Annotated in this window: 49 protein-coding genes and 1 pseudogene; 25 read left to right on the plus strand and 25 right to left on the minus strand. The window is 71.2% G+C overall.

The window, feature by feature from the left end:
- Positions 1–98: 98 nt before the first annotated feature.
- Together ACFC79_RS15685 and ACFC79_RS15690 are read right to left on the minus strand one after the other, a co-directional pair.
- Positions 99–236 (minus strand): annotated as a pseudogene (locus tag ACFC79_RS15685) (TetR/AcrR family transcriptional regulator); the annotation flags it as partial.
- A 146-nt stretch (positions 237–382) separates the two neighbouring features.
- Complete coding sequence (locus tag ACFC79_RS15690; protein WP_376240200.1) at positions 383–1882, minus strand: alpha/beta hydrolase; 1500 nt, start codon at positions 1880–1882, stop codon at positions 383–385.
- A gap of 80 nt (positions 1883–1962) precedes the next feature.
- Here ACFC79_RS15690 and ACFC79_RS15695 point away from each other — a divergent pair, with 80 nt between their 5' ends.
- Positions 1963–2463, plus strand: a complete 501-nt coding sequence (locus tag ACFC79_RS15695; protein WP_376240202.1) for a class I SAM-dependent methyltransferase — start codon at positions 1963–1965, stop codon at positions 2461–2463.
- 106 nt (positions 2464–2569) lie between these two features.
- Here ACFC79_RS15695 and ACFC79_RS15700 read toward each other — a convergent pair whose 3' ends face one another.
- The 7 genes from ACFC79_RS15700 to ACFC79_RS15730 all read right to left on the minus strand — a co-directional run bounded on the left by ACFC79_RS15700 (position 2570) and on the right by ACFC79_RS15730 (position 9878).
- Entirely contained in the window at positions 2570–2980 is a 411-nt protein-coding gene (locus ACFC79_RS15700) for a VOC family protein (RefSeq protein WP_376240205.1), read from the minus strand.
- Positions 2981–2985: 5 nt separating this feature from the next.
- A complete protein-coding gene (locus ACFC79_RS15705) occupies positions 2986–3195 on the minus strand; it encodes a hypothetical protein (RefSeq protein ID WP_376240208.1) in 210 nt (69 codons plus the stop codon).
- Positions 3196–3205: 10 nt separating this feature from the next.
- Positions 3206–3862 (minus strand): antibiotic biosynthesis monooxygenase, encoded by a 657-nt coding sequence (locus ACFC79_RS15710; RefSeq protein ID WP_376240210.1) that lies wholly within the window; start codon positions 3860–3862, stop codon positions 3206–3208.
- Between the two features lie 310 nt (positions 3863–4172).
- Positions 4173–6395, minus strand: a complete 2223-nt coding sequence (locus ACFC79_RS15715; RefSeq protein WP_376240644.1) for a HelD family protein — start codon at positions 6393–6395, stop codon at positions 4173–4175.
- Between the two features lie 776 nt (positions 6396–7171).
- A complete protein-coding gene (locus tag ACFC79_RS15720) occupies positions 7172–7666 on the minus strand; it encodes a hypothetical protein (protein WP_376240212.1) in 495 nt (164 codons plus the stop codon).
- Positions 7663–9189: an ATP-binding protein gene (locus ACFC79_RS15725; RefSeq protein ID WP_376240215.1), complete on the minus strand. Its 1527-nt coding sequence runs from the start codon at positions 9187–9189 to the stop codon at positions 7663–7665. The genes ACFC79_RS15720 and ACFC79_RS15725 overlap by 4 nt, the downstream gene beginning before the upstream one ends.
- The gene (locus tag ACFC79_RS15730) at positions 9186–9878 is read right to left on the minus strand and encodes a response regulator (RefSeq protein ID WP_376240217.1); all 693 of its coding nucleotides are present in this window, start codon (positions 9876–9878) and stop codon (positions 9186–9188) included. The genes ACFC79_RS15725 and ACFC79_RS15730 overlap by 4 nt, the downstream gene beginning before the upstream one ends.
- A gap of 135 nt (positions 9879–10013) precedes the next feature.
- Between ACFC79_RS15730 and ACFC79_RS15735 the strand changes: the two genes are divergently transcribed.
- From ACFC79_RS15735 to ACFC79_RS15750, 4 genes are read left to right on the plus strand one after another with little or no spacing between them, the layout of a single operon-like run.
- Positions 10014–10682, plus strand: a complete 669-nt coding sequence (locus ACFC79_RS15735) for a hypothetical protein (protein WP_376240220.1) — start codon at positions 10014–10016, stop codon at positions 10680–10682.
- On the plus strand, positions 10679–11752 hold the full coding sequence (locus ACFC79_RS15740; RefSeq protein ID WP_376240223.1) for a peptidoglycan-binding protein: 1074 nt from the start codon (positions 10679–10681) through the stop codon (positions 11750–11752). Before ACFC79_RS15735 ends, ACFC79_RS15740 begins: the two co-directional genes overlap by 4 nt.
- Complete coding sequence (locus ACFC79_RS15745) at positions 11749–12513, plus strand: ABC transporter ATP-binding protein (protein ID WP_376240226.1); 765 nt, start codon at positions 11749–11751, stop codon at positions 12511–12513. Before ACFC79_RS15740 ends, ACFC79_RS15745 begins: the two co-directional genes overlap by 4 nt.
- Entirely contained in the window at positions 12510–13703 is a 1194-nt protein-coding gene (locus tag ACFC79_RS15750; RefSeq protein ID WP_376240228.1) for an ABC transporter permease, read from the plus strand. The genes ACFC79_RS15745 and ACFC79_RS15750 overlap by 4 nt, the downstream gene beginning before the upstream one ends.
- A gap of 44 nt (positions 13704–13747) precedes the next feature.
- Here the strand turns inward: ACFC79_RS15750 and ACFC79_RS15755 are convergent, their stop codons facing one another.
- Positions 13748–14521: a thioesterase II family protein gene (locus ACFC79_RS15755; protein WP_376240230.1), complete on the minus strand. Its 774-nt coding sequence runs from the start codon at positions 14519–14521 to the stop codon at positions 13748–13750.
- A 154-nt stretch (positions 14522–14675) separates the two neighbouring features.
- On the opposite strand from ACFC79_RS15755, the gene ACFC79_RS15760 reads away from it, so the two are divergent.
- Positions 14676–15539: a class I SAM-dependent methyltransferase gene (locus ACFC79_RS15760; protein WP_376240233.1), complete on the plus strand. Its 864-nt coding sequence runs from the start codon at positions 14676–14678 to the stop codon at positions 15537–15539.
- 193 nt (positions 15540–15732) lie between these two features.
- Here ACFC79_RS15760 and ACFC79_RS15765 read toward each other — a convergent pair whose 3' ends face one another.
- From ACFC79_RS15765 to ACFC79_RS15780, 4 genes are all read right to left on the minus strand, one after another.
- The gene (locus ACFC79_RS15765) at positions 15733–17535 is read right to left on the minus strand and encodes a CocE/NonD family hydrolase (RefSeq protein WP_376240235.1); all 1803 of its coding nucleotides are present in this window, start codon (positions 17533–17535) and stop codon (positions 15733–15735) included.
- 354 nt (positions 17536–17889) lie between these two features.
- Positions 17890–19065: a cytochrome P450 gene (locus ACFC79_RS15770; RefSeq protein ID WP_376240238.1), complete on the minus strand. Its 1176-nt coding sequence runs from the start codon at positions 19063–19065 to the stop codon at positions 17890–17892.
- Between the two features lie 461 nt (positions 19066–19526).
- Positions 19527–20060: an FxLYD domain-containing protein gene (locus ACFC79_RS15775; RefSeq protein ID WP_376240240.1), complete on the minus strand. Its 534-nt coding sequence runs from the start codon at positions 20058–20060 to the stop codon at positions 19527–19529.
- Positions 20061–20377: 317 nt separating this feature from the next.
- Complete coding sequence (locus ACFC79_RS15780; protein ID WP_376240646.1) at positions 20378–21040, minus strand: hypothetical protein; 663 nt, start codon at positions 21038–21040, stop codon at positions 20378–20380.
- Positions 21041–21138: 98 nt separating this feature from the next.
- On the opposite strand from ACFC79_RS15780, the gene ACFC79_RS15785 reads away from it, so the two are divergent.
- From ACFC79_RS15785 to ACFC79_RS15810, 6 genes are all read left to right on the plus strand, one after another.
- On the plus strand, positions 21139–21636 hold the full coding sequence (locus tag ACFC79_RS15785) for a GNAT family N-acetyltransferase (protein ID WP_376240241.1): 498 nt from the start codon (positions 21139–21141) through the stop codon (positions 21634–21636).
- A gap of 478 nt (positions 21637–22114) precedes the next feature.
- The gene (locus ACFC79_RS15790; RefSeq protein ID WP_376240244.1) at positions 22115–23143 is read left to right on the plus strand and encodes a 3-oxoacyl-ACP synthase III family protein; all 1029 of its coding nucleotides are present in this window, start codon (positions 22115–22117) and stop codon (positions 23141–23143) included.
- Positions 23140–23880, plus strand: a complete 741-nt coding sequence (locus ACFC79_RS15795; RefSeq protein ID WP_376240247.1) for a glycosyltransferase family A protein — start codon at positions 23140–23142, stop codon at positions 23878–23880. The genes ACFC79_RS15790 and ACFC79_RS15795 overlap by 4 nt, the downstream gene beginning before the upstream one ends.
- On the plus strand, positions 23880–25364 hold the full coding sequence (locus tag ACFC79_RS15800; protein WP_376240250.1) for a class I adenylate-forming enzyme family protein: 1485 nt from the start codon (positions 23880–23882) through the stop codon (positions 25362–25364). Before ACFC79_RS15795 ends, ACFC79_RS15800 begins: the two co-directional genes overlap by 1 nt.
- A gap of 226 nt (positions 25365–25590) precedes the next feature.
- A complete protein-coding gene (locus ACFC79_RS15805) occupies positions 25591–26721 on the plus strand; it encodes a cytochrome P450 (protein WP_376240251.1) in 1131 nt (376 codons plus the stop codon).
- A complete protein-coding gene (locus tag ACFC79_RS15810; protein ID WP_376240254.1) occupies positions 26718–27680 on the plus strand; it encodes an NAD-dependent epimerase/dehydratase family protein in 963 nt (320 codons plus the stop codon). Before ACFC79_RS15805 ends, ACFC79_RS15810 begins: the two co-directional genes overlap by 4 nt.
- 44 nt (positions 27681–27724) lie before the next feature.
- Here ACFC79_RS15810 and ACFC79_RS15815 read toward each other — a convergent pair whose 3' ends face one another.
- Positions 27725–28318, minus strand: a complete 594-nt coding sequence (locus tag ACFC79_RS15815; RefSeq protein WP_376240257.1) for a GNAT family N-acetyltransferase — start codon at positions 28316–28318, stop codon at positions 27725–27727.
- A 441-nt stretch (positions 28319–28759) separates the two neighbouring features.
- Here ACFC79_RS15815 and ACFC79_RS15820 point away from each other — a divergent pair, with 441 nt between their 5' ends.
- Entirely contained in the window at positions 28760–29479 is a 720-nt protein-coding gene (locus tag ACFC79_RS15820) for an MBL fold metallo-hydrolase (RefSeq protein ID WP_376240259.1), read from the plus strand.
- A 236-nt stretch (positions 29480–29715) separates the two neighbouring features.
- On the opposite strand, the gene ACFC79_RS15825 is transcribed toward ACFC79_RS15820, so the two are convergent.
- Positions 29716–30174 (minus strand): hypothetical protein, encoded by a 459-nt coding sequence (locus tag ACFC79_RS15825; protein ID WP_376240261.1) that lies wholly within the window; start codon positions 30172–30174, stop codon positions 29716–29718.
- A gap of 586 nt (positions 30175–30760) precedes the next feature.
- Here ACFC79_RS15825 and ACFC79_RS15830 point away from each other — a divergent pair.
- The 3 genes from ACFC79_RS15830 to ACFC79_RS15840 all read left to right on the plus strand — a co-directional run bounded on the left by ACFC79_RS15830 (position 30761) and on the right by ACFC79_RS15840 (position 32954).
- Positions 30761–31432, plus strand: a complete 672-nt coding sequence (locus ACFC79_RS15830) for a HEAT repeat domain-containing protein (RefSeq protein WP_376240264.1) — start codon at positions 30761–30763, stop codon at positions 31430–31432.
- Positions 31433–31435: 3 nt separating this feature from the next.
- Positions 31436–32440 (plus strand): HEAT repeat domain-containing protein, encoded by a 1005-nt coding sequence (locus ACFC79_RS15835; protein ID WP_376240267.1) that lies wholly within the window; start codon positions 31436–31438, stop codon positions 32438–32440.
- A 67-nt stretch (positions 32441–32507) separates the two neighbouring features.
- Positions 32508–32954, plus strand: coding sequence for a hypothetical protein (locus tag ACFC79_RS15840; protein ID WP_376240269.1), 447 nt, complete (start codon positions 32508–32510; stop codon positions 32952–32954).
- Positions 32955–33038: 84 nt separating this feature from the next.
- On the opposite strand, the gene ACFC79_RS15845 is transcribed toward ACFC79_RS15840, so the two are convergent.
- Together ACFC79_RS15845 and ACFC79_RS15850 are read right to left on the minus strand one after the other, a co-directional pair.
- A complete protein-coding gene (locus ACFC79_RS15845; protein ID WP_376240271.1) occupies positions 33039–33890 on the minus strand; it encodes a maleylpyruvate isomerase family mycothiol-dependent enzyme in 852 nt (283 codons plus the stop codon).
- Positions 33891–34279: 389 nt separating this feature from the next.
- Positions 34280–34888, minus strand: coding sequence for a helix-turn-helix domain-containing protein (locus ACFC79_RS15850; RefSeq protein WP_376240648.1), 609 nt, complete (start codon positions 34886–34888; stop codon positions 34280–34282).
- Positions 34889–35031: 143 nt separating this feature from the next.
- Here ACFC79_RS15850 and ACFC79_RS15855 point away from each other — a divergent pair, with 143 nt between their 5' ends.
- Positions 35032–36021 carry an alpha/beta fold hydrolase gene (locus tag ACFC79_RS15855; RefSeq protein ID WP_376240274.1) on the plus strand — a complete coding sequence of 330 codons (990 nt, stop codon included), beginning with the start codon at positions 35032–35034 and terminating at the stop codon, positions 36019–36021.
- 282 nt (positions 36022–36303) lie between these two features.
- Here ACFC79_RS15855 and ACFC79_RS15860 read toward each other — a convergent pair whose 3' ends face one another.
- From ACFC79_RS15860 to ACFC79_RS15875, 4 genes are all read right to left on the minus strand, one after another.
- Positions 36304–36690 (minus strand): DUF6009 family protein, encoded by a 387-nt coding sequence (locus ACFC79_RS15860; RefSeq protein ID WP_376240276.1) that lies wholly within the window; start codon positions 36688–36690, stop codon positions 36304–36306.
- A gap of 202 nt (positions 36691–36892) precedes the next feature.
- The gene (locus ACFC79_RS15865) at positions 36893–38464 is read right to left on the minus strand and encodes a phage/plasmid primase, P4 family (protein ID WP_376240279.1); all 1572 of its coding nucleotides are present in this window, start codon (positions 38462–38464) and stop codon (positions 36893–36895) included.
- Positions 38461–39564 carry a bifunctional DNA primase/polymerase gene (locus tag ACFC79_RS15870; protein ID WP_376240282.1) on the minus strand — a complete coding sequence of 368 codons (1104 nt, stop codon included), beginning with the start codon at positions 39562–39564 and terminating at the stop codon, positions 38461–38463. The genes ACFC79_RS15865 and ACFC79_RS15870 overlap by 4 nt, the downstream gene beginning before the upstream one ends.
- 824 nt (positions 39565–40388) lie before the next feature.
- Entirely contained in the window at positions 40389–41621 is a 1233-nt protein-coding gene (locus ACFC79_RS15875) for an MFS transporter (RefSeq protein WP_376240284.1), read from the minus strand.
- A gap of 169 nt (positions 41622–41790) precedes the next feature.
- Between ACFC79_RS15875 and ACFC79_RS15880 the strand changes: the two genes are divergently transcribed.
- Together ACFC79_RS15880 and ACFC79_RS15885 are read left to right on the plus strand one after the other, a co-directional pair.
- On the plus strand, positions 41791–42492 hold the full coding sequence (locus tag ACFC79_RS15880) for a FadR/GntR family transcriptional regulator (protein WP_376240287.1): 702 nt from the start codon (positions 41791–41793) through the stop codon (positions 42490–42492).
- Between the two features lie 212 nt (positions 42493–42704).
- Positions 42705–43931: an MFS transporter gene (locus ACFC79_RS15885; protein WP_376240288.1), complete on the plus strand. Its 1227-nt coding sequence runs from the start codon at positions 42705–42707 to the stop codon at positions 43929–43931.
- Positions 43932–43947: 16 nt separating this feature from the next.
- Here ACFC79_RS15885 and ACFC79_RS15890 read toward each other — a convergent pair whose 3' ends face one another.
- From ACFC79_RS15890 to ACFC79_RS15900, 3 genes are read right to left on the minus strand one after another with little or no spacing between them, the layout of a single operon-like run.
- Complete coding sequence (locus tag ACFC79_RS15890) at positions 43948–44355, minus strand: DUF6009 family protein (protein WP_376240290.1); 408 nt, start codon at positions 44353–44355, stop codon at positions 43948–43950.
- Positions 44352–45896 (minus strand): phage/plasmid primase, P4 family, encoded by a 1545-nt coding sequence (locus ACFC79_RS15895; protein WP_376240293.1) that lies wholly within the window; start codon positions 45894–45896, stop codon positions 44352–44354. Before ACFC79_RS15895 ends, ACFC79_RS15890 begins: the two co-directional genes overlap by 4 nt.
- Positions 45893–46960: a bifunctional DNA primase/polymerase gene (locus tag ACFC79_RS15900; protein ID WP_376240296.1), complete on the minus strand. Its 1068-nt coding sequence runs from the start codon at positions 46958–46960 to the stop codon at positions 45893–45895. The genes ACFC79_RS15895 and ACFC79_RS15900 overlap by 4 nt, the downstream gene beginning before the upstream one ends.
- A 1150-nt stretch (positions 46961–48110) precedes the next feature.
- Between ACFC79_RS15900 and ACFC79_RS15905 the strand changes: the two genes are divergently transcribed.
- The 6 genes from ACFC79_RS15905 (at position 48111) to ACFC79_RS15930 (ending at position 56783) form a co-directional block, all read left to right on the plus strand.
- Entirely contained in the window at positions 48111–49286 is a 1176-nt protein-coding gene (locus tag ACFC79_RS15905; protein ID WP_376240299.1) for a macrolide family glycosyltransferase, read from the plus strand.
- A gap of 152 nt (positions 49287–49438) precedes the next feature.
- Positions 49439–50233 (plus strand): GNAT family N-acetyltransferase, encoded by a 795-nt coding sequence (locus tag ACFC79_RS15910; protein ID WP_376240302.1) that lies wholly within the window; start codon positions 49439–49441, stop codon positions 50231–50233.
- A gap of 3274 nt (positions 50234–53507) precedes the next feature.
- Complete coding sequence (locus ACFC79_RS15915) at positions 53508–54434, plus strand: ParA family protein (RefSeq protein WP_376240305.1); 927 nt, start codon at positions 53508–53510, stop codon at positions 54432–54434.
- A complete protein-coding gene (locus tag ACFC79_RS15920; protein ID WP_376240308.1) occupies positions 54431–55057 on the plus strand; it encodes a hypothetical protein in 627 nt (208 codons plus the stop codon). Before ACFC79_RS15915 ends, ACFC79_RS15920 begins: the two co-directional genes overlap by 4 nt.
- Positions 55058–55417: 360 nt before the next feature.
- Positions 55418–56086 carry a nitroreductase gene (locus tag ACFC79_RS15925; RefSeq protein ID WP_376240310.1) on the plus strand — a complete coding sequence of 223 codons (669 nt, stop codon included), beginning with the start codon at positions 55418–55420 and terminating at the stop codon, positions 56084–56086.
- Positions 56087–56234: 148 nt separating this feature from the next.
- Positions 56235–56783, plus strand: a complete 549-nt coding sequence (locus ACFC79_RS15930) for a GNAT family N-acetyltransferase (RefSeq protein ID WP_376240312.1) — start codon at positions 56235–56237, stop codon at positions 56781–56783.
- Positions 56784–56787 lie beyond the last annotated feature (4 nt).

The following is a 56787-nucleotide window of genomic DNA, read 5'->3' on the forward strand; positions in this document are numbered from 1 at the left end:
CAGCCACCTCATAGACGGCTGCCTCGCCGAGACCGGCCCGACTGTCAGGCCCACCTGACCAACCATGCGACATCACGAGTCCAGCCTCAGTAGCCCCGGTAGCGGCGTGGCACCCCATGGGACACCCCTGCCCGGCGCGCGATCTCGCGCAGTCCCAGCGACGCGGAGCCCTCGTTGATGACGAGGTCCACTCCGACATCGATCAACCGCTCCCGCAGCGACTTCTCGTTGTCCATGTCCACGGGCACTGTCCACCAGGCAGGAGTAGACAGTGTCTACTCCTGCCTGGCGGCTCGCCGCCGCGGCGCCCTTGCCGGTGACCGCGGCCATCCGCGGGCAGGGACGGTCTCGCCGCCGCGACCCCGCCGACGGCCGCGTCGGCTCAGCCCTTCGGACCGGTCAGGTAGGCGTCGACGACCCGCATCGCCTCTTCGGTCCCGCCCCTGCGGTAGAGCCAGTGGCCCACGACGTCCATCGTGAACAGGGTCGCCTTCGGGAAGGAATCCGCCATGCGTCGCGCGCCCGGCAGAGGAGTCGCCAGATCATGGGTGGCGTTGACCACGAGAACGGGCGGGAGATCGCCCTTCGCACGGGCGGGCCGGGGCTTGGGCGGCATGGTCCAGCCCTGGCAGCCGAGAACGATGTCCAGCGCCTGGGAGTTGTAACGGACGTGCGGGGCGGCCTTCGCGACCCTCTCGCGGATGGCCCGGTACTCCGCGTGGTCGCGGATCCGGAAGTCGTAGTCCCGGCACAGCACGAGCCGCGAGGCCATCTCCGTACCGGAGGGGATCCAGCGGACCTCCCCCTTTCCCGTGTGCAGGGCGGCAAGTTGCCGTGCCGTCTCCTCGACGCTTCCCTTGCCGAGTGCGAAAGTGAGGAAGCCGGCAAGCTGGTCGGCGTCGACCTCGGTCCGTGTCGGGCCGTTCGGGCCGGGCTCGCGGAGCGTGCCCGCGTCGGCGCGGGCGAACAGCTCCTCGGTGACGGCCGTCACGTCCTTGCCGTTGAGAGCACAGCCCGTGTCCTTCTCGCACCAGGCAGCGAACCGTTTCAGGGTGTTCTCGATGGCGACACTGCCGTCGGTGAGGTACCGCTCGGCGTTCGGCCGGTCCGGGTCCATGGCGCTGTCGAGGGCCAGTGCGCGAAGTCTGCCGGGGAACAGGCGCGCGTAACGCTCGCCGAGGAAGGTGCCGTAGGAATGGCCGATGAAACTGATCCGGCTCTCGCCGAGGGCGGCGCGGATCGCGTCCATGTCACGGGCCACGCTCTCCCCGTCCATGTGGGCGGCGAGCGGCCCCGTCCGCTTCAGACAACTGTCCGCCAGTTGGCCGTTAAGGGTTCGCAGCTGCCCGAACTCGGCCGCATCGCGCGGGCGGGCCGGGATCGACTCGTTGATCGTCTCGTCGCAATCGGCGCTCCTGCTGCGGCCGATGCCGCGCGGGTCGAAACCGATCACGTCGAAGCGCCGGAGCATGTCCGGGGAGTAGCCGCTGACGGGGTCGTCCGCGTAGAGCGCGTCGTCGGCCCCGGAGGCTCCGGGGCCGCCCGGGTTCGACATCAGGACGCCGATCCGCCGCGTGGGGTCGGTGGCCGGGTACCGCGCGACGAAGATGCCGGTCTTCGGGCCCTGCGGCTTCGACCAGTCCAGCGGCACCTCCACCGTCGCGCACTGCGCCTTCGGACTGGGATCGGGGTAGGGCGGCTCGGCCGCGGGACAGGCACCCCAACTGATCGGCGGGACAGCGGCGGTGGCGCCGGACGGCTCCCCGGCGACCGCCGCGCCGGGGGCGGCGAGGACGGCCGCGGAGGCGGAGAGGGCAAGGATCGCGGAGGCGACCCGCCGCCCCGCGTTCGGTTTCGGGTTCACACGCGTGCTCGTGTTCATGCGCGCCACTGTCACGGTCCCGCATGACGGCGCCTCCATGAGCACAAGGTGAGAACGTAACAAGGGGTTCCCGTCAGCGGATGAAGCGGGAACGGTTGACCGCCGCCGGCGTGCCGGCCTCCGGCCGTGTGGTCTACGTCCCGCTCGACCTCGACCGGGACCCCCTGGCCGAGGGGCTCCGCGCCCACGGCTTCGACGACGGCGAACCGGCGGTGGTCATGTGGCCGGGCGTCAGCATGTACCTCGGCGCCGATACCGTCGCCCGGATCCTGGCGGCGGTGGGCAGGTTCGCCGCCGGCACGGAGCTCGTCATGGACTACCTCCTCCCCGAGGGGCTGCGCGACGCCGCCGCACAGCGGTACGTCGACGCCGTCGCGCTCTTCGCCTCAGGGCAGGGCGAGCCGTGGAAGACGTTCCTCGCGCCGGACGACCTCGCCGCCCTGCTGTCCGACTGCGGCTTCGATGTCGTGGAGAGCGTCCGTCAGCACGAGATGCTCGATGCCGCCCTGTGGGACCGCCGGGACGCACTCGTACCGATCGATCTGTCACGGATCGCCCACGCGCGGGCGCACGGACGGTGACGGCCGCTCCCGGTGCCGCCCCGTACGGACCCGGGTCTGCTACGACATGAAGGCCCGCGCCGCCCCGGACGGGGGCGGGGTGGTCCCGGCGCCGGGCGCGGCGCAGCTACCGGAGTTCCTGGATGCGGACCATGTTGCCCGCGGGGTCGCGGAAGGCGCAGTCGCGGATGCCGTACGGCTGCTCGGTCGGTTCCTGGACGACCTCGGCGTCGCGGGCCCGCACCTTCTCGAAGGTGTCGTCGAGGTCCCGGGTGGCGAGCAGGATCCAGCCGTAGGTTCCCTTGGCCATCATCTCCGTGATGGTGCGCCGCTCGGCCTCGGTGACGCCGGGGTCGGCGGCCGGCGGCGCGAGCAGGATGGACGTGCCGGGTTGGCCCACGGGGCCGACCGTGATCCAGCGCATCCTGCCCTGACCGACGTCGCCGCGGACCTCGAAGCCGAGGGCGTCGCGGTAGAAGGCCAGTGACGCGTCCGGGTCCTCGTGCGGGAGAACGCTCGTGTGGATGGTGATGTCCATGATGATCAGGCTACGGGCCGTCCCGCGATCCGTGGGGGATCAGCGCGCGGAGCGGAACGCGGTTGCTCCAGGGCCGGGTACGACACGATCCGCATCGGATGCACCTTCGGGCCGGCCACCCGCGAGCGGTCGGCGGCCGGCCACGTGATCCAGCCGTCCCGGACCGCGTCCTCGGCGTCGGCCCCGGTACCGAGGACGTGCCCGGCTTCGGCCACGCCCGCACCGTCAGGACGCCGGGCCCCCTCCGGCGCTTGCGCCGTCCGCACCGGCGCCCGGTCCCGCGACGGCTCCGAGCAGCCGGTGGGGCCGCGCACCGGCAACGTCGTACGCGTCCGTGACCGGTGCGTAGAGCAGGCCACGCGCACCGTCCTCGCCGACGAACACGTGCGCGGTGCCCATGCCGGGAGGCGGAGCCGCCCGTAGTCGGTCGGCGGTGGCCTCGGCCCATCGCGCGGCAGAGGCAGACGACGCCGGCCCACTCCCGGCGTGCGAGACGACGATCACGTCGGTCGTGTCGTCACCGGCCCCGTCCGGCACGACCGTGTGCGCCAACCGGTAGCGGACCAGCCCGGGACGCCGGATCCCTGGGATCTCGCGGTCGATGTTGCCGACCATGTCGGCCCGGTGCTCGCGGACGAAGGCGAGGTGGGCCTCATCACCGGTCCACTGCGCGACACTGAGCAGCACACGCCCGTCCGCGCTCGCGAAGCAACTGAGCCGCAGGAAGGCCTCGGGGCGGAATCTGGCCGACAGCTCGGTCCACTCCCCGAGCAACGCACGACACGCCCGGTCCTGCCGGTCCGGCGTGTCCACGACCCACTCGCTGATCAACGTGGTCCCGGCGTCGGGCCGGGCCAGGTCCGGCAACTGAAGCGATGTCACACCGACCTCCTGTCATCTCGGCGAGCCCAGCATGGAACGTCAAGCGGGGTTGAGGTCAAGCAGGGGTTCGAAGTCGGGATTCAGACCCGGGGCCGCCGTGATGACCGTTTCGACGGCACCTACGAGGCCGTCGGGCCGCCGCCGCTCGGCATGCAGCCCTCCCGGTGCCCGCGCAACGCACTCCGGCTCGGCAAACCCGCAGCAGCTCACAGCGCCCGGGGCCAGTGGGGCGGCAGGGACACGGCGTGAGCGCCTGCCCCGGTGCCGTCGGTGGCACCACGGCCCCTCCCGGCCTCCCCCCTGCCCCGCGTCAGCGGGTCACCTCCTGAAGTCCCCCGAGTCCCTTCGGCAGATCGCCGGTGTGCAGCACCCCGAGACGCTGGGTGGCCCGGGTCAGCGCGACGTACAGATCACTCGCCCCGTACGCGGCCGGTTCCACGACCAGCACGGTGTCGAACTCCAGCCCTTTCGCCTGTCGCGCGTCCAGCAGCACCACGTCCCGGGTGAGGTCGGGCGCGGGCCCGTGGGCCGCGTCCGGCAGTCGGGCGAGCAGCGAGGCGTGCAGCGCCGCCGGGGCGACGACCGCGACCCGTCCTCCGCCCCCGGCCGCGGCGACCTCGCGCGCCACGGCGGCGGCGAGCCCGCCCTCGCCGACCCGGAGCGCCCAGGGGCGCACCCCCGTCGAGCGCACCGAGCCGGGCGGCACGAACGCCGGATCGTTCGCGCGCAGGTACCCGGCCGCGACCTCCATGATCTCGGTGGGCGTACGGTAGTTGACCCCGAGCCGCACATGCTGCCAACGGTCGTCCACGTACGGCTCCAGGATGCGTTCCCAGGAACCGAGCCCTGCCGGTTCCGCGGTCTGCGCCGGGTCCCCGACGAGGGTCATGGAGCGTGTGGGAACGCGCCGCATCAACAGCCGCCAGGCCATCGCCGAGAGTTCCTGCGCCTCGTCGACGACGATGTGGCCGAACGCCCAGGTCCGGTCGGCCGCCGCACGCTCGGCCGCGCTGCGGTGATCGGCCTCCTCGTGGCGTTCGGCCATCCGCTCGGCGTCGATGACGTCGTGCGCCGCGAGGATCTCGGACTCCTCGTCCTCGAACTCGTACGTCTCCGAGCCCGCGGACAGCTCCAGCACGCCCTGCGCGTAGGCGATCCGCTCCTGGCGTTCGGCCTCGGCCGCGGCTCGGGCGGCGCTGTCGTCCTCGCCCAGCAGTTCGGCGGCCTCGTCGAGGAGCGGTACGTCGGCCGGGGTCCACGCCCCGCCCCGCCGCCTGATCGGCGCGGCGGACTCGTCGTCGAGATGGACCGGCTCGGCGAGGAAGTCCGCGACGAACTCCTGCGGGGTGAGCTGCGGCCACAGCTCGTCCACTGCGGCGTGGACCTCCCGGCTCGTCGCGATCTCCTTGCCCATCTGGGCGAGGTCGTCGGGCCCCAGCAGATTGGGCCCGCCGAACGGGTCGGCGCCGATTCGTTCGGCCAGTTGCGCGGTGAGCGCGTCGATGACGTGGAACGCGAAGACGGGCCTGGCCAGGTTGTGGGGCAGCCCGCTCTCGCGCGCCCGGTGGCGCGCGTCCTCGGCCATGGCCCGGTCCAGGTGGAGCGTCCCGTACCCGTCGTGGTCGATCTCGGTCGCCCGCTCGGGCACGGTCTGCCGGTCCCGCAGCGCCGCCGCCAGCACATCGGCCATCGCGGCGCGCCCCTTGACCTCGGCGGCGGCCGGACTGTCGCTGCCGGTGGCCCGCACCCCGGGGAAGAGTTCACCGATGGTGGCCAGCAGCACCCCGGTCTCGCCGAGCGAGGGCAGCACGTCGCCGATGTAGCTCAGGAAGGCCGGGTTCGGGCCGACGATCAACACGGCGCGACGGGCCAGGAGTTCCCGGCGCTCGTACAGCAGGTACGCCGCCCGGTGCAGCGCGACGACGGTCTTCCCGGTGCCGGGGCCGCCCTCGACGACCAGGACTCCTTGGTGGGGCGCCCGGATGATGCGGTCCTGTTCGGCCTGGATGGTGCGGACGATGTCGTGCATCCGCCCTGTGCGGGACGCGTCCAGCGCGGCCAGCAGCACCTCGTCGGCGTCCGCGCCCTCGTATCCGGTGCGGGTCGGGTCCGTGAGGTCCATCAGCTCGTCGTGGAGCGCGGTGACGGTACGCCCCTCCGTGGTGATGTGCCGTCTGCGCCGCAGGCCCATCGGCGTATGACCGGTGGCCAGATAGAAGGGGCGCGCCACATCGGCTCGCCAGTCGATGACCAGGGGCGTACGGGACGCGTCGTCCTGCCGAATTCCGATCCGCCCGATGTGATGGGTCCTGCCGTCCCCGAAGTCGAGGCGCCCGAAACAGAGACCGTTCTCCCCCGCGTCAATCGCGCCGAGCAGCCCGGACTGCTCCGCCACCAGCACGTCCCGCTCGGTCCTTGCCTGAAACCCGGTCCCGGCCTGTGCGAGTGCGGCGCGCATCGACTCCTCGGCCTGTTCCCTGAGCCGGTCGAGCCGGGTGTAGAGGCCGGTGATGAATTGCTGTTCCCGCCGCATTTCCTCGGTTGACAATTCCGCTCCTGACGCGATATGATTCTCGTAGAGAGTTTCTTTTCATGCTTTTTTGCGCAAAGGCATGAAGAATTAAATATACGCAGGATCGAGCCCCGGATGTCAATTCGCCCGGGGCTCGTTCTTGTTCCTGGGCGTTCTTGAGGAATTGTGGTTCCGGCCCGCCGCATGCGAGGCCCGCAGGCGTCCGGCACCGACGTCCGGCCACCGGCATCCGGCATCCGGCGTCCGGCATCCGAGGTGGGCCGGTGTCGAGCTGTCGGCCGGGATGCCGTGGCGCGGGGGTGCACGACCCCGACCGCCGACCCCGCCGTGCTCGTTCCCGACCCGGGACGGGCGCCGGTACGGTACGGGACCGCGCCAGGACATCGGCCGGGCGCACCGGCCGATCCCCCCACCCCTTCGAGGAGTTGCTGTGCATCCTTTTGACGCCCCGGCCCGTCGAGGAGTTCTCCGTGGCGGACGGGACGAGTACCCCCCTGGACGTGCCGTCGTCCGGCCCCACGGTCATCACCCCCGGGCCGGACGGGGCGCTGTGGTTCACCCGGTTCCAGGACCACCGGATCGGCCGCATCACCGCGAAACGTCGTGCGGTCCGGTCCGTGGTCGGCACGGTCCTCGCCGACCGGCCCCGGGCACGGGCACCCCACGGCGGGGCCGGCTCGGGTCATCCGCCACCGATGGCCGGAGCGAGCCCTGCGTCCCGACGGCCTGAGGTCATCCGGGTACGCGCTCGCTCCGTTCCTCGGGTGGACGGCCCGTCACCCGGTGAGGAACTCCGCGCACCGGTAGGGCCCCAGCACCGCGCCCTCGGACGGCCGCAGGGTGACCTCGACGTCGTCGGCCCGAACCTTCGGGTCGAGCACGGACTGGGCGCGCGCCAGGGTGCACACCAGTTGCCCTGTCCCCTGGTCGGACTCCGTCTCCGAGTAGGGTCCGTCGACGCGTACCGTCACCCGGGTGCCCGTTCCGCTTGCCGAGTAGCCGCCGAGGCGGACGAGAGAAGTGAGTCCGCCGCGCTGTTCGAGGGGCGGAGGATCCTGGCCGAGCAGCTTCAGCACCCCGTTGAGGTCATCGACCTTCTTGTCGAGCACCGGCACCCCGCGCAGCCCGTCGGCGGACGCGTAGTACAGCCGGATCCCGCGCGTCAGTCCGGAGGCGGGCTCGCCCGCGCCGATCACCCCGGTCGACGGTACGCCGCAGCCCGTGAGCACGATTCCCAGTGCGACGACCGCGCCCACCGATCGGCCCCTCATCCCGTCTCCTCTCCCGCGCGTCGCAGGGGCAGCCGCAGGGTGAACACCGCGCCGCGCCAAGACTCTTCGGCCGTGCCCGTCATGTCGGCGACGTCCGCCACGTCGATCGTGCCGCCGTGCAGCCGTGCGTTCTCCCGTGCGATCGCCATGCCGAGGCCGCTGCCCTGTCCGCTGTCGTCGGCCGTGCCGCGCGTGCGGGCCGCGTCCGCCTTGTAGAACCGGTCGAAGACCCGTTCCCGGGCGTCCGGCGTCAGTCCGGGGCCGTGATCGGCGACCTCCAGCGTCACCCACTCCCCGTCCGCCGCGAGCGTCACGGTGACCGGCGGTGCCCCGTGCCGCAGCGCGTTGCCCACCAGGTTCGCGACGATCACATCGATGCGGCGCCGGTCGACCACCGCCCGCAGCCCCTCCTGGAGGCGGGGCTCCACCCGGTCCGTCCAGCCGCGCAGCGCCAGCGACGCCCGTACGGTGTCGGCGAGGTCGGTCCCGGTCGCGTTCAGCCGGGCCGCCCCGGCGTCGAACCGGGAGATCTCCATCAGGTCCTCGACCAGCCGGGACAGCCGTGCCGTCTCCGCGCCGACGGTGCGGGCGGCGTGTGCGGCGTCCGGCGGAAGCTGGTCGGCGTCCTCCTCCAGGACGGTCGCCACCATCGTCATCGCCGCGAGCGGGGTGCGCAGTTCGTGCGACACGTCCGCCACGAAGCGGCGTGCCTTCGCCTCCTGCTCGCGCAGTTCCGCGTCGGACGCCTGGAGTGCGTCGGCGGTCTCGTTGAACGTCCTTGCCAGATCGGCGAGTTCGTCGCGCCCGGTGACGGCGACCCGGCTGCCGAGGTCGCCGGCCGCGAGCTCGCGGGTGGCGCTTCCCAGCTTCCGTACCGGGCGCAGGACCGTCCCCGCGGCGAGCAGTGCCAGGACGGCGGCGAGCAGCACCACCGGCACGATGCCCGCCCGCACGGAGTCCACCAGGGCGGCGGTGTCGTCGCGCTCGGCCCGCAGATCGGTGATCGCGTAGACCTCCAGGCCGGAGGTGCGACGGTCCCCGTCGGCGTACGTCACGGGCATGCCGACGACCAGGTACGGCTCGTCCTGCCATCGCACCCGCTGGAACCGGGCGCCGCCCCCGGTCATGACGGCGGCACGCAGTTCGACGGTGATCCGGTCCTCCGTGTCGGCGAACGAGTCGGAGACCGCGGCGAGGTCCTGGTAGCGGGCGACCACGATGCGGGCGCCGAGGCCGTCCGAGACCTTCGCCGCGAACCGGGACAGCGACCGCTGGTCCGGCGGCAGGTCGAAATCGGCGGCGACCGCGGTGACCCGCTCCCTCAGATCGTTCACGGCGGCGTCCTGGGTGCGCCGGAGGACGGCGGTGCGGGCGTCCCGGTAGGCGAGAGCGGTCGAGGTCACCGCGCTGATGAGGGCGACGAGGACGAAGGTGATGACGAGCCGGGTGCGCAGCCCGCCGACGAACCACCGCGGGCGCCTCCGCGGAGTGGCGCGGCGCTCGTCCTCGCCCTCCCGGTTCACAGCGGCCCGAAGCGGTAGCCGAAGCCCCGCACCGTCTGTATGTACCGGGGCTTGGACGGTACGTCCTCGATCTTGGCCCGCAGCCTGCCGACCGCCGCGTCCACCAGTCGGGAATCGCCGAGGAAGCTGTGGTCCCAGACGGATTCGAGGAGTTGGTCACGGCTCAGGACCCGGCCCGGGGAGGCCGACAGCTCCAGCAGCAGCCGCAGCTCCGTGGGCGGCAGCGGGACGAGGGTGCCGTTCCTGGTGACGGTGAGTCCGGCGCGGTCGATCACCAGACCGGCGAGATCGGCGTCCGGCTCCTGGCGCGCGGACGGTTCCGCACGTCGCAGCGCGGCCCGGATGCGGGCCTTCAGGACGGGTGCGGTGACGGGTTTGACGACGTAGTCGTCGGCGCCCGCCTCCAGGCCGGTCACGATGTCCGAGTCGTCGCCGCGCGCGGTCAGCATGATGACCGGCAGGGTCGCCGAGCGGGCGCGGATGCGGCGGCACACCTCGAAGCCGTCCATGCCGGGCAGCATCAGGTCCAGTACGGCCAGTTCGATCCGTGCGCCGTGCGTCCCGGCGAGCAGGGCGAGGGCCTGCTCGCCGGTGGCGGCGGTGTCCACGCCGTAGCCGTGCCGGCGCAGCACGAGCTCCATTCCGTCCCGTACGGACACGTCGTCCTCGATCAGCAGCACATGCGGCATGGGGCCGATTATGTGCACGCCGAGGCCGGTCGCGCCTAGTCCGAGCGGGGACGGAACCGCAGGTCGGGGGCATTGTTACGTTCTCATCATGTGGCCATGGACGGGCCATCACGTGTGGCGGCGAGCGTGAGGCGCATGAACTTCCCCAGGACAACCGCTCCGCGTGCCGTCGCCGCCCGAATGCGCGTGGCCGCCCTCGTGACCGTGCCCGTACTCGCCCTCTCCGTCGCCTGCGGCGGCGGGGACGACGGCGCCGACGGGGCGAAGAGGCCCGACGCGATCGCCGACGTACCGGACGCACCGGCTGCGTCGGACGCGGGCACCGCGAAGGGCGGGAACGGGCCGAGCGACGGCCCCGCGGGCAAGAACGCGTTCTACGACGCCCAGATGAAGTACGTCCAGTGCATGCGCGTCAAGGGCGGCTACAAGGACTTCCCCGATCCCACACTCAGCGGGTACCCCGACTGGGACAAGGTCAACGCGATCGGTGCCCAGCCCGGCCGCAACGAAGGCATCAAGGGTGGCAGGAACGGTGCCTGCACGGCCGAGTTGCAGGCCGCCATGACGGCCGAACCCAAGCGCGACCAGCAGAAGGACTACGAGTCGATGCTCGCGCACGCCACGTGCATGCGGGACAACGGCGTCTCCCGGTTCATCAACCCGACGATGAGCGGGGGCAACGCCCAGCCGGGCGGCGACCCGAACCCGGCGTCCCCGTCCATCGATTCGAACTCGCCGACGTACAAGAAGGCCCGCGAGGCGTGCAGGTCGAAGCTGCTCGACGGTCTGGACGGCATGCAGTGAAGCACGGCACCACTCTCCTCGCGCTCGGCGCGTTGACCGCTGCCGCCGCCGTCGCCGGGGGCGGCCTGCTCCTCGGCAACGGCGGCGGCGCGGGCGCCCCGGGCAAGTCCGGCAATCTGCCGCCCGCCACCGCGACCGTCGTGCGCACCGACCTGGTGCAGTCCAAGACGGTCGACGGCAAGCTCGACTTCGCGCAGCGCCGCGTGGTCAAGTCCGCCGTCGAGGGAACCGTCACGGTGGCCGCCTCCGCGGGGAAGACCCTGACCGGCGGACAGGCCCTGTACGAGCTGAACGACAAACCCGTCACGCTGCTCTACGGACCGGTCCCGATGTTCCGCGAGATGAAGGTGGGCGACCGGGGCAGCGACGTACTCCAACTGGAACGCAACCTGCGCGACCTGGGGTTCGGATCGAATCTGTACGTCGACACACGGTACGACGAGGCCACCGAGGCCGCTGTCAAGCGGTGGCAGAAGACCCTGAACCGCGACACCACGGGCAGGGTCGGCCGGGGCGACGTCGTCTTCCAGCCCGGCCCGGTCAAGGTGGTCTCCGCCGACGCGGCGCTCGCCGACCAGGTGGGCCCGGACACGCCGGTCCTGACGATCGCGTCCACCGAACCCGTCGTGCGGGCGCAACTGGACCAGACCGACGGCGCTCTCACCTCGCGCGGAACGAAGGTCGAGGTCACGCTGCCGAGCGGGAGGACCGTGGCCGGCAAGGTCGCCGGGACGGTGCGCCCCGAGGCGTCCGGCTCCGAGGACGCCGGGCAGGAGGGCATCACCGTCGAGGTCGTCCTGGACGGCGGGGCGAAGGCCGCGTCCGGCGAGGACGCCGCGGTGTCGGCGAGCGTGAAGTTCGTCAGCGAGGCACGCAAGGGGGTACTCGCCGTGCCCGTCGAGGCGGTCGTGGCGCTGCGCGGCGAGAACGGCGGCTACGGCCTCCAGGTCGTCCGCGGCTCCGGCTCGACGATGGTGCGGGTGGAGACGGGCATGACCGCCGACGGACTGATCGAGGTCAGCGGTCCGGACGTGCGCGAGGGCCTGAAGGTCGGAGCGGCGAAGTCATGACAGGTGACGTCATGGCACCGGCGGCCCCGGTGATCGAGGTGCGGAACGCCACCAAGTCGTACCCCGGCGGTGTGCACGCCCTGCGCGGAGTGGACCTCGTCGTCGAGGGAGGCGAGCTGCTGGCCGTGGTGGGACCGTCCGGCTCCGGCAAGTCCACGATGCTCAACATCATGGGCACCCTGGACAAGCCCACCACGGGCACCGTCCGGGTCGCCGGGTACGACGTGTCCGAGCTCTCCGACTCCCGGCTCTCCGCGCTGCGCGCCCGTCACATCGGCTTCGTGTTCCAGCACTTCCACCTGGCGGCGGGGCGCGACGCGGTGGACAACGTCGCCGACGGGCTGCTGTACGCGGGCGTGCCGTTGAAGCAGCGCCGCGCGCGTGCGCGGGAGGCGCTGGCCAAGGTTCGGCTCGACCACCGCTGCTCGCACACGCCGAACGAGCTGTCCGGCGGCGAGAAGCAGCGCGTGGCCATCGCCCGCGCCCTGGTGGGGGATCCCCGGCTGCTGCTGGCGGACGAGCCGACCGGGGCGCTGGACACCGCGTCCGGTGAGATCGTCATGGAGTTGCTGCACGAGCTGAACGCGTCCGGCACCACGATCTGCGTGATCACCCATGACAACGGGATCGCGGACGCGCTGCCCCGCCGGGTCCGGTTCAGGGACGGCGGGATCGTCTCGGACTCGCGTTCCGCGGCATCCGCCCCGCGCGGGGAGACGGCATCCGCCCCGGACGGGGAAACGGAAGGGGGCGGCGCATGAAGAGCGACCTCCGGCCGTCCCGGCTCTCCCCCGCCGACGTCCTGCGCGTCGGCGCGGTCGGTCTGCGCGCGCGCCGTGCACGCGTGGTGCTCTCGGCACTCGGCATCGCGATCGGTATCGCGACCATGGTCGCGGTCGTCGGTCTGTCCGAGTCGAGCCGCGCGGACCTGATGGCCCGGCTCGACCGTCTCGGCACCAACCTCCTCACGGCCGAAGCGAGCAAGGACATCACCGGTCAGCGGGTCAGCCTCCCGAAGAACGCCGTCGCAATGGTCGAACGCATCGGCCCGGTTCTGCATGCCACGGCCACCGCCGATGTCGATGCCCGGATCCGCCGCAGCGACGTGGTCCCCGAGGAGCGCACCGCCGGTGTCACCGCGCAGGCGGTCCGTCTCGACCTGCTGTCCGCGCTCGGCGGCGAGGTCGGCCGGGGCGGCTGGCTGGACCCGGCAGCAGAACGGCTCCCGACGACGGTCCTCGGTGCGGTGGCGGCGGAACGCCTCGGCGTCACCCGCACCGGCGAAACGATCATGATGAACGACACCCGCGTGGCCGTCGTCGGCATCCTCGAACCGATCGAACTCGTCCCCGCCCTGGACCGGGTGGCGATGGTCGGATTCCCCGCCGCCGAACGCTACTTCGGCTTCGACGGCCATCCCACCACCGTCTTCGAGCGGTCCACGGACGCCTCGGTGGAGGACGTGCGGGCGGTCCTGGCCCGCACCATCAGCCCCGGCGACGAGTCGGGCGTCAAGGTCTCCCGCCCCTCGGACGCGCTGGCGGCCAAGGCCGCCACCGACGAGGGCCTGACGACCCTGATGCTCGGCCTGGGCGCGGTGGCCCTGCTGGTGGGCGGTGTCGGCGTGGCGAACACCATGGTCATCTCCGTGCTGGAGCGCCGCCAGGAGATCGGGCTGCGTCGCTCGCTGGGCGCGACCCGCAACGCGATCCGGCTCCAGTTCCTGACGGAGTCGCTGCTGCTGTCGGCGCTGGGCGGGGCGACGGGCGCACTGCTGGGCGCGGCGGCTACCCACGGCTTCGCGCGGGTGCAGGGGTGGACGGCGGTGGTCCCGCCGTGGTCCCTGGCCGGTGGCCTGGCCGCCACGTTGCTGATCGGCGTGGTCGCGGGCCTCTATCCGGCGATCCGCGCCTCCCGGCTCCATCCGACGGTGGCACTGAACGCGACATGAGGCGACGGCGCGCGGGGCCGGGGCGGTCGGTCGCCCCGGCCGGTTCAACCGGCGCGTGTCGGCAGCAGTCCCCGGACCAGTTCGGTCACTTCTCCCGCATGGTCGTTGAGGTAGAAGTGACCGCCGCCGAACACATGTGTACGGAATTCGCCCGAGGTGTGGTCCCGCCACCCCTGGACATCCTTGACGGGTGCCTCGGCGTCCCGGTCGCCCGTGAGGGCGACGACGGGACAGGTCAGGAGCCGTCCCGGGGTGTCCTCGTACGTGTCGAGGGCCCGGTAGTCCCCGCGCAGCACCGGGAGGATCAGCTCCAGCATCTCGGGGTCGTCGAGGAGCGCCGCCTGCGTGCCGCCCAGCTCGCGCATCCGCCCGATCAACTCGGCATCGTCGCGCGGCCGTTCGCGCTTTCGTCCGTGGGCGGCGGACGGAGCGCGACGGCCCGACACGACGAGCAGATGCGGCTCGCCACCGGGCAGCCGTGCGAGACGCACCGCCACCTCGTACGCCAGCGAGGCCCCCATGCTGTGCCCGAGCAGCGCCCGGGGCCGGTCGCCCGGCGGCCCCAGTGCTTCGGCGACCAGGTCGGCGAGCAGGTGCATATCCTCGACGGGCGCCTCGCCCAGACGGTCCAGTCGCCCCGGATACTGCACGGCCAGCACATCGACATCGGGCGCGAGCTCCAAGGCGATTCCGCGCCAGTAGGCGGCGGAGCCGCCCGCGTGCGGGAAGCAGACGAGTTCACAGCCCGCTTCGACTCCCGTATGCGCGCGGTTCAGCGCCTGAAAGCGCCGAAACCAGACGTCCCGTTCTCGACTCACCCCGGCCGGCCCCCCGACTCCACGTTCAACTGCTCGTCCTGCGCCGCCGATTCACGGCCCGTGTACGCCCGCACGAGTATAGGGCGGGTGCTGCGCCGACCACCTCGGGCGAAGATGGACATGACATCCGTACGGAAGCGCGACGAGGGAATCCGTGAACAAGAACGACGAGAACGCTCTGTCGGCCGTGGCGCCCTCGATCGCGGCCGTCATGGCCGCGTCCGACGCGGACCCACGCGTCCAGCTGGCCCAGACCCGGTATCGGGCCGAACTCGTCTCCGGCTGGGACGTCCGGGCCGGGGCCTCGGTCCTGGAAATCGGCTGCGGCCAGGGCGACATGACGGCCGTCCTCGCGGAAGCCGTCGGGCCACGGGGCCGGATCGTCGCCGTCGACATCGCGGATCCGCTGTACGGGGCCCCCGTCACGCTGGGGCGTTCGGCGCAGCGCCTCAAGGCGACACCCTTGGGTTCCCGCATCGATTTCCGCTTCGGCCTGGACGTTCTCGACGAGTCGGTCGCCTTCTCCGCCAACGAGTTCGATCACGTCGTCCTGGCCCACTGCTCCTGGTACTTCGCCTCCCCGGAGCAGCTGCGCGGAACGCTCGCCCGGATCCGTCGCTGGGCGCGGAGCCTGTGCTTCGCCGAGTGGGACCTCGAACCGCGTTCGGCCGACCAGCTGCCCCATCTTCTTGCCGTTCTGGTCCAGGGCCAGACCGAGGCCGGCGGCTCACGGGGCGAAGGAAATGTGCGCACGCCTTTCTCCCGTGAGGCCCTGCTCCGGGCTCTGCCGACGACGGGCTGGGACGTTGGTCCGATACGCGTGGTGGACACATCGGCCCTGCAGGACGCCGACTGGGAGATCGACGCCTGCGGGAGGCTTCTGGTCGACGCCGACCGGATGGCCGAGCTGCCGCGGGCGGTGCGCGACCTGGTCCTGAGCCAGGCGGACGTGCTCCGGTCCCTGGCTCGGGATCACGGCAACACACCGCTGCCCGCCTATGCGCTGACCGCGCGCTGAGACCACGCCGGACGGTACGGGCCCCGGGCGAGCGGGCGGGTCGGGATCGTCATCGCGTCGCTCTCCGCTCCGGCTCCGGTCTTCGTCGGCGGCCTTGGGGACGTGCCGGTCCGGTGAGCGTCCGCTTGGGTCCCGTGCGCGAACGGACGAGTCCGCGGATGCCGCGTCCGTCCGTTCGCGCACGGGACTTCGCTCAGCCCAGTGGCAGCTCCAGAACGGCTTCCTCCCCGGTCAGGGAGGTGATGGTGGTGGTGCTGTCCTTCTTGCCGGTGAACGCGTACAGCTTGTCGCGGCTGTTGACGACCAGGGCCAGGCGGTGGCCGTCGGGCAGGTCGTGGGCGGCGGGCTGGAGCGTCCAGCTGACGGTCCGGTCCGTGCCGGCGCGCAGGCCCGTGGCGGTGAAGGGCTCGTGGGTGATGATCCGGGCGCTGCCGTCCGCGGCCACGTCGAAGAGGTAGGCGACGAGGGTCGTGGCGTCCGCCTCGTCGGACCGGACCGCGAGCCGGATGGTGGCGGCGCCGCGGATCCGGCGGCCGCCCGTCAGTTCCTCGGTGGACCAGAGGAGCAGCCGGTTCCGCTCGAAGTCGGCAGGCTTGTAGCGCTTGGGATTGCCGAACCACTCCTTCTGACCGGTATCCATGATGTCGTCCATGGCGGTGGCGGCGGTCTCGTGCCCGGCGGTGAAGTCGCGGCTCCAGCCGGTGGACGGCTTCTCGGACAGGGTGCCGTCGCCGTTGCCGCCGTTGCCGTTCAGGTACCAGGACTCGCTGCCGGTGGTGGCCTCGGCCCAGGAGCGGAGCGGTTCGCGCCGGGCGGGGACGGTGATCCGCCGGCCGATGACGGCCGGGACGGTCTCGTAGGTGAACATGACCTGGCTGTTGACCACCGGCCAGTCCGGTACCTCGTTGTCCGCCCCGAGCAGGTGGTGGTCCAGCCAGGCGTACGCCTCCCGCATCGGGGTCAGCAGGCCGGGGAAGGGCGTGCCGGTCGCCAGGCCGGTGATGCCGGCGCCTTCCGGGGCGCCGTGGTCGCCGATCCACAGGTTCAGGTGCTTGGGGGCGGTGATCTTCTCGAAGGCGGCGATCGCCTCGCCGACCGGGAACAGGCTCTCGTGCCAGGTGTTCGAGTAGAAGGTCGGGATGCCCCGCGCGTTGGTGATGTCCACGTAGTTTTCCGGGGAGCGTTCGGTGCCCCAGTCCACCACGCCCTCCATGTTCCGGCCGTCCCGGAAGTCCTGGAGGATCTGCCGGGTCTTCTCGTCGAACTTCTTGTCCTCCGTGTCGCCGGTGAAGTCGACAAGTGTCTGCACGGCTTCCGAGTGCCGGGTGCCGTTGTCGTAGAGGCTGGTGGCCAGGTTGCCCCAGGTGCTGAGCGCGGCCACGGCGGCGACCCGGTTCTTCTTGTCGTGCGCGGCGACCAGCTGGCTGATCCCGGAACCGTAGGACAGGCCCATGAACCCGACCTTGTTCGGCTCGAACAGCCCCTCGGCGTGGTCGATCACCTTCGAGCCGTCCGCCCAGTCGTCCGGCCCGGCGATGTCGATGAATCCCTCGGAGGTGTACGGCAGGTCCGGCTTGCCGATTCCCCGCGGTGTGTAGGCCAGCACGTGGTAGCCGCGCGCCGCCAGCGAGAGGTAGCCGGCCATGAACGGCATCCAGCCGTACGGGTTCCACCCGGCGGGCACGATCACCACCGGGCACGGCTCCGAGGTCTTCCGCTTGATCGCGAACGCGGAGAGGCCGATCTCCTGCGTCACGGGAATGCGCGGGAAGGTGATCCCGGCCTCCCGCAGGATCCGGTTCACCAGTTCCTGCAGCTCCTCGGGGAGCGTGCCGGCCGGCGCGGTGCCCTGCACCGCCGCGAGCAGGGCCCTGGCGACGGCGAGAACCGATGGGTTGATGTCCAGACCGCCACTGCGCCAGATGCCGTTGGCGGCGATGTCGGCGAGTGTCGCGTCGGTGATCGACGCGATCGGCTCTCCATCTGCTGTGGTCATACGAATCGCTCTTTTCCTGGAAGGTCGGGACGCCCGAGTGGGCGCCACCGGGCGGATGCTGATCAGGGGCAACGGCGCCAAAACCGATCGGCGGCCAGGTGAACCCGAATGAACGAAAGGGCCTTTCGTCCGCCTCGGGGACGGCACGGCCCGGATGACGGACCCGACGGCCTCGGTGGCCGCCGCCTCCGACGCTGCCGGCACCCTTCGCCCGCCACCGTGACGCGGATTCCGCGCGCACACGATGAGCGGGCCGCCGTGACAACGCGCTCCCGATCACTCCGCTGCCTTGCGGCCGGCTGTCCGGGCCGGGGTTCCGGGGGCCGGGTACCGCTGTTCCGGCGGGCGGGCGGGTCACCAGGTGGCAGGCAGGCCGAGGGGGCTGCGGGTGATGGTGCCCTGCCGCCAGGTGATGGTGTCGACGGGTGCGGCGAGGCGCAGGTCGGGGAGCCGGACGGCGAGTCTGTGCAGGCCCAGGCGGAGTTCGGCGCGGGCGAGCCAGGTGCCGAGGCAGTAGTGCCGTCCGCCGCCGAAGGCCAGGGTCGGGCTCTCCAACGGTGCGAACAGGTCCTCGAAGGGGGCGTCCGAGAACGCCTCCGGGTCCCGGCCCGCCGCGCCGCGGTCGACGGTGACGATCTCGCCGGTGCGGACGGTGACACCGCCGACCTCGATGTCCTCCGCCGCCCGGAAGGGGTTGGCGTGCGCCGAGGGATCGCCCAGCGGGATCAGGTACAGCAGCCGCTCGGCCAGCAGACCGGCCGCGGTCTCGTCGGACGTGCCGAGGCGGACCCAGACCTCCGGACGGTCGTGGAGCAGATAGAGCAGCGTATTGCCGAGCATGGTCATGGCGGTGTCGTAGCCCCCCACCACCAGGGTGCTGACCAGGTTGACGAGCTGCGGCTCGGGGATGCTGCCCTCCGCGTCGGCGGCCAGGACGAGGGAGCTGATGAGGTCCGTGCCCGGGGCACGCCGCCGTTCGGCCAGCAGCCCCACCGTGAACTCGGTGAACTCCCGTGTGGTCTCGGCGGCTTCCACCGGATCCCGCTCGACGGTGGCGAAGCCGTGCTCGGTCCAGTGCAGCAGGCGCGCCGTGTCGATGTCGTGCACTCCCAGCAGCCTCCTCATGACGGCGATGGGGAGCGGGCGGGTGTAGTGGTCGACCAGGTCCACCGGCGGACCGTGGTCGACGAGCGCGTCGACGAGTTCATCGACCACATCGGCAACCCAGGGCGTCATCCGCGCGACCGCGCGAGGACCGAAAGCGCGCTGCACGGTGCGTCGCAACCGGAGGTGCTGGGAGTCGTCCAACTTGCCGACGGCGTCGGGGGTGTCCAACAGACTGGAGGCGGCGATGCCCGTCGGGCGGATCAGGGTGCGCTTGAACCGGTTGTCGTTGATGACCTGGTGGACATCGGCGTACCGGCTGAAGAGCCAGACGGGCATGCCTCCCGCCAAGGTGGTGCGCCGGGGCGGGGCAGGGCTGGCGTACGTCAGGCGGTGCAGGGGAACGCGGTGGTCGGTGGTGGGCATGGTCCTCCTGCCCGCGCGGCGGCGGGGCGTGCTGTCGGCTCGGCTGAATTCCTGGTCGCCGCCCGCACGACGGCCCCGGCGTCGGGGACGCGCGAACCACAGATGCCCGGCCGCCCCACCGCTGGGCGGGGCGGGACGGGGCAGCGGTGCGCTCGCGCGGCCCGCACCGCCGGAGCCGTACGCAGGGGCCGGTGATCCTCCGCCGGGCCTCTGCCGGAGCCCGCTCAGGATCCCCGGTCATCGTGGCAGCCCCTGCACGGCAAGTAGTGTCATATCTCACGAAATTCACCCATACGTCGCGTATCTGGACGGGGCCGACGGCCGGGAGGGTTCCGTCCGGCACCGCCCCGCCACTCCCCGGCGGATCGGCGCGCTTCACCGGACACGGGGCACGCACATGCCGATGCCCTGCCACCCGGTGCGGGTGACAGGGCATCGGCGTCGGCGCGCGGCAGGCGGTCTCAGCCGCCCGACGGGTAGCGCATCACGTCCGTCACCTTGCATGTGACGTTCTTCGCGACCTCGCCCAGGCCCTGCGCCTTCTGCGTCGACTTCTGTCCGGGCGCCAGGTCGCTCGCCACGGCCAGCCCCTCGGCCAGCCGCGTGCCGGACCCGTCCACGAACTCGACGTTGACGACGTAGCTCGCCTTCGTGGTGCCGTGGTTCACGATCTCGGCGTTCACCGACGGCCACTTCGTCAGCGAGTTCACCTCGCAGCCCGACAGCTTCACATCCGCCTTGGCATCCCCGTCGTCCTCGGCTGCCTGCTCCGCCGGGGCGGGGGCGCTCTGTTCCGGCGCGCCCTTCTTCTCCTCCCCCGTGCTCTTCCCCGGTACCTCGACCTGGGACGGCTCCACCGAGACGCTGCTGTGCTCCACCGGGTCGAGGCTCATGGCGGACACCATCAGGGCGACGAACCCGCCCAGCACCAGCAGACCGCCGAGCACGGACAGGGTGACTATCAGCCCGATGTTGCGCGGCTTCCGCGGTGGCATCGGTGCTCCCCAACCCGGCGTCGGCTGGGGCCAGTGCTGGTAGGGCTGCGGAGGTTGCTGCGGGTCCTGCCCGGGTGGCGGCGGAAAGCTCTGTGACATACGTGATCCCCCAAGAATGAGTGCGCGGGTGCGGAGACACCGTACGGCTCGGCCGAAATGCGCGGTGCAGGAGGGCGTGCATCGAAAGTCCTGCCCGCCCCGCGACGCCTGGTTTCTCCCCGGGCAGCCTCGGCGGGTTCGTCCCCGTGCACCCGGTCCGGGGACGAGCCGCGCCGGTCGTCGCCGCCGGAACGCCGCGGAGCCGGGTGGGGATGGTCTCAGCCTTCGACGACCGCGGTGCCGCCCGGTCCGCGTCCTGCGGAGGAGCGTCCGACGGCGTTCTGCGCGTCGGCGGCGGCCAGCACCGCATCGGCAAGTTCGGCGACGGACCGGTCCCCGCTCACATCGATGCGCTCCAGGCCCCATCGGCCGACGGCGTGCAGCACGAGCGTCTGGAAGCGCTCCGTCCGGGCCAGGAACGCGTCCATCAGCTGTCGTTCGCCGGTCGTCGCCGACGCGTAACCGCCCGCCGCGTGCACCCGGGCACGGACGACGGCGGGGTCCGCGGTGAGCCATACGGCGGCCGTGTGCGGAACCTCCAGCTCCGCCACCCGCGCGGGCCAGAGGGCCGATCCTTCCAGGACCAGCCCGGTGCCGTGCCCGGTCGCACGTTCCGTGATCAACTCCTCGATGCGCGGCCACAACCGCTCGTAGTGACCGAGAACGGACGTGATCAGTTCGTCGGGACCGAGCGTCCCGTAGTGCTCGGCGACATGCGCGGGCACCTCCTTCTCCGGCGTCCGCCAGGGCCTGCCCGGATGCCGCGCCAGCCCGTCCGTCGACAGGCACTCGAACCCGAGCCGGTCGGCCACCGTCCGGGCGACGGTCGACTTCCCGACGTTCGACGTGCCGCCGATCAGCACCACCCGTACGCCCCTCATGCCGACGACGATAGCGATCACCGTGCGACGGTGCACTCGGACGGCCGAGGCATCCGGAACGGTGGCCGGGGCGGCCCGGTGGTGGATAGGCTGCCGGGATGATCAGTGTGCGCCGTGCTCGGCCTGCCGACGGGGACGCCCTCGGCGAAATCCACGCCACGGCCTGGGAGGCGGCCTACGCGCCCTTCTTCGACCCGGAGTTCGCCGCACGCGGGGTCCTGAGCAGGCGGACGCGATGGCACGCGAGGATCACCGGGGAAAAGGGGACGATCCTGCTCGCCGAGGACGACGGGCGCCCGCTGGCGCTGTCCTTCTCCGTCCCGTCCTCGGACCGTCCGGGTCATGCCGAGATCCACAGCTTCTACGGCCACCCCGACGGCTGGGGCAGCGGCATCGCCGGTGCGTTGATGACGGGGACGCTGGATCACCTGCGCGACGAGGGATTCTCACGGGTGCACCTGTGGACGCTGCGCGACACTCCGCGATCCCGCCGCTTCTACACCAAGTGCGGCTTCGCCGAGACCGGTGCCACGCGCACCTTCGACTTCGGCGACGGGAACCCTCTGGCCCAGGTCGAGTACGAGCGCGGGTGCTGATGCCCGACGGCCCACGACACCTCCGCCGCCCGTCGCGGGTCCGGCGGGCGGCGACGGGCCCGCGACGGGGCACCCGGCCTCCGGCGCGTCGTCGACGGGGGTGCCGAGGGTGTCGAGGGTGTCGACCAGGGCGTCGGCGGCGTGGGGCCGGTCGTGGTCGGAGCAGCACGTGCGCTCCGGCCGGCGAACGTGTCGCCGGGGGCCTGACACCGGGTGTCCGTCGGGCAGCGTTCTCTCGCACGGCTGTGACAACGCCCTTCGCGGCCGGGGGTGTTCGGCTCGGACGAACATATACCGGGGCGCCCGGTGTGCGCCGCGTCGCGCTCCGGCTCCGCGCCGCGTCGCGCTCCGGCTCCGCGTCGCGCCGAACCGGGTGCGACGATGCGGCAAAACCGTCGGCCGGGACGGTTTGCGTCCCCATGGTTCCTGAGTAGGAGCGCTCAGGCGATCGCACTGGTGTGCCCGTAGCGTCCGGCCCATGTACAGAGACCAGTCCTCCTCCGCCGGAGCCCGGCGGGTGGGCATCACGGCGGTCGGCTCGTACCTGCCCGAGCGTGTCCTCGCCTCCGAGGAATTGCAGAGAGGCGTGGCGGAGTCGAGCGGACTGCCGCTGCCACCGCGCATGCTGGAGCGGGCCACCGGCATCCTGACCCGCCGCGTCGCCGCCGACGGCGAGTACGCCTCCACCCTCGCCGCGGCCGCCGCCCGGACCGCGCTCGACCGTGCCGGGCTCACGCCCGCCGACATCGACCTGCTGCTGTTCGCCTCCGCCAGCCGCGACATGGTGGAGCCCGCCACCGCGCACATCGTCCAGGCCGAACTCGGCTCCCGCGCCCACGCCCTCGACGTGACGAACGCCTGCAACAGCTTCGTCAACGGCATCGACACCGCACACGCCATGATCCTCGCGGGACGGGCCCGCCGCGCCCTCGTCGTCACCGGCGAGACGCCGAGCCGTGCCGTACGCCACCGGCCCGCCGACCTCGGCCAGTTCCGCGACGGCTTCGCCGGCTACACCTTCGGCGACGCCGGGGCCGCCGTCGTCCTCGAACCGGTCCCGGCCGGCGGCATCCTCGACGTGGACACCGAGACCCGTTCCGAGCACTGGCCGGTCGGCGGCATCTTCGGCGGCGGCTCGCGCCATCCGCGCGAGGAGGAGCACACCTACTTCCACGGCGACGGCAACGAACTGCGCGACGTCTTCGAGAAGGTCGGCACCAGCGTCCTGGACCGCGTCCGCCACCGCACCGGTCTCGGCTGGGACGACTACCGCCACGTCCTCGTCCACCAGGTGACCCTGCCCTATCTGGAACGCTTCCGGGAGATCACCGGCGTGCCCGAGGACCGGCTGGTCGTCACCGTCCCGGAGACGGGGAACATCGCCTCCGCCACTCTCGGCGTCCAGCTCGACCGCGTCCACGACGGTCTGCGGCCCGGCGACCGCGTCCTGTTCGTCGGCCTCGGCGGCGGCGTCAGCATCACCACCATGGTCTGGGAGAAGGCATGACCGGCCTCTGGGTCGTGGTACCCGCCCATCAGGAGGCCGCCCGCGTCGGCGCCACCCTCGACGCGCTAGCACGGCAGCACGACCGCGACTTCACCCTGGTCGTCGTCGACAACGCCTCCACCGACGGCACCGGAGACATCGCCCGCGCCTTCGCCCGCCGCGCCCCCTTCCCCGTGCACGTCCTCGACGAGCGGGAGAAGGGCGTGGGCTGCGCGGTCGACACCGGCTTCCGGTACGCCGTCCGGCACGGCGCCGTCCTGATCGCCCGTACCGACGCCGACTGCCTCCCGCACCGCGGCTGGACCGCCGCGGCCCGCGACGCGTTCGGCCGGGGCGCCGGGCTGGTCTGCGGGCGGATCGACGCCCGCCGGGACGAGCACGGGCCGTTCGGCCGTGCCGCGTTCCGTGCCGCGGTCGCCGTCGCCGCCCTCTTCGGCCGGGTCCGTCCCGCCCACCACCGGCGCCACGGCTACCTCGCGCCGTACCGGATGCACGCCGGGAACAACATGGCGATCACCGCCCGTCTCTACGAGGCCGTCGGCGGCATGCCCCGCCGCCCCTCCCCCACCGACCGGCTGTTCCTCAACCGCGTCCGGCGCCACACCACGGCCATCGTGCACGCCCGCGGCATGGTCGTGGAGAACTCCACCCGCCGCCTGCACGCCTACGGCCTCGTCGGCACCGCCCGCTGGTACCTGGACCGGGGCCCCGGCCGTCACGGGGAGGACCCGCGCTGATGCTCGACGCCCTCGCCCACACGCTGCGCCGCGCCGGCCACCGGCCCGCCGTCCTCGGGACCACTCGAACCGGAACCATACGCACCAGGGCCACCTGCGGTGATCTCGCCGACCTCGCCGACGCGTACACCGCCGCCCTGCACGCACGCGGCATCGGCAGCGGCGGCACGGTCGGTGTCGCCGTACGTCCCGGACCGCGCGCGCTCGCCGTCATGCTCGCCGTGCACCGGCTCGGCGCCCGCGCCGCCGTGCTCGACCCCGGCGCGGGGCCCGATGTGCTGCGGGCCCGGCTCGCCCTCGCCCGCCCGGACCTCGTCCTCGCCGACGCCACCGCGCAGGCCGTCGCCGGATGGGCCCGGCCGCTCGCCCGGCGCGCCCGGCTCGCCCTGCCCGACCTCGCCGAGCTCGGCCCGGTGGCCACGATCGGTACCCGGCTGCCCGGCAGCGCGCCCGCCCTGGACCTGACCGCCCGGCCCGGCCGCCCGCCCCGGCCCCGGGACGAGGACGGCGACGCGGTCATCGTCTTCACCTCCGGCACCACCTCCCGCCCGCGCGCCGTCGTCCACACCCGCTCCTCGCTCGCCGCCGGAATGAGCACGGTCACGAAGCTCGTGCGGCCGGAGCCCGGCCGTCCCGTCCTGGGCGGCACCTTCTTCGTCCTCGTCCCGTCGCTGGCGAGCGGCACGCCCGTCGCGCTGCCCGCCCGCTCGTCCCGTGTCCTCGCCCGGCAGCTGCGCCGCCTCGACGCGCAGGCCACCTATCTGACGCCACCTCAGCTCCGGGCGGCCCTCGCCGAGGGCGCGCGGTTCACCGGGCGGGTGTGGACCGGATCCGCGCCCGCGAGCACCGGCCTGCTCACCCGCGTCAAGGAGAGCGGCGCCGACGAGGCGTGGGGCGTCTACGCCCTCACCGAACTGTTTCCCGCGGCGGCGGTCGAACAGGCCGAGAAGGCGGCGTTCGGCGGCGACGGAGACCTCGTCGGCGCGCCGCTGCCCGGCGTGGAGGCCAAGTCCGGCGGCGACGGCGAACTCCAGCTGTCCGGCCCCGCCGCCCGCCACCGCTATCTCGGCGAGGACCCCGATCCGTGGATCGCCACCGGCGACCGGGCCCGCCTGGACGACGGCCGCATCGTCCTGGAGGGCCGCTGCAAGGACATGGTGCTCCGTGGCGCGGAGAACATCTACCCGGGCCTGTACGAGCCCGGTCTGCACGTGCCCGGCGTCGAACTCGCCCTGCTGGTGGGGGTTCCGGCCGCCGACGGCGACGAACGTCTCGTCGCCGTGGTGCAGCCGGCTCCCGGCGCCGACCGCGCCCGCCTGCGCGCCGCGCTCGCCGCCCCGCTCTCCCGGATGGGCACCGCCCGCCCGGACGCGCTCCTCCTCGCGGACATCCCGCTCTCCGGCCGCTCCCGCAAGCCGGACCGTGCTGCGGCCTCGCGCCTCGCCGCCCGACAACTGGCCGCCCGCACGCGGAGCGCCGCATGAGCCCGGCGCGCACCGCGCCCCGCGGAACTCCCCCTTGCTCCCCGGGCCGTGACCGGTCGGCCGCCCGACCGGCCTGTCCCCGCACCGCCCCCACGACAGGAAGCGACCGGATGAGGCCCGATCCACCGCCGTTTCCACCGCCGCGGGCCCGGGGCGCCCGGCGGACCCTGCCGGGGTACCGGGACCGCCGGTACCTGCCCGCCGACGACCGTGAGGTGCACGTCCGTTGACACCCCGACCGCCCACCTCCGAGAGCCGGGCCCGCCGCCGGGACCGCCGGGTCTACACCCGCGCGCACCCCGTCCTGTTCGCCCTGCTGGCCGCGACCCGGCGCCGACCGTCCGTACGCCTCGGCACGACCGTACTGGTGCACGGCACCGACGCGTACCGTCAGGTGCTCACCCATGTGCCGCTGGACCGTACTGCGGCGGGCACCACCGGCGGCGCGGCCCGCGAACTGTCCGGCGCGGGGCTGATGTTCGACCAGGAGGGCGACCACCACCGCAACACCCGCCGCGCGGTCGCGCAGGGGCTGGGCGGGGCGGGCACGGAACGGCTGCGGCCGGTGTGGCGCACGGTCCTGAACCGGCACCTCGCGCCGCTGGACGCGGGCCGTCCGGTCGATCTGGTGCCCGCCGCACAGGAGTTGGCCGGGGCGACCGTGTGCGCGCTGCTCGGCACGGGGCCGGGCACCGATCCGACCGCACTCGCCGTGGCCGCGGGCGAGGCCGCGGCAGCCGCCGTGCGCGACCACCTGCCCGGTCCCCGCCGCCCGGGGAGCGCCCGGCCCGCCGCCGCTGCCGCCGCCCGTCTGGAGGCCCTGCTCGCCACCGATGACGACGACGCGGACGACGGTCTGCGGGCCATGCTCGCCGTCGCCGCCGTCAACACCACCGTGGCGGCGCTGCCCCGTGCCGTCGCCCGGTGCGCCGACGCGGGCCTGTGGGACCAGGCGGCCGACGATCGGCTGAGACCGTCGCTGGTCACCGAGTTGTTGCGGGTCACCGCGCCGTCGCCGCTGCTGCCGCGGGTCGCCGCCGCCGACGCGACGGCCGACGGCTGCCCGGTACGGGCCGGGGACCGGCTGGTCCTGGTCGCCCGGCACGCGGCCGGTGCCCACGACATCGCACCGGACGCGCGGCGACCGGTGGCGCCCGCCGTGTCCCAGCTCGTCTTCGGGGCGGGGCCGCACGCCTGCCCCGGCGCCCGACTGGCACGGGCCCAGCTCGACGACGTCCTTGCCGCCCTCGCGCCGCACCGGCCCGTCGTGGTGCGGGCCCGCGTGGACCGGCGGGCCGCCCTGCCGGGCTGGCGCACCCTCGCCGTACGTGCCGCGACCGCCGCGGAGGACCGATGACGACGATCGCGGTGACCGGGGCGAGCGGCTTCTGCGGCTCCCACGTGGCCGCCCTCGCCGCCGCGCGCGGGGCCGATGTCCTGTGCCCGGGCCGCCGAGCGGGACCGGTGGGCCGCCATGTCCCGTGGGACGCCGCGTCGCACGCACCCGACCTGCGCGGCGCCGATGTCGTGGTGCACTGCGCGGCGGCCGTCGGCGACCCCGCACCGGGTTCGCCCACCGAGGCGGTGATGCGTGCCGTCAACATCGACGGCACGGCCCGGCTGCTGGAGGCCGCGGCGGGCCGGCCGGTGGTGTGGGTGAGCAGTTCCAGCGTGTACGCACCGGGTCGCGGACGCTGCCTGATCCGCGAGGACCATCCCGTCCGCGGGCAGCTCAACGCGTACGGGCGCACCAAGGCGGCGGGCGAGGCCCTCGCGCTCGCCGCGGGCTCCGTGGTGCTGCGCCCGCGTGCCGTCTACGGCCGCGGCGACCCGCATCTGGTGCCCCGCATCCTCGCCCGGGTCCGCGCGGGGCACCTGTTCCTGCCGGGGGACGATGTGGAGCTGAGCCTCACGGCGGTGGAGAACCTCGCCGATGCCTGCCTCGCCGCTCCCGGCTGGCCGCCCGGTGCGTACAACATCGCCGACCCGGCCCCGTACCGGCGCGACGCAGCGGTGCGGGAGGTGCTGCACGCGCACGGGGTGGCGGCGCGCATCCACCACCTGCCGCTCCCCGCGGCCCGGGGCGCGGCCGTCGTGGGCGAGGCACTGGGCCGGTTGCGGCCGCATGCCGAACCGCCGCTCACCAGGTACGCCGTGGACCAGCTCGCCCACACCGTGGTGCTCGACGTCTCCAGGGCCGTCGGGCAGGGCTGGGCGCCCTCGCGGGAGCTGCGCGACTACACCGCGGACCTGGCCGCCGCCCGCGGCCGGACCGGTCCGCCGTCGGCCGCCCCCGGACACACGCCGGGCGACTGATCCGCCGGGCGGCCGGTCCGGGTCCACGGGGGGCCGACCGGGCATCAGGGGTGTTCCGCGGTCGGGGTGTCACCGGCACCGATGTGTTCGTCGTACCACTGCGGAACGGTAACGGTGCCGGACTCCCAGTCCCTGCGGAGAATCGCGTATCCGACCGCGTCGTGGACCGACCCGTCGGCCCCGGGCCAGGCATCGCGGTGATGCGCCTCCTTGACGTATCCGCAGCGCCGGAACGTCCGCCGCATCGCCACGTTGTCCTGCCGGGTGTTCCCCTCGATCCGCCGAACCCCCGGGAACTCCTCGAACACGTACCTCGTGATCCAGGTCAGGGCGCGGTGGCCGTAGCCACTCCCCCGGAACCGGGTGGCGATCCGCAGGTCGAACAGCGGGGTCGGGTCGCCCAGATCCATCAGGCGGACCAGCCCGACCACGGCATCCCGCACGGCGTCGTCCGCGACGATCCAGAAGGTCCGGTTCTCCTCGCTGTCGTACCTGCCCTCGGCAATCCCTCGCCGGACCTGATCCGCGTCGACCACCTCCGAGCCGTGGAACGGCCAGGTGTCCTCGGTGAGGAAGTCGACGAGGGCAGCCTCCTCCGAGGGGTCCGAAGAAACGCATCGACGGCAGAGGATCTCCATGGCCGGACTCCAAGTGTTGTCGGATCATGACTCAGGCGGCACGGGGCCACGGCCAGGCGGGGCAGACAGGAGACGGCGCCGACCCGGGCGAGCCCCCGGTAGGCGTCGACCTCCTCCCACGGAGTGCGGTGGCCCGACGCGAGCAGAACGTTACGCGCCCGCACGATGTCGTCCTGATCGATTTCCCCCACCTGATTCATGACGGCGGTTCCGGACGCCTCCGAAAGGGCCGAACAAGCCTGGCGACCTGTGCCGTTCGTCCTACGAAAAGGACCTCTGACCTGTCATGACGGGTGCGCCATCGCCTTCCGCGGAAAGGCTGGCGACACACTCGGCCGCCTCCCCCGTGTACGTGGCGGATCGGCCCCGTTCTCGCTGCGCATAATCCACCCGCAGCGCAATCCGACGGCTGTCATACCGGTCGCGACCTAACGTGACGTCATGGAAATCGCTCGGATCACCCCCACCATCTGGCAGTTCCGGTTCCCCGTCGGCCACGTCCACCTCATACGCCTGCCCGATGGATGCGCCCTGATCGACACCGGTGTGCCGGGGTCCGCCCCGGCGATTCTGGACGCACTCGATCGGCTCGGCCACCGCCCCGAGGAGGTGCGGCAGATCGTCCTCACGCACTCCCATCTCGACCACATGGGTTCGGCGGCGGACCTCGTCGCGGCCACCGGCGCCCGCGTCCTGGCCGGGGCGCCGGACGCCCCGTTCATCCGCGGCACCGCGCCGGAGCCCGCGCCGGTGCACACGGCCACGGAGTACGTGCTGCACAAGCAGATCACGGCGGGGCTCGCCGATGCAGACCTGCCCCCTCTGAAGCATGTGGCGGTGGACATCGAGCTGAGCGACGGCGACACCCTCGACGGCTGGGGCGAACCCGTCCACGTCCTGCACGTCCCCGGCCACACCCCGGGGAGCATCGCACTCCATCTCCCCTCCAGCGGCGTGCTGTTCCCCGGTGACAACATCGCCACCGAGGACGGCCGGGCGATCCTCGGCCCGTTCAACGTGGATCGGCGCCGGGCCATCGCCTCCTTCCGGCGGCTCGCCGCGCTGGACGTGGAAACGCTGTGCGTGCCCCACGGCCTGCCGCTGACGGAGAACGCGAGCGCGGTGCTCCGGACGGCCGCCCCCGAGAACGACTGGGTGTGAGACAGGGGGGTGCCATTCGGATCCGGGGCCGGGACGGCGATGGCCTTCGGCACGCGGTGATACCTGGCTGCACGGTGATGCCCACCGGCATGGCGGCACCCGGCTGCACGGTGATGCCCACCGGCATGGCGACGCCCGGCGATGCGCCCGCTCGGGGGCGGGCACACCACCGGGCGCATGGTCCGCCCTGCCGGGGCACTTCACCCGGGCCGCTCGAAAGCGGCTCGGGGAAAGGCTCAGAAGACGAACGGTCCGGGTGTCTGGGCGGACTTGGCGTTGCACGTCGCGGTGATGCCCATGACCACGACCTTGAGGGACTTGGCCTCCAGACTGTCCCCGGAGGCGACCGTTCCGGTGAGCGGGCCCGTGGACACGGGGCTGCCCGCCGGAATTGCGGGGTTGGCGTTGCCGGTGAACGCCACCGAGCCGGAGCCCTTGTTGGTGAGCGTGAGCGTCGACTTCACCGAGTTCGCCCCGACGTTGATCGGCGCGGTGATGGCGGAGGTCGAGAGGTTGATGGTCGCGGACGTGCCGCTCTGGGTGGCCGTGAGGGTCGCGCTGCCCGAGCCGTACAGGCCGCAGTCGAAGGAGATGGTGGCGGTGGTGGGGTTGACCGCGCCGGCAGTGGGTGCCAGCGCGAGCGCGCCCGCGGCGAGAACGGAACAGATCCCGACTCGCCGTATGCCATGCCTCATGATGGTTTGGCCCTTCGTGTGGGGGGGATTACCGGCGCCGGATCGCCGAGGGCGCCGGACCGTCACATATCGCTGACGCACCGTCAGCGATATGACTTCCCCATTGAGGCACGCCCCCCTTGAGACAACAAGGCACATCTCCATGATTTTTGACATGCTACGGCCAATTTGGAGCGTGCCGCGAGCCGTCCGTGGGCGTGAGCAGGCGGTTGACTCGTCCGGGGTGACCGGTGAATGCCGACCCGGCCCAGGTGTGGGCAGGCTCGGACTGCGCCGCCGGTGCTGAAGAGGCGCTGGTGGCGGCGGTGTACCGGGCATCGATACGCGTACACAAGTACACGGCTCCCGAGGTGCGACGGCAGTTGCCGGCGCTGGACGCCGCCCGGTACGGGGCACCGGAGCCGGCGGCGGAACTCGCTGCGGTGAAGGCGGGCGACGAGCCCGACGCCGAGTGGCGCGCGGAGTGGGCCACCGCCCTTGACGAGCACCGGAGTCGGTGGGGCCACAAATGCCGTGCCGTCGGTCCGGTTCCGCTTGACCTTGACACGTTGACAAGGTCTTCACTGCGGCCAAGGAGGTGATCCTCATGATCACGCCGAAAGAGGACACGACCACGATGCGAGCGCTCCAGGGGCTGGCGAACAGCAACTCGTCGGTCAGACTCCAGGCAGCACTGGCGGTCGGTACGGCCCCGGACCCGGCGTTCATCACCGGGCTCGTCGAGCGATGCGCGATCGAGCCCGAGTTCTACGTGCGTGAAATGCTGACCTGGGCGCTCACCCGGCACGCGGCATCGATGACGGTCCCGGTCCTTCTCGACGAGGTCCGCTCGGAGCGTACGCAGGCACGGAGCCAGGCGTTGCACACGCTGTCCAAGATCGGGGATCGGCAGGCATGGCCGGTGATCACACCGGCGCTGCTGTCCGACGCCGACGACGAGGTGGCCCGGAGCGCCTGGCGGGCGGCGGTCGTGCTGGTGCCCGAGGGTGAGGAGCACGAGTTGGCCCTAGTGTTGGCGACGCAGCTCGGGCGCGGCGAACGCGAGACGCAGCTGAGCCTCAGCCGGGCGCTGATCGCGCTCGGGGAAGTGATGCTGCCGGCACTGGGCGCCGCGACGACGGATCTCGACCCTCGCGTGCGCACGCACGCGATCGCCACGGAACGGCTGTGGCGCGACCCGGATGCCGGCTTCGAGTTCGCGATCGAGGAGGCGAAGCGCGTCGTGGCTCTCGGCGGGGCCGGCCAGGAGGGGCAGTAGGAAGTGCTGATCGGTGATGTCGCACGGCGGTCCGGGGTGAGCGCCCGCATGCTCAGGCATTACGAATCGCTCGGACTGGTGCGACCGACGGACCGTACCGGTTCCGGCTATCGGGAGTACTCCGGCGAGAACATCCGGCGCATCTTCCACATCGAGAGCCTGCGGTCGTTGGGGTTGTCGCTGCGCGACGTCGGGCGCGCACTCGACGACCCCGACTTCGCGCCCGGGGAACTCGTCGACGACCTCATCCGCCAGACGCAGGACCGCATCGCGGCGGAGACGGAGTTGCTCACGCGACTCCGTCGAATCGGTGCCGCGGAACCCGCCGGCTGGGAGGACGTCCTCCAGATCGTCGCGCTCCTCCAGGCGTTGGGGTCGAAGAGCGCGGGGGCACGGCAGCGCGCGGCCCTGTCCGCGGTCGACGACGTCGCCGTGCCGGTGGAGGCTCTGGTGGAGGCCGTGCTGAACGAGTCGGACCCGAACGTCGCCGGGGCCCTTCGTTGGGCTCTGGCGCGATCGGGCGAGGACGGACCGGCACTGCTGGCGAAGGGCCTCGCCTCACCGGCGGCCGAGGTACGGAAACGTGCCGTCCAGTCCATCGCCGAGTTCCCGAACGGTGAGGCGACCGCCCTGTTGCAGGAGGCCCTCACGAACCCCGATGCCGCGGTCCGCGGATACGCGGCTCTGGCGCTCGGGGCACGTGGGGTGGCCGACGCGGTCCCGACGCTCGTCGACATGGTCGTCGGGGAGAGGAACGACGTCGACGCGGCCGATGCGCTGGGCACGCTGGCGAGTGATGCCGTACTGGCGGATCAGATCGTTGCGGGGCTCGTCGACCGCCTCGCCCGCAGCGCCCCCGGATCGTCCGCACGCCGACGGCTGACCCAGGCGCTCGCGGACATCCCGGGGATGTCGGCGTCCCGTGCCCTGGCAGATCTGTCACATGACGAGGACCGTGTCGTCGCGCTCACCGCGGCATACATTCTCAAGCTGCGCGACGCGCGATAGCCGCGCGGCCAGGACGCGGCCCCGGTCCGAAGAAGTCGATGTCGCGCTCGAAGAACACGGAGCGGGCATGGGCGGTGCAGAAGCCCAGAAACGTCTTCTCGCGCTGCTGACGGCTGCGGCGTTCATCGCCGATCGGATGAGGGCGCCGGCTCGTGCTCGCATCGAAGACGATGGCGCTTCCCCGGAGTTGACGAGCGCAATGGAGAAACTCACGGCTCCACAGATCACAGACAGCATCAATCGGGCACTCGAGACGAACTCTTCCCTGCTCGACGAAGAGACATCGGCCGAGTTCATGAAGATCTTCGGAGGAGGCCGAATCGTTGCTGGCCGGTATGTACCGCTGCAATACGAAGAGATCAGAGAGGCACTGCGCCTGACTGGCGGCCGAGGGCTGTGCCGCCGCTGCTCCCGCAGGTTCGTTTCCACGTCTCCGCCAGCAGCCGGAATCGGCGCACCACACCCGCTGTTTTGCTTTGAAGAACCTTCAGTTTCCGCGAACTCGCGAGGGTGAGGGTACTGAACGTGAATGCGTGGGGTCGGTCGGAGAGCGGCGCGGTCGTCGTTGTCTCTTTGGGCACTGACGACCCAGGCGTCATCAGTGGACGATGGACACAATCTGGCACGCGGCTTCGGCGAGTCGGCGCTCTCCCCGGACGCGGGCCAGGCCCAGGGCAGTGACGGGATCGATGCCACGTGTGCACAGGCGCCAGGCGGTTTCCGTATCCAGGAACACCGATGCGGTCGGCCGACCGCTGGGCGGTTCGCCCAGTGACCAGCGGTCCACGGTGGCGGTGGCGGTCCACCTGCCGCCGGCCGGCCCCTCGACGATCACTTCGATCTGGGCCCCGACCGGTGCTGTCGCGTTCCGCAGGGTATGAGGCAGGGCCCGCATGAAGGTGTCCAGGACCGTGGACAAGGCATGCGGTTCGGGGTCGGTGTCGCGGCCGATGGCATGTCGGAGCTGCTGCCGGTGGGTCCAGTACTCGGTGAACTCCCGGGCGATGTCCAGCCATCCTGGCGCCGGGTCGACTCCCGCCCATGACACACCCAGGGCGGGCGCTTCGAGATCGGCAGTGGCACATCGCTCGGCGAGCTGGATCCCGGCCGCCTCCAGCGCATCGACGAGCGAAACGGGGCTGTCCCCGGCATGGAGGTCGACCCATTCCTGATTGGTGCGGTGGATGAACGCCTCCAGCGTCTCTCCCTGCATGAAGGCACCCCGGGATCCGCCTGGGCTACGACCGAGGCGGCCGCGGTAGCCGCCGAGGAGATGGGCGGCAAGGTCATGCACAGTCCAGCGCGGGAGCACCGTCTTGCTCCAGTCAGCGGGCCGCAGGCCACGCAGGGTGTCGACCAATGCCTCCAGCTCGGGACCGAACAAGAGGCGAGCGTCGATCGGATCGCCCAGCCAGGAAGTACCGGATGTGCCGTTGGATTGGGAACTCATGGTCAAAGCCTGTCAGCCGGAAGCCTCGGTCTGCCATTCAATACCCCGCCGTGGTACGGGCTCGTGCCTCAGCCGTCCGGGATCAGACCGGTGCCGCCCAGTCAGCCTTCGACCATGTCGGGACCGCTCCACCGGCCGAACGCCCACCCGCGGCGCGGCGGCTACCGCCGAGTTCTTCCGCCCGCCTTCGTAGCGGCGATCGAGGAACCTCGGAACGGAAACCGGCACCGAGCCCGTCGCAGGCCTGAGAGCGTTTTGGCCTGCTCGGGGCGCTCGGCCCGGTCCTCCACGCCCTCGTGCTGTTTCGAGACGCGGTGCACGGACGCCGCCGAGGCGTGAAACCGCGGGCACCGTCGTGGGGTGAGCGGTCCGGGACACCGTGCTCCGCACTACCGGGCCCGGCGGTCGGGGGCGGGGGCGCGCGGTCGTAGGCGCTCCCCCTGCGGCCCGAACATGATCAGGTATTCGACCGGTCCGCCGGGTCCGGCGTTCGCGACTCCGTGGGCGGTGCGGGCGTCGAACTCGGCCACGTCCCCGGCACTCAGGACGAGGTCCTGCTCTCCGAGCGCCAGCCACAGCCGCCCATACAGGACGCACAGCCATGCGTACCCGTCGTGGGAGACCTGCCGCGGCCGCGTCGGCGGCGCGTCGACGGCGGGCAGGACGTGCTTGTGGGCGTGCAGGCCCCCCACGTACCGGGTCAGCGGCAGCACCGCCTTGTCGTCGCCGGGACGCTGCGGCGTCGGGGTGCGCGGACCGGCCGGGGCGGCGGGTGCGGTGCCGGCCAGCTCGTCCAGGGAGATGCCGTACGCCTTCGCGAGTCGCAGCAGCACCTCCAGGGTCGGCTTGCGTCGGCCGGTCTCGATCCGTGACAGCGTGCTCGGCGAGATGCCGGTCGCGCGGCCGACGTCGGTGAGTGTGGCGCCGTGGCGCTCGCGCGCGGTCCGCAACCGGGGGCCCATGGCCGCCAGTGTGTCGGCTGTGCCGTCGTCCGTCATCATCGCCCCGCCCTCTCCGGCCGTGCCGCCGCCACCGCCCTGTCCTGCCAGTTTGCCGGGACGGCAAGGGTGCTCGCACCAAATGGCCGCCGCGCCGCATGATCGGTGGGCAACCACGGCCGCCCGCGAACCGAGGAGAAGCGATGCACCGACCCACGCCGCCCGCCGACCTGCGCCACCGCACCATCGAGGCACCCGCCGGGCGCCTGCACCTGGTCGAGCAGGGCACCGGACCGCTGGTCCTGCTCGTCCACGGCTTCCCCGAGTCCTGGTACTCCTGGCGCCGGCAGCTCCCGGCCCTCGCGGCGGCGGGGTACCGGGCCGCGGCGCTCGACGTGCGCGGCTACGGCCGCTCGTCCAAGCCGGCCGCGACGGACGCCTACCGGATGCTCGCCCTGGTGGAGGACAACGTCGCCCTGGTGCGCGCCCTGGGCGAGGAGAGGGCGGTGGTCGTCGGGCACGACTGGGGCTCCAACATCGCGGCGGCCTCCGCCCTGCTCCACCCCGAGGTTTTCCGCGCCGTCGGGCTGCTGAGCGTCCCCTACGCGCCGCCCGGCGGTCCCCGCCCCACCGACGTCTTCGCCAGGATGGGCGGCGACCAGGAGTTCTACGTCTCGTACTTCCAGGAGCCCGGCCGGGCCGAAGCGGAGATGGAACCCGACCTCCGGGGCTGGCTCGCGGGCTTCTACGCGGCCATGTCCGCCGACACCATGCCCGGCCGGGGCGAACCCGACCCACACTTCGTGGCCCGCACCGGCGGCCTGCTGCGCGACCGCTTCCCCGACGGCAAACTGCCCGCGTGGCTGACCGAGGACGACCTCGACGTGTACGCCGGGGAGTTCGAGCGCACCGGCATGACCGGGGCTCTCAACCGCTACCGCAACATGGACCGCGACTGGGAGGATCTCGCCCGGTACGGCGGCGCCCCGATCAGGCAGCCGTCCCTGTTCATCGGCGGCGCGCTGGACGCTTCCACGACCTGGATGGCCGACGCGATCGACGCCTACCCGGCCACCCTCCCCGGCCTGGTCTCCTCCCACATCCTGGACGGCTGCGGGCACTGGATCCAGCAGGAGCGTCCCGAGGCGGTCAACCGCCTGCTGACCGCCTGGCTCGCCTCCCTGCGGGACTGAATCGTCGGACACGAACGGCCGGCCCTCGCCGATCCGCTCGGCGGTCCTCCCGACGGACAAGCCCTTTACCCTACTTTCTTCACAACCCGATTCCGTACCGGCGCGCCCCGGAGCCGGGGCCATGCGCCGCCGGACGCTTCCTGCCGTCGGGCACGACCGACCCGCCCGTGTTGTACGACCGCCCCCGGCCGTACAACACCCTTCCGTCCCGGTCCGGAGTTCCGGTTGCGCAGTTCCGGTACGAAGGCGGGGACGGTTGCCCGTCGGCCGCTGTCGTACCGGCTACGAACCGGCCGGGGCCGCGGAGATCTCGGTCCCCCGCTGTGAGCGCGGGGTCTTCTCGCCGACCTTGTTGGGCTGGATGGTCCGCGGGTCGACGGCTTCGCCGGGTGCGCCCTGCCGGTAGACGCCGTCGGGGTCGGAGTCCCGGTCGTGAGGCAGGAGGAAGAACACCCGGCGACGGTAGAGACCGCTGTCCGGGTCGGCCTCGGCGGCGGCGTCGAGCTCGACGTACCCGATCATGCGCCCGTCGCGGGCGTAGCGGGGTTTGCTGCGCCGACGGGGGGTCTTGTCCAGGGCCTGGCGGACGTAGTCGAGGTGCTCGGTGTCTTCCAGCCACACCACGTGGGCTTCGTGGGTGAGGTCGCCGTCGGTCAGTAGCGAGCTCATGGCCACGACCTCTCCTTCGTCCGCGTGCACCAATCCGGATGGTGCCTGAATGGTGTGCCGCTCTTCCTCTGTGGGGGCCGCGCCGTTCTCCGTACGGAGGCGTGTGCCCGGTGGGCCGTGCCCCCATCGTAGAGGGGGTCCCGGTACGGGCGCAGGGGGCGGCGCCGCAAGGAGTGGGCGGGCTGATGGGTACGGATGTTGTTCACTGTTCGGCTACCAGGGCGAGGTTGGGGTAGAACTTGCGGCCGTTGGATTTGATCATGTCGGCGGGCGAGGCCAGGCCGACCTCCTGCCTGACCCTGGTGGCGAAGGTGCGGGCCGTGGCGGGCCGGATGCCTTCGCTGGTGGTGCACCAGGTGCTGTAGGAGGCGTAGAGCAGGCCCTGTTCCACGCGGAGTTCCGGTTTCTCGGGGTCGTGGACGCAGCACTCGGTCAGGAAGCGGCCGATGTGGTCCTCGGTATTGGCGTAGGCACTGGTGGCGATGCGGACCCGATCCGGTCCGGCGAGGGTGTCGCGGGTGGCCAGGTAGCGGCGGGCGCCTTCGGTGAGCCAGTGCAGGATGCCGGGGCCCTCGTCGACGACGAGTTCGACGGCGAGATTGTCGATCTTCCGTTCATCGGGAACGATCCGTTCGAAGGGCAGCAGGCGGATGCGCCGCCAGAACGCGAAACCACCGGTCGACACCTCGGGCCGGTGATTGCCGAGCAGCCACAGGTGGTGGGTGGGGGTGAAGGAGAAGTAGTCCTGCCGCATGCGGCGGGCCTTGATCTTGTCCCCGCCGGTGAGCAGGCGGACCCGGGCTTCGTCGAAGCGGTCGTTCGGCTTGAGTTCGCTGCAGACGATCAGGCGGCGGCCGTGGAGTTCGGTGAGCTCGGTGGAGTGCTCGGAGAACGCACCACGATCCATGAGGAAACCGGGCGGGGCGGCATCGGCGTAGTCGCCGAGGATCTGGATCATCACGTCCAGGAGGACGGACTTGCCGTTCTTGCCCTGGCCGTGCAGGAAGGGCAGGACCTGCGCGCCGACGTCCCCGGTGATCGAGTAGCCGAGCAGCAGGTGCAGGAAGTCGATCATTTCCTGGCCCTCGGCGTCGTCGCCGAAGGTGTCCGCCAGGAACCGGTGCCAGCGGGGGGTGGGCATGTGCCGGGGTCCGACACTGGTGGCACGGGAGTGGAAGTCGCGGGTCGGGTCGGGCTTGCGGAGCCTGCCGGTCCTGAGATCGACGATGCCCTCCGGCGTGCACAGGGCGTAGGGGTCGCCGTCGAGGGTGTCCGGGTCGACGGAGAGGTCCGGCGACGCCTTGGCCTGGGTGAGCATGGCCTTCATGCCGGTGGTCGAGAGGGTGCGCTTCTTGTGGAGGCGCACTTCCCGGTCGCCGAAGATGCCGCGGGGGTCCGCGTCCGGCATCTCCTCGGCCATTTCCCCCGCCGCCCACAGGGCGGCCTTCTCGCCTCCGGACCGCTTCCACCGGTAGCCGTCCCAGGAGTACCAGCCGAGACCTTCCACGTGCCGGAACTGGTCGCGGTAGAGGCGGGCGAACAGCTTCGCGTTCCCCCGGTCGGTCAAGGTGCCGGGCAGCTGTGCCGGAGGCGGCCACGCCGCCTGGGACACGACGACAGGAGACCCGGTTGCCTCGGGAACGGCCTGCGACGGCAGGGCGGCCGCAGGATGCACGGGCGCCTCCGGGCCCGGGGTGGGGTCCCGGGCTTCGAGGTCGAGCATCTGCTGGGCGGCGGCAGTGGCGTCGAAGCGCGCGCTCTCGGCACTGCTCATGAACGTCCTTCGGGGTGGAGCGGTCGGGCGGCCCCGGCTGCGAGACCGTCGTGGATGATCTTCTGGTTGCGGGCTTCCTGCCACGGGCGGGCCTCGTGCGCCGCGGCGGTGAGGAGTTCGCGGACGTCGTCCTCCCGAAGGTGGCCTGCGGCGGCCAGGCCGCCCGCGGTGAACGCGGCCCGGTTGAGTTTCTCGGTGAAGCCCGCCCCTTCCGCCGTCGCCGCGCATCCGCCGACCTCGGCGAGGAGCGGGGCCAGGACTCTGTGCGCGGACTTCGGGCGACGCGCCCGCCGGGCTCCGGGAACGCCTACGGGGGCAGGACGGGGCCCTGGCGGCCCGAGGGGGCGCGGGGGCACGACAACGTGCCCGGTGCGGGTCAGTTCGGCCGCGAGCCAGCCCGGGAGGGGCGCGGGCATCCGCGCGGTTCCGAGAGCCTCGTAGGCGCCCTGGGAGGTACGGGTCGTCGGGGCGACGATGTACCCGCCCTCGGCCCGTACGTCGACCTGCCAGGCCAGGGCGACCTTGGGGCTGGAACCGGTCGAGGAACGGAACCGGGTCCGGGGGTCGGGATTCCGGTACCAGATGTGGAGACCGCCCGAGGGGGTACGGACCCGCAATGTTTCCTCGTCCTCGGCAGGGCTGGGCTGCCCGCGGAAGGCGGCGAGCAGCGCCATTGTGTCGAATCCGGAGGCCAGGCCGGTGAGGTTGACGGAATCGTGGATCGGGATGCCCGGGAGCAGACGGCTTCGGTCAGGGACCGAAGCGCAGTGCGCGTCGATGTCGATGACCACCAGGCCGGCCGGACCGCAGGCCACACCCACACCGGACCGGGGGCTGGCGGTCCACCACTCCTCGATGCGCCGCGGATCGGTGGTTCCGGCGTGGAAGCCGTGACAGGGCCTGCCTGCCGGGAGGCAGGGGCAGGTGCGGGGATCGTGGTGCCGGTCCCTGCAGTCGGGGCAGTTCCCGGCCGGGGTCTTCCGGCCGGGGGCCAGGGGGTGGACGGGCCAGCCGTTCTCCGCGCACCAGCGGGCGACGGAAAGCGACGGGACATGCCGGACAGGAGGAACTCCGGGGGTCGTCTCACCGTGGCGCCGCACGCAGTCGTCCTTGTCAGTCCAGTCGTAAAAGCTTCAGTCCCTGCCCTGCGCCGCTGGTCACAGGGCCTGCCGACCTCGTCATCAGGGACTGAAGGGACTGTCATTCGGAATGAGTGTAGGCACTCACCCGTTGTCGGTCCCGTCATCTCGCCCGCGTGCCGTTATCCGATTCTCAGTCCCTTGAGTCCCTTCGGACCCTCCCCGACACCTCAAAACGCCCGAAAAAATAGATGTATATACCGTTATTTTGAGGGTGACAAGACCAACCTCGGGTTGACCTGCGGGCGGGCGCGGGGTCGCCGGGACGAGGGAAAGAGCCTCTTTCCGGTGGGGGGCCACTCTCCGAGGGACCGGGGCGAGGGACCGAGGGACGGACTGGCGACCCTCGGTCCCTGCCTTCAGTCCCTCAACATATCCGCAGGTCAGAGCGGGTTTCAGTAGCCCGACAGGGACTGAAGGGACTCAAATTCGCAATTATGAGCCAGCTACGTAATGAGTAAGACAAGATGTACGCGTGCACATGCGCGCACGCACGTTATGGGCTTATAACTAGGATTTTGAGTCCCTTCAGTCCCTGTTTTGCGGGGTCAAAACGCTCTGACCTGGGCTTTTATCAGGGACTGAAGGGCAGGGACCGAAGCGGTCCCCAGTCACTGGACCGCGTTCCGTCCCTCGTCGGCCACCCAGCCGTACGGGACGGTTACGCACGGCGAGCCCCCGCCCCGTCAGGATGTTTTTTTGCCTGCGGTGGGATCTTCCGGCGTGGGTCCCTGCGTGCGTCGGAGGGACCCACGGCAGGGAGAGACAGCTGTCGCGGCCCGCCGTCAGGCGCGGACCACGCGCGAGGAGGTCAGGGACAGACCGACGAACAGCTGAAGGGCCGCGAGCCCGAGCAGGAGAGCGAGGGGAGCCGTCCAGCCTCCGGTGACCGAGCGGACCAGGCCGACGCCGAAGGGCCCGGCAGAGGCCAGCAGGTATCCGGTGCTCTGGGAGAAGGCCGACAGTGCCGCGGTCTCCTGCGGACTGCGCCCGCTCGCCCCGATGACGGCCAGGATCAACGGGAAGGCGCCCAGCCCGAGGCCGGTCAGCACGGCCCAGAGAACGGGCAGGGCCGTCGGCGCGTACAGCAGCCCCAGGTATCCGGCGATCAGCGAGACACCCACGATGCAGAAGGCGAGCCGGAGCCGCGCCGGGGTCCGGGTGAGCGGCATGAGGACGAACGTGGAGGGCACGCCGACGAACAGGGCGAGGCCCAGCATGAAGCCGGCCCGGTCGGAGCTCATCCCGTGGTCCGTCAGAACGGTCGGGAGCCAGCCGATGACCGCGTAGCTGTTGAGGGACTGGAGGGCGAAGACCGCGGTCACCAGCAGCCCGAAACGGGTTCGCCCGACGGCCCAGGCCGAGACCGTTCCGCCGCCGCTGCGAGGGGGCGAGCCCTTCCAGGCTCCCGGCCTCAGTGCCCAGACCCCGAGGGCAGCCAGAGCGGGCAGGGTCCAGGCCGCCAGGCCCAGGGACGGCCGCCCCGCCGCCCCGGCGACGGGCACGGCCGCCGCCGCGGCGAAGGCCGAGCCGAGCGCCATCACGGTGGTGTACACACCGGTCAGCAGCGCGACCCGGTCGGGAAAGTGCGTCCTGACCACAGCGGGCAGCAGAACGTTGCACAGGGCCAGCCCCGCCGAGCCCAGCAACGTCCCGGCCAGCAGCGCCCAGGTCTGGGGCACGGCCCGGACGGCGAGCCCGGCGCAGAGCGCCAGCAGTGCCAGGAGAACGGCGGGTTCGGTGCCCAGACGGCGGGCCAGCACGGCGCCGGTCGCGCCCACGGCCGCGAAACAGAGGGCGGGCAGCGCCGGTACCAGGGACGCGACCAGCGGGCCGAAGCCCAGTTGCGCCTGGAGCTGCTCCATCAGGGCGGCGGCGCTGCTGATGGCCAGCCGCAGGTTGAGGGCGATCAGCACGATGCCCGCGGCCGCCGGCCAGGCGGCCCGGGAGAACGAGCGGGCAGCATGGGCGCTGCCCGCGGACGAAGGACGCGTCGGGGAACGGGGGATCGACAGCATGACCACAAACATAAAACGTCTGACCTTTAACGTCCAATCTTTAGAGCTACGATTGAGGCGTACCGCCCAGCCCTGTCGGAAGAGACGGCACCGCCTGACAGCCGTACCGCCCCGGGCCCTCCGGTCCTACGAATGACCGGAGCCACCACCCGTGAAAGGTAGAACCGCCGTGACTCTCGCCTCCGCACGCCGCTCGGTACTTGTCGACGACGTCATCCAGCGGCTGCGCGCCGAGATCACCTCCGGGAGATGGCCGGTGGGGGGCCGCATCCCGACCGAGACGGCACTCATCGAGCAGCTCGGTATCGCCCGAGGGACCCTGCGCGAGGCGACCCGTGCCCTCATCCACGCAGGGCTCCTCCAGGCCCGGCAGGGCGACGGCACCTATGTGCGTGCCACGAGCGAACTGTCCGGCGCCATCCAGCGCCTCGACAGCGAGCTGGGCGACGTCCTTGAGGTCCGCCAGGCCCTGGACGCCCAGGCAGCCCGCCTGGCGGCCGTCCGGGTCTCCCCCGAGCAACTCACCCGTCTCGACGACCTGCTCGCGCGGCGGTCCACCGCCTGGCGGGACCGTGACCGCGATGCCTGGATCGAGGCCGACTACGCCTTCCACCAGGGCATCGCCGCCGGCAGCGGGAACGTCCTGATGGACAACCTCTACACCGCTCTCGGCCCGGCCCTGCGCCGTTCGATGACCGCCCACTGGGACGAGCACGGATTCGACGGCGCGGACCGCCGGGGGCACGAGGACCTCCTCGACGCCCTCCGGGAGGGAGATGCCGGGCGTGCCGCCCGCAGTGCCGTTTCCAACATTGACGCCACCGACGACTGGCGCGGCGCCCCACCGGCGTCCCCGGCCGCCGAAAGCTGAGCCCGGACCGGACTCCCCCTCTGCGGCCGGTGGACCACGGCTCCTGCCCGACGGACCGGTTTCCCCGCCGACCGGCGGAGCGGCGGCCGTGAGCCACATGAGTGCACGCCGACGCCGCGTTCCCCGTGCCGGTGCCGTGGTGGCCGGGGAACGGGCCCCGGCCATGGGAGCAGCCGTTGTGAGGGCGGTTGTCGTGATGGCAATATCTGCGGATGCTCTTCCCCCGCAACGTGGCTCTGTGGGTCGTCGCGGCCTCGTACGGGCTGTCGTCGATGGGCGATCAGATGGCGATGGTGTCCCTGACCCTGCGCTTCCACGACCAGGGGCGGTCGGGAGCGATGATCGCGGCCCTCGTCGTCGCGGGTGTGATCCCCCTCGTGGTGGTGGGGCCGCTCGCCGGCCCGCTGGTGGACCGGGTCGACGGCCGACGACTGATCGTGGTCGTGACGGCTCTCCAGGCCCTCGCGGCGGCGGGCACGGCGGTCTTCGAGGACGCGGGGACGACGATCGGACTGCTGGTGCTGCTGGGGGCGGGCACGGCCCTGGCCTCGCCCGCGTTGCAGCTGCTCGTGCCCCGGCTGACCGGGGACGGGAGCGCGACGGGCGGATACGCCCGGCTGGAGACGTTCCGCACGGGAGGCAACGTGGCCGGCCCCGCCCTGGCCGGGCTGCTCGTCGCGGCGACGGACGCACGAGTGGCCCTGCTCGTCGACGCCGCGACCTTTGTCGTGATGGCCGCTGCCTTCCTGTTCCTGCCCGTACCGGGGCGTCGGGGCCCGTCCGTCCGTACCGACACCGGATGGGCGGCGCAGGTCCGCCGAGGAGTCGGCGTGCTCGCCGGGGACCGGCTGCTGCGGACGGCCATCGGGGCCCTGGCCGGTGCGATCGTCTTCACTGCCGTGCTGGGCGTGGCCAGAGTGTTCTTCGTCCGCGACGAACTGCACGCCTCGGACACCGGGTACGGATGGTTGGTGACGGCGCACACGGTCGGCATGCTGCTGTCCTCACTGCTTCTGGCCCCGCGGATTCCCCTGTCCCGACAGCCGCGCGTCCTCGTCGGCGCGGGCATCCTCATGGGGGCCGCGCTGGTGGGCACTGCCCGCGTGCCGGTTTTCGCCGTCGCGCTGATCGCCTTCGTGCTGACCGGGGTCGCCAACTCGTTGCAGGGGCTGGCCATTCGCAATCTCATTCACGATCGGGTGCCGCCCGAGGTCCGGGGCCGGGCCTTCGCCACCTCCGGGGCCGTGCTCAACGGCGCCCATCTGGCGGGAACAGCACTGGGCGGCCCCGCCGCCGGTCTGCTCGGCGGTGACGGGGCCCTGCAACTGGCCGGGGCCGGAACACTGCTGGCGACCCTGGCGGCGGCCCCCGCGCTCGTGAAACGGCCCGGACCGTCGGTTGCCGCGACGAGCCCCGTCGCGGCAACCGACGAACGATGACCGGCCCGCGGACCGGTCACGCGGAGGGCAGCGCCACTTCCTGGCCGGTCGGGAGGACCGACAGCTCGGTCGCCTGGGAACGGACCGTCTTGCGGCCCTCGACACGGGCTCCGATGGTCCTGGGGTCCACGGCCTCCGAGGGGGCGCCGAACTTGTAGAGCCCCTCCGGTGCGCTGTCCCGGTCGTGGGGTGCGACCCAGAAGACGCGCCGCAGGTACGTCCCCGAGGCGCGCGACGGCTTGGCCCCGTCGCCCAGCACCGCGTATCCGACGAGACGGCCGTCGCGGTGGAAGGGCGGCGCGGAACGTCTTCCGCGCACGCGGTCGAGTGCTTGGCGGACGTAGTCGAGTTCGTCGATGTCGGACGCGACCCAGACGATGTCGATCTCGTGGGTCAGGTCCTCCGGCCCGATCAAGGCACTCACGTTGTCTCCTTCGTGCCGTCGTCCTCCACCAGCAGCCCGATGCCGGGGTAGTACTTCCTGGAGTTCGAGGTTGCCATGTCGGACGGGGAGCGCATACCCAGGGTCTCCCGCACACGGGCGGCGAAGGTCCGGGAACTGACCGGTTTGGCGACCTCGGGTTCCCCGTCGCACCAGCTCTGATAGGCCAGATAGAGCGTCTTCTGCTCGGCCCTGAGTCCGGGCTCGATGACGCACGCCTCTTTCAGGAATCGTCCCAAGTGATCTTCTGTCTCCGCATACGCGTCCGTTGCCAGGCGGACGCGTTCCGGCCCCGACAGGTCTTTTTCGCCATCAAGATACCGACGGGCGCCGTCGATCAGCCAGGCCAGAATGCCCGGCCCCTCCTCATTGACGAGGACATCGGCGAGATTGTCGATCTTCTGGTCGTCGGGGACGACCTTCTCGAACGGGACGAGCCGCATGCGCCGCCAGAAGGCGAAGCCCCCGGTCCCCACCTCCGGTTTGTGGTTGCCGAGCAGCCAGAGCTTGTGGGTCGGGGTGAAGCTGAAGAAGTCCTGGCGCATCCGGCGGGCCTTGATCCGGTCCCCGCCGGTCAGCAGCTTCACCCGTGCCTCGTCGAACCGGTCCCCCGCCTTGAGTTCGCTGCAGACGATGACGCGCCGGCCGTGCAGTTCGGCGAGGTCGGTGGGATGTCCGTCGAAGGGCTTGGCCATGAGGAAGCCGGGCGGGGCCGCGTCCGCGTAGTCGCCCAGAAGCTTGACCAGGGTGTCCAGCAGGACGCTCTTGCCGTTCTTGCCGAGGCCGTGGAGGAAGACCAGCGCCTGCCCGCCGACGTCGCCCGTGATCGAGTAGCCGAGCAGCAGGTGGAGGAAGTCGATCATCTCCAGGCCCTCGGCGTCCGCACCGAAGGTGTCCCGCAGGAAGCGGTCCCATTGCGGGACGGGCATCTGACGCGGCGCCACGGACGTGGCCCGCGAGTGCAGGTGCCGCAACGGATCGGGGGTGGTGGAGATGCCGGTGCGCAGGTCCACGATGCCGCCGGGGGTGCACAGCGCGTACGGATCGGCGTCCAGCAGCGCCGCGTCCAGGAGCATGCCGTCCGCGGCCTGGGCCTGCGCGAGCATCGCCTTGATCCCGGCGGTGGACAGGGCCCGGCCGCGCGCACGCTTCATCTCGGAGGCGGTGAAGTCCTCCTGGTCGTCCACCCGGGCCAGCTTCTTCGCCATGTCCCCGGCGGCCCACACGACGCGGTCGTGGTCGTCCGGGACCCAGCGGTAGGCGTCCCACTTGTACCAGCCGAGACCGTTCACGTGCCGGTACTCGCGGGCGTACAGGTATGCGAACGCCTCGGCCAGTCCCCGGTCGGAGAGCGAGTCGAGGACCAGCCCGTGCGCGGTGGCCCGGAACGGGGCGTCGGTGTAGGGCCCCTGGGCGCCCCCCGGTGGCGGGTTCTCCGTCCCGTGCGTCCGGGAGTGGGCGATGATCTGCTGGGCGACCGCAGCCGCGTCGAAGTCGAACACCCCCTGGATCGGTGAGCTCACGAGCGGCCTTTCGGGACGAGCGGGCGCCGCAGGCCCGCGGTGAAACCGCTGTCGATGATCTGTGCCGAGCGTCGCCGCTGACCCGGCCTCACCTGCTCCGCGACCTCTTCGAGCAGGTGCCGTGCGCGGCCCGCGTCGACGACTCCGGCCGCGCAGAGGCCCCCTGCCGTGTACGCGGCACGGTTGAGCTTGTCGCTGAAGCCCGCGCCCGACGCCGTGGTGGCGCATCCCAGTACCGGGGTCAGCACGGATCCGAGTGCCCGGTCCGCGGCGGCGCTCCCCCACCCCGCCGACACGACGGCGGCAAGAGCCGGGTCGACCCTCCCAGGAGGCCGTGTGCGCCCCTCCAAGGGGCTTTCACGGTGTCCGGTGCGCTCCAACTCGCCGCGCAGCCAGGAGGGCAGCGGAGCGGGCGTGACGCACTCTCCTAGGCGCTCGTAGACCCCCGCCTCGGTGCGAGTGCCCGGGGCGACGATGTACCCGCCCTCGCCCCGGACGTCGACCTGCCAGGCCAGACCCCGCCCGCCCGTGCCGACCGAGGAACGCAGCCGGTGGCCCGGGCCTGCGTCGTACCAGATGTGGAGCCCTCCCGACGGGGTGCGCACCCTCAGCGTGCGCGTGTCCTGCGCGGGGTCGGGCTGCCCGCGCAGTGCGGCGAGGACCGCGAGTGAGTGGAAGCCGTTGCTGAGCCCGGTCAGCTCCACCGCCTCGGGTATCTCGATGCCCGGCAGGACCTCGTGACGCCCGGGCAGGGAGTGTCCGTGCGCGTCGACATCGATGACCAGCAGGCCCGCGGGACCACAGGCCACCCCGACGCCGAAGCCCTGATGCCCGCCCCACCAGGCCGCCACGAGCGCCAGATCCGTGGTGGCCGCGAGAAGGCCGTGGCACCAACGGCCCTCGGCGCGACAGGGGCAGTCGTCGACACGGTGTCCGTTCTGCCTGCAGGAGGCACAGTTCGCGGCCGGAGTCTTCCGCCCCGGCGCCAGGGGATGCACGGGCCAGCCGGCCGCCGCGCACCAGCGGGCGACGACGGCCGACGACGGGTGGGTGCGTGATTCCAAGGTCACGGGACCTTCGGGTGGTCACGGCGGCGGGAACGGAGACGGGCCCGGCGGGAGCCGCGCGAAGCACTCTGGTGGGGGCGCATTGCTCCTCCGTTCAGCGACTGAAGCGACTCAAGTTCTCAAGTGTGGAGATCACAGGCTAGCGGAGGTATGACCTGGCGGGGGACCTCCCCCTGCGCTCCCCTGCCCCGGAAACCGCGCCGGATGGTGCCCGGCCGGAACGGCGGCCGGGCGGGGCGGTTGTGGTGCCGCCTGACGAGCAGTGCGGCAGCACCGTGCGCCCCAGCGACCGAGGACCAGCGACCGAGGACCAGCGCCGGGCGGGAGGCTCCGGGACGGTGCCGTCGATTTCTCAGTCGCTGACCGTCAGTCGCTGAGGCACTCGAAGGACCGGCACGGGGGCTGACACGTCGAGAGGTGAAATCTACCCAAACATGGGCAGCCAGGTCTTTGGTTCGGAGCGCGGAAGCGACTCAGCGACTGAACGACTGGGGTTCAGCGACTGGGAAATGCTTCAGTCGCTGCATTCGGATTCTGAAGAAAGGCCAGTTCGGACAGGGTAGGAGGACCCAAACAGCGACTGAAGCGACTGAACTTCTGTATCTATGACGCACGCGCGCACACATGAATGTCTTCATATGTACCGAAGGTGAGTCGCTTCAGTCGCTGATCTTCCGGAAAAACCTCGTTGACCTGCGATTTTGTACAGCGACTGGGGAGCGACCGAGCTCATGCCCCAGTCGCTGGTCCTCAGTCGCTGGGGCGCTCGGTCGCTGTCCCCGGTCGCTGTCCCTCAGTCGCTGGGGTCCGGTCGGCGAGACGTCGGTCGCTCCGGTGAGCCGGGCCGAACCTTCCCCGGGCTGGACTCCCCCGAAGTCCGATCCCTGCCCCGATTCCTGGTCTGATCCGCCGCCCCAGACCCTGTTCGCGTGCCTGGATCAAAAAACCTGGTGCCCGGTGCCAGGACGTGAAGTAGAGTCCGAGGCATGCAATTTCTTCAGTTCTACGGCTGAGACCGGACAGGGGCACTCCCCCGAACCCGTCCGACATCCATGTGCGCCCGCCGCAGGGTCATCCTCCCGTGGCGTGGTCGGCGCACTGGTTCGTCGTGTCCCCATCGCCATGAACCTGAAGAGAGTGATTCCGTATGTCCCGTCGCCGTGCTCACATCGCGATGGTCGGTGTTCCCGCCATCAGCCATGTCCTGCCGAGCCTTGAGATCATCCGCGAACTGGTGTCCCGTGGCCATCGGGTGACCTACGCCAACGCCCCTGTGGTGGCCGACCCGATCACGGCCACCGGCGCCGAGCTCGTCCCGTTCACCACCATGCTGCCGGTCGCCGACAACAACTGGCCCGACGACCCCATCGCCGCGATGGAACTCTTCCTCGACGACGCCATCAGCGTCCTCGAACAGGTGCGTCCCGTCTACGACCGTGACCCCGCAGACCTCTACCTGTACGACATCGGTGGCTATGCGGGGCGGGCTCTCGCCGAGGCACAGGGGCGTCCCGCCGTCCAGTTGTCCCCCACGTTCGTGGGCTGGGAGGGCTTCGAGGAGGAGGTCGGTTCGGGCCTCTGGCAACTGCCGGGTGCCGACGCGTACCGGGCGAAGTTCGCGCGGTGGCTCGACGGCTGCGGGGCGTCCACGACCGATGTGGACGCCTTCCCCGGCAAGCCCTCCCGGGCACTGGCGCTCATTCCCCGTGCCATGCAACCGCACGCGCACCGGGTCGACACCGACACGGTGACATTCGTCGGTCCCTGCCTCGTTCCGCTTGAGGAGAAGGAGAGTTGGGTCCGTCCGTCCGGCGCCGAACGGGTCCTCCTCATCTCCCTGGGCTCGGCGTACACGCATCAGCCGGAGTTCTACCGGCAGTGTCTGGCGGCCTTCGGCGACCTGCCCGGCTGGCACGTCGTCCTCCAGATCGGCAAGCGCACCGACCCGCAGGAGCTCGGGGAGATTCCGCGCAATGTCGAGGTGCATTCCTGGGTGCCCCAGCGGGCGATCCTGGCACAGGCCGATGCCTTCATCACCCATGCCGGAATGGGCAGCAGCAACGAAGGGCTGCTCGCGGGGGTACCAATGATCGCCGTCCCGCAGGGCACCGACCAGTTCATGAACGCCGACCGGCTCGTCGAACTGGGTGTGGCCCGTCGCATCGACACCGAACAGGCGACGGCCGAAGTGCTGCGCGTCGCCCTCGATGAGCTCGTCACGGACCCGGAGGTTGCCCGGCGCTCGACGTCACTGCGCGCCGAAGTCCTCGCCGAGGGCGGAACCGGACGGGCCGCCGACCTCATCGAGGACATGCTGGACTGATCCGTTCCCGGATGAGGGACCAGGAGCCGGGGCGGGCGCCCGCCCCGGCTCCTGCCCGCCCCGGCTCCTGCCCGCCCCGGCTCCTGCCCCGCCCCGCCCGCTCGCCGGAAAACGGGAGGCATTTGCGGATCGCGACCGCTAGTCTCCGGCCCATGCCGAGCCCGGAACTTCAGCGGATCAACTCCTTCCTGTCGGCCTTCTTCCGCCGCCAGGCCGGGCACATTGCCGGTCTTCCCGGTGGGTTCGCCGTGTACGACGACGCGTTCGTGCACTCCCGTGCGAACAACCAGGTGGTCATCGACACCGGCATCGCCGCGGCCATCGACCCCGTGGCGCTGCCCGGCATCGTGGACGAAGCCCTGGGGCATCTGCCGCACCGGTTGATTTCCGTCCTCGACGACGAGGTCGCGAGGGCGTGTGCGGAGCCGTTGCTCCGGGCCGGGTACACCCACTCCTCGTACCTGGTGATGCTGCACGAGGGCCCGACGCCCGTCGGGGCGCATTCCCGCAGTCGGCGTGCGCCCGTGGAGAAGGTGACTCTTGACGAGATACGCGGCCCACTCACCCGGCGCTGGCGAGGCATGCTTCCCGATGTCGACGACACGGTCCTGCGCCACCTCGTCGACCGACGCGAGGCCCGTCACCGGGGGGCCGACATCGTTCACTTCATCGGAGCCCGCACGGAGCGGGGCGAGGTCGCCTCATGGGCCGACCTCTATCTCGACCCGGCCGGCGGCATGGCGCAGATAGAGGACCTGGTCACCTCGGACACCCACCTCGGCCAGGGATACGCCGACGCGGTTCTGACCGCTGCCCTGCGCCTGGCCGCCGACGAGGGATGCGGCACGCGCTTTCTGACTGCCGACGCGACGGACTGGCCGCGTCACTGGTACGAGCGCCGGGGCTTCTCCGCGATCGGCCACTCGCACTGTTTCGAACGCGGTTGATCCCCACAGGCATCTCACAGGTGATCAGGTAGTCGCACCGGGCAGCTTCCTCCGGTTCGGTTCCCGGCGCCCTGCTCGCCCGCTCTCGGCCGGCACGGCCTCGGACCCCTTTGAGGCGGGCGCTCCCCCGACTATTAGTTGAAATCTGTACAACTTCTGTGGGAGCCCCTGAGAGCGTTCGGCTCGGCTCCGTCCTCCCCGCCCAGAACGCGCGTGTGTGACCGGACGGCGCGTTCGTGACCCCGGGGCCACCTCCGGTCGGCCTGCGGCATTCGGCGTGGATACGGCGGCTTTCCGGGCCTGCGTACCCACTTGCAGCCGTCGCCGGAGCCGGCGCGAGGGGCCGTCACCGCGGATGTCTCTCCCCCGCGCCGGAGCGGCCTTCGAGGGGCTGACGGCGGGGTGATTCGGGAGGGGGAAACCTCAGTCGGACGACGGAACCTGCGGCTCGGGCGGGGTGGATCGTGGGACGTGGTCCGGGCGATTGCTGTGCCTCACCTCGGCCCTCGTGTGTCGGCGGTTGCGAGAAACACGCTGCGAGGCGGAGCCGATGTCGTATCGGCCCCGCTGCTCGATGGCCTCTCCCCCGCGGCGCCGTAGCGGCACCGTCGTGGTCCGGTGCATCAGATCCTTGATCGGGATGGGAGCGGCACTGTGGGCTGCCACCTCGCGCCGCTGCCGGAAGTGTTCGCGGGGAGGTGCGTGAGAGACGATGGCGGTGCGAGCCCCATTGCGAGGCGACATCCACCGGCCCGGAGACCCGGAGAGGGAACGAGTCGTAGCAGATTCGGGCGCGATGCGGTGAGAACCTGGTCAGTTGTCGTGGTGGGCCGAGTGATCCCGTCGGAAGCGATGGCCGACGTCTCTTCGAGGTCACCGAAGCCCGTTCGTCCTCGTGCACCCTCGCTCCTCCCGCCGAACCGGTTCCACGACCGCTCGTGAACAAGGCATCTGGTGCTTCTCCCCCACCTGGTCGGGAGCGATCGCGGACATGGCACACGACCTTTCCTCCTTGTCTCTTCCCCGAGCTGAACGATTGGCAGGGGTGGGCATCTCCGAGGGAACTCCGTGATGCAGGGGGCGCCGCAGGAGCGGCGCTCCTTCCCCTGAACAGGTTCCTTGGTGATCCACTTGTGATGGCTTTCCGGCCCGCAGAGGGTTCGGCGGATGCGCCCCACATCATGACGTCAGCCAGCAAAGGAGGCTGCCGTCGGTCGATTGGTCCGAGCGGATTGCCTCGATGTGCCGAACGTCGGAGCGTGGCGATACTCGGGTCGGGTAGTCCCTTGCCGAGTGGATCCGCTTGTGCTGTGTGAAGCCGTCGGACCGTATTGGTGGCCGTATCCGGGTGAACCCCGTACGCGACACACATTCGCTTCGGACCGACCGATGGTTCCGAGGACGGCCATGAGGGATGCTGCACGGAGTCGACAAGGCCCGGCAGCCCTGTTGTTCCGGGCGGGACCTGAACGGGAGTGCAGGGTGCTGCTGCCGACGGTCCGTCCGGTTCCTTCCTGTGCAGCGCGGAGCGGCGACTGGTGGGTGAGAGAACGGGTGAGTGAACGGCTGGGGCGAACGCCGGTCACGTTCAGGCTTGTCCGGTGCAAGGCATGGAGACCTGTTCCGATCGGGTAGTTCAGCCGGGGATGTGCGAGGTAGAAGTCGCCAGGGGCACGTAAGCTCTTGCCCTTCATCGGCCGTGTGTGAAGGTGTCTTCTGACGGAATGAGGGCATAGAATGATGACTGCTTCTTCGAGCTAAAAACCGTCTCTGACCTGCAAAAACAAACATCGCTGCAAACATCGCCGCATGCTTGGACTCAAACATGTTGACACGCTTTGCTAGATGCCTTGACAGTACTTGTCCAGTGAACATTCCACGTCGTGTGTTCATGGGGTGAGTCCGGGGTGTGGTGACACGCCGTGATGCAGGTGATGAAGAAGGTATTGCTGAGGGCCTGTGTCAAGGGTGAGTGAGGTGTGTGAGTGAACGTCAGTGTGCGAGTCAATCAGTGGGGAGGCGCGCAGACCGGTCGGCGTGCAGCCCATCTGACGGGCGTACGGGCGTGTGCTCAGGCGAGCGGTCCCGTTTCCCTCGCCATTCATTCATGAACGTGTCAGCCCATGTGAAGCCGTACTCGATGCCCTGCATGCGGATGTGCGTGCTCGGCAGCCGCTCCGATGGTGTGTGTGTCGGTGGATACGCGCACATGACTGTGTGCTCGACCATGAGTGTGCAGGCGAGCCGATTCGAGGACTGGACCGGGAACGTGTGGAGAAGCGAGATTGAGTACAGGTGTTTCGGTTGGGAAGCGGGCTCGTTCGTTCATGAGTGTGCGGGGACGCCAGTGAGCAGGACACCGCGCTGGAGGGTCGGCGTGATTCCTCATCAAGGTTCCGGCAGGCGGATTGGTGTGCCGAGTGATTGGTGTGGTGCATGAGGGGCAAACGGGTCGGCCGGCCGCTCGGTGGGCAGCGATGCCGATCCGTCAGTCAGCTGGTGCGAGGGTACGTCGAGGCGTGTGGGTGGATATGAGGCAGCGGGTGCCACCACAAGTGACGATGCGGGTCGGGGGAGAGGTGCGAGGGACGGCGGGGAAGCGCACCCGGAGGCATCCAGTGAGGCAAGTACGGGTACCTGCACAGAAGCCGACCGACTGACGCATGTGCGTGCGGACCTGCTGATGGGCCGGTCTGTCAAGGGACGTGACGATCGGCGGTGCCAGTGGTGTGAATGCTCCGCCGTCGGTGCGCCGATGGGGTTGCCGGACAGTACGTGGTGCTGCACGGATCGAACCCGGCCCGGTCATCTGGCGCTCCATCACCCGGCGGGCCGGGGGGCATGCCTGAGATGCAATGGGCGAATCGGCGTGTTGACTGACGGGCCCTGAGATACTCCTGGTAGCGTGTGCTGCACTTTGTTTCGCAACTGTGCTGGAGGTGACTGTTCATGTGGTTCGACCAGGAGTGGTCATCGCATGACAGGCCACCAGTACACATGCCGTACAGCAGACGGGTTGAGAGGCGAGTTGCTCAGCTTGGGGAGATGCGATGCGGCTTACGTGGAGGGAAACCCGAAAGGGTTCGTTGACCTGGCGGTATGGGGGACCGAGGGGGCTTTTGGCGGTCGTATCCGTGGTTCCGGGCCCTACCTCGCACCGTCATGGGACGGCCCGGAGCGCAGGATCGTTCTGAGCGAAGTTTTGACCATCCATACCATTCCAAATCGGACATAAAGGCCACCCCTTCGGGCCTGAACGAGAGTGAGAGGACCCATGTCCAGTCCCTTCGCGGCACCTGACATCCGCGCACAGCTACCGGCGATCCCCTGGGCCTCGCTGTCGCACATCTTCATGTTCGGCAACGGCAAGGGCGGGGTCGGCAAATCCTCCGTCTCCGCCAATGCCGCGGGAAAGGCCGCGCGCAGCGGGTTGCGGACGCTCATCATCGACTGCAACGCACAGGGCAACATCGCTCGCGAGCTCGGTTACAAGAAGGCCGAGTGGAACGATGGGGGAGCGGGGTTGCTGGAATCGCTCCGAACGGGCGCACCGCTGACCCCCCGGGAGAACGTGCGTGAAAACCTCGACGTGGTCATGGGCGGGCCGGCGCTGGGCGACGAGTTCGGCATCTTCTTCCACACCCTCCTGGCCAAGGAGGGCCCGCACGCGTACCTGCGGCTGCTGATGTGCCTGCTGCCCATCGCGCACCGGTACCAGATCATCGTTCTCGACACGCCCCCCGAGAACCCCTCGTTGCAGCGACTCGCCCTCTCGACCGCGCGATGGCTCATCATTCCGGTCAAGAGCGACGGCGGTGCCGAGGACGGGCTCGCGCAGATCGGTCTCGAATTCTCGTACGTCAAGTTCGTCAGCCAGCTCAACCCGCACATCGCGCTGCTCGGTGTTCTGCTGTTCGACACCGGTCGCACGTACACCGGGATCCACGCCGACGTGCGGCAGCAGGTCCAGAAGGTGCTCGGGCAGGAAGCCCACATGTTCAAGAACCTGATCGGGCACACCGAGTCGGTGGCGCGGCTGGTGCGCAAGCGGGGGCTGCTGGTGTCGGAGCTGGCCGACCGGCGGGCGGGCGGGGACCGGAGCATTCCGGAAACCGTGATGGGGCTGGCCGCCGACTATGAAGGTTTCACCGAAGAAATGTTTGCTCGGGCTCTTGAGCTGAGGAAGGAAACTGCGGCATGACACCGCCGAAGGGCAAGAAGCGCGTGGACGAGGACGACGAGCAGAACATGTCCGACGAAGGCGTGGGCAATCTGTTCAGCGGTGGGGGAGCGGCCCCTACCAGCGCGTTGGCGGGTTGGGCGAGCGCGCCCGCGGTACAGCCGACCGCAGCCCCGGTCCAGCCCGCTCCGGTCGTGGAGGCTCCGCGGCCGATGTCGGTGATTCCGCAGCCCGTGCGGGAGGTCGCCGAGGAACCGGCCGCGGTCGACGATGCGGACACGGCCAAGCCGGTCGGGTTCTACGTCTCCACGAATGTCGCGAACCGGTTCCGCAAGCACCGCAAGCAGACCGACCTGACCCACACCCAGATCGTCCTTCTCGCCGTCGAGGCGGCTGCCGAGAAGGGGGTCGGACAGGTGGTCGAGGACGCGCGCCGGGCACCCAAGTTCCAGTCGAAGCTGTTCGCCGTCAAGGCCGACGACACGGATCTGCGCGGCCTGGGCCCCGTCCAGTTGCAGTACAAGCCGACCAAGGCGCAGCGCGGGATCATCAATGGGCTCGTCGTCGAATCCGGACTGCCGGACCACACGAAGTTCCTCGCGATCGTCCTCGACCAGTTCCTGCCGGGACGCCGGGACGTGTGACCTCCCCTCGGTGGAGGGGAGCGGCTTGGACGGGGGCGTCGAGGAGGAGGTGGTGCTCGGGAGACGTGTCCGGAGCACCACCGGGTGTCCCCGCGGCGCGGCACGTGTCCGGGGAGGGAACAGGTGGCTCACGGCGGCCGGGTAGTCCCTCTGCGGATCGAAGCGGAGGGAACCGGGTGCGTGAGCCGGTCCCCGTGACGGGTTTCCAGGGCCTCTGCGGGCCTTCTGCGGGCCTCCGGGGCCTTTGCGGGGCTTCCCCGGTCACATGTCCGTGCGCTCGGCCGTCAGTACCGTGGAAGGCCCCACCGGTGCCGGAAGTGGTCGGCGGGGGCAGGGCGTCGATATGTGAGGGGGCGTCCCTTGGACGTCTACGAAGCTGTGGCGAGCCGACGGGCGGTACGCGGGTTCAGCGGGGCACGGATTCCCAGAGAGGTGCTTGAGCGTGTGCTGTCCGCCGCGGCACGCTCTCCGTCCGTAGCGAACCTCCAGCCGTGGCACGTCTACGTGCTGACCGGCATGCCGCTGGCGGAGCTGAAGGAGCGTACCGCCGAGCGGGTGGCCGCAGGGGACCCCGGGGACGAGCGGGAGTACCGGATGTACCCGCCCGAGCTGCAATCCCCGTACAGGGAGCGCCGGTTCGCCGCCGCGGAGCAGCGTTGTGCGGCGCTCGGCATCTCGCGCGAGGACAAGCGGGCGCGTCAGGAGGCCGTCGCCGCCAATTGGGACTGCTTCGGAGCCCCCGCGGCCCTGTTCTGCTACGTGGACCGTGGGATGGGACCGGCCCAGTGGGCCGACCTCGGGATGTACCTGCAGACCGTCATGCTTCTCCTTCGGGGCGAAGGGCTGCACAGTTGTCCCCAGATGGCGTGGTCGGTGTACCGCGGGACCGTGGCGGAGGTTGTGTCGCCGTCGCCCGGGCTGATCCTCTTCTGCGGCATGTCCATCGGGTTCGAGGACACGGGTGTGCGGCCCGTACGCATCGACCGGGCCCCGCTCGCCGAGACGGTCACCTTCGTCGGCGGCGGGTAGGACGTGGTGACCGTGTCCGTTGCCTGTTGGTCCGAGGGCTGCTCCGTCGAGGTGCCGTGTCGGTGGGCGCGCTCCCGACGATCCGGTGTCCCGGGGTGGGCGGCGTACCGCACGTGCTGCTCGGCGGGCGTGCGATAGGTTCCCCACCATGACCGAACTCGGGTCCGTCGCCTGGCCACCTGCTCCGATCACGACCGAGCGGCTCGTGCTGCGCGAGCCCGAGCCACGGGATCGCGCGGCGTTCGTCGAGCTGTTCGCCTCGCCGGAGGTGGGCGCCTACCTGGGCGGCCCTCGACCGCGTGATGAGCTGGAGCGCGCGTTGCCCGAGACGCCGGAGAGGCGTCCGGGCCTTTTCGTGATCGAGCTCGACGGAGCGTTGATCGGCACCGTCGAGCTCAACCGGCGCGATGCGGAGCGTCGGAGTCATGTCCGTCCGGATGCCGGGGAGGCCGAACTCGGCTACCTGCTTCTGCCGGAGGCATGGGGACACGGATACGCCGCCGAGGCGTGCGCGGCGGTGCTCGGCTGGTTCGCCGACGTGCTTCCCGGCGAGCCGGTGGTGCTCTGCACCCAGACCGCCAACGGCCGTTCGATGCGCCTCGCGACGAAGCTGGGGTTCACCGAGGTGCAACGGTACGAGGCGTGGGGCGCCGAACAGTGGATGGGCGTGTGGTCCCCGGACACGCCGCCCGCTTGAACCC

Origin of the sequence: Streptomyces sp. NPDC056061, assembly GCF_042266885.1 — a bacterium.
Classification (GTDB): Bacteria; Actinomycetota; Actinomycetes; order Streptomycetales; family Streptomycetaceae; genus Streptomyces.

Excerpts from the sequence above, each read along its gene's own strand:
- ACFC79_RS15775 (WP_376240240.1), bottom strand. The coding sequence starts at position 20,060 with ATGCCACCGCGGAAGCCGCGCAACATCGGGCTGATAGTCACCCTGTCC.
- ACFC79_RS15765 (WP_376240235.1), bottom strand. The coding sequence starts at position 17,535 with ATGACCACAGCAGATGGAGAGCCGATCGCGTCGATCACCGACGCGACA.
- ACFC79_RS15780 (WP_376240646.1), bottom strand. The coding sequence starts at position 21,040 with ATGAGGGGCGTACGGGTGGTGCTGATCGGCGGCACGTCGAACGTCGGG.
- ACFC79_RS15770 (WP_376240238.1), bottom strand. The coding sequence starts at position 19,065 with ATGCCCACCACCGACCACCGCGTTCCCCTGCACCGCCTGACGTACGCC.
- ACFC79_RS15865 (WP_376240279.1), bottom strand. The coding sequence starts at position 38,464 with ATGAGCAGTGCCGAGAGCGCGCGCTTCGACGCCACTGCCGCCGCCCAG.
- ACFC79_RS15795 (WP_376240247.1), top strand. The coding sequence starts at position 23,140 with ATGACCGGCCTCTGGGTCGTGGTACCCGCCCATCAGGAGGCCGCCCGC.
- ACFC79_RS15810 (WP_376240254.1), top strand. The coding sequence starts at position 26,718 with ATGACGACGATCGCGGTGACCGGGGCGAGCGGCTTCTGCGGCTCCCAC.
- ACFC79_RS15910 (WP_376240302.1), top strand. The coding sequence starts at position 49,439 with ATGCCGAGCCCGGAACTTCAGCGGATCAACTCCTTCCTGTCGGCCTTC.
- ACFC79_RS15700 (WP_376240205.1), bottom strand. The coding sequence starts at position 2,980 with ATGGACATCACCATCCACACGAGCGTTCTCCCGCACGAGGACCCGGAC.
- ACFC79_RS15850 (WP_376240648.1), bottom strand. The coding sequence starts at position 34,888 with ATGACGGACGACGGCACAGCCGACACACTGGCGGCCATGGGCCCCCGG.
- ACFC79_RS15820 (WP_376240259.1), top strand. The coding sequence starts at position 28,760 with ATGGAAATCGCTCGGATCACCCCCACCATCTGGCAGTTCCGGTTCCCC.
- ACFC79_RS15800 (WP_376240250.1), top strand. The coding sequence starts at position 23,880 with ATGCTCGACGCCCTCGCCCACACGCTGCGCCGCGCCGGCCACCGGCCC.
- ACFC79_RS15915 (WP_376240305.1), top strand. The coding sequence starts at position 53,508 with ATGTCCAGTCCCTTCGCGGCACCTGACATCCGCGCACAGCTACCGGCG.
- ACFC79_RS15885 (WP_376240288.1), top strand. The coding sequence starts at position 42,705 with ATGCTCTTCCCCCGCAACGTGGCTCTGTGGGTCGTCGCGGCCTCGTAC.
- ACFC79_RS15875 (WP_376240284.1), bottom strand. The coding sequence starts at position 41,621 with ATGCTGTCGATCCCCCGTTCCCCGACGCGTCCTTCGTCCGCGGGCAGC.
- ACFC79_RS15855 (WP_376240274.1), top strand. The coding sequence starts at position 35,032 with ATGCACCGACCCACGCCGCCCGCCGACCTGCGCCACCGCACCATCGAG.
- ACFC79_RS15845 (WP_376240271.1), bottom strand. The coding sequence starts at position 33,890 with ATGAGTTCCCAATCCAACGGCACATCCGGTACTTCCTGGCTGGGCGAT.
- ACFC79_RS15735 (WP_376240220.1), top strand. The coding sequence starts at position 10,014 with ATGAACTTCCCCAGGACAACCGCTCCGCGTGCCGTCGCCGCCCGAATG.
- ACFC79_RS15815 (WP_376240257.1), bottom strand. The coding sequence starts at position 28,318 with ATGGAGATCCTCTGCCGTCGATGCGTTTCTTCGGACCCCTCGGAGGAG.
- ACFC79_RS15830 (WP_376240264.1), top strand. The coding sequence starts at position 30,761 with ATGATCACGCCGAAAGAGGACACGACCACGATGCGAGCGCTCCAGGGG.
- ACFC79_RS15790 (WP_376240244.1), top strand. The coding sequence starts at position 22,115 with ATGTACAGAGACCAGTCCTCCTCCGCCGGAGCCCGGCGGGTGGGCATC.
- ACFC79_RS15785 (WP_376240241.1), top strand. The coding sequence starts at position 21,139 with ATGATCAGTGTGCGCCGTGCTCGGCCTGCCGACGGGGACGCCCTCGGC.
- ACFC79_RS15825 (WP_376240261.1), bottom strand. The coding sequence starts at position 30,174 with ATGAGGCATGGCATACGGCGAGTCGGGATCTGTTCCGTTCTCGCCGCG.
- ACFC79_RS15690 (WP_376240200.1), bottom strand. The coding sequence starts at position 1,882 with ATGAACACGAGCACGCGTGTGAACCCGAAACCGAACGCGGGGCGGCGG.
- ACFC79_RS15715 (WP_376240644.1), bottom strand. The coding sequence starts at position 6,395 with ATGCGGCGGGAACAGCAATTCATCACCGGCCTCTACACCCGGCTCGAC.
- ACFC79_RS15720 (WP_376240212.1), bottom strand. The coding sequence starts at position 7,666 with ATGAGGGGCCGATCGGTGGGCGCGGTCGTCGCACTGGGAATCGTGCTC.
- ACFC79_RS15920 (WP_376240308.1), top strand. The coding sequence starts at position 54,431 with ATGACACCGCCGAAGGGCAAGAAGCGCGTGGACGAGGACGACGAGCAG.
- ACFC79_RS15745 (WP_376240226.1), top strand. The coding sequence starts at position 11,749 with ATGACAGGTGACGTCATGGCACCGGCGGCCCCGGTGATCGAGGTGCGG.
- ACFC79_RS15730 (WP_376240217.1), bottom strand. The coding sequence starts at position 9,878 with ATGCCGCATGTGCTGCTGATCGAGGACGACGTGTCCGTACGGGACGGA.
- ACFC79_RS15930 (WP_376240312.1), top strand. The coding sequence starts at position 56,235 with ATGACCGAACTCGGGTCCGTCGCCTGGCCACCTGCTCCGATCACGACC.
- ACFC79_RS15840 (WP_376240269.1), top strand. The coding sequence starts at position 32,508 with ATGGGCGGTGCAGAAGCCCAGAAACGTCTTCTCGCGCTGCTGACGGCT.
- ACFC79_RS15750 (WP_376240228.1), top strand. The coding sequence starts at position 12,510 with ATGAAGAGCGACCTCCGGCCGTCCCGGCTCTCCCCCGCCGACGTCCTG.
- ACFC79_RS15905 (WP_376240299.1), top strand. The coding sequence starts at position 48,111 with ATGTCCCGTCGCCGTGCTCACATCGCGATGGTCGGTGTTCCCGCCATC.
- ACFC79_RS15695 (WP_376240202.1), top strand. The coding sequence starts at position 1,963 with ATGAAGCGGGAACGGTTGACCGCCGCCGGCGTGCCGGCCTCCGGCCGT.
- ACFC79_RS15860 (WP_376240276.1), bottom strand. The coding sequence starts at position 36,690 with ATGAGCTCGCTACTGACCGACGGCGACCTCACCCACGAAGCCCACGTG.